Raw genomic sequence first — 53,532 nt, 5'->3', positions numbered from 1 at the left:
TGTGGGACATCACGCCCGCCGAGTGGGACGACGTGCTCGCCATCAACCTGCGCGGCAGCTTCTTCGGCTGCCGCATCGCGGGAAGGCACATGCGCGAACGCGGCGCGGGCCGCATCGTCAACCTGGCCTCGCTGGCCGGGCAGCAGGTCAGCAGTGCCACCGGCGTGCACTACGCGGCCAGCAAGGCCGGCCTGCTGGCGCTGACGCGGTCCTTTGCGCAGGAACTGGCGCCGCACGGCGTGACCGTGAACGCGCTGGCGCCCGCCGCCATCGACAGCCCCGCGCTCGCCGCGCTGCCACCCGAGCGGCAGCAGGCGCTGAAGGCCGGCATCCCGCTCGGTCGCTTCGGGCTGGCCGACGAGGTGGCCGTCGCCGTCGTCTACCTGGCCTCGCCGGCCGCCGCCTTCATGACCGGCGCGACGCTGGACCTCAACGGCGGCCGTTTCATGCGGTAGCACCCTGCTGGTGCGCAAATGGCTAAAATGATTCAGAACTAAACCATTCAGGTATGCACACAAATTCGCTCACTGGCCGTCATGCCCTCGTCACCGGCGCCGCTCGCGGCATCGGCGCAGAGATCGCCCGCACCCTCGCTGCCCAGGGGGCAGTGCTGACCTTGCTGGGCCGCGACGCGCAGGCCCTGCAGCGCGTGGCCGAGACCCTGGCCGGCAGCGGCCACGGCGTGGTGGCGGCCGACGTGGCCGACCCGGAGGCTGTTCAGTCGGCCTTTGCGCAGGCGCGGGCCGAGCGCGGGGCGGTGACCGTGCTGGTCAACAACGCGGGCGCCGCCGAGAGCGCGCCGTTCCTGAAGACCTCGGTCGAGCTGTGGCAGCGCATGCTGTCGGTCAACCTCACCGGCAGCTTCCTGTGCGCGCAGGCCGCGCTGCCCGACATGCTCGACGCCGGCTGGGGCCGCATCGTCAACATCGCCAGCACGGCCGGGCAGAAGGGCTACGCCTACGTGTCGGCCTACACGGCCGCCAAGCACGGCGTGATCGGCCTCACGCGCGCGCTGGCGCTCGAAGTGGCGCGCAAGGGCATCACCGTGAACGCCGTGTGCCCGGGCTACACCGACACCGACATCCTGCGCAACAGCGTCGCCAACGTGGTCGGCAAGACGGGCCGCAGCGAAGCCGATGCGCTGGCCGAGTTCTCCAGCGTGAACCCGCAAAAGCGCATCGTGCAGCCCGCCGAAGTGGCCGACGCCGTGCGCTGGCTGTGCGGCGAAGGCGCCGCCTCGGTCACGGGCCAGTCGATCTCCGTTTCCGGAGGAGAAGTCACATGAGTCGCAACGATGCCTCCCACGCCGTGCTGAGCGACGCCGAAGAACTCGGCCACGAAGCCCGCGCCGGCCATGAAGACCATGCCATGCTCAAGCTGTGGCTGCGCATGCTCGCGAGCACCACGCAGATCGAGGCCGAGATCCGGCGCCGGCTGCGCGAGCGCTTCGGCATCTCGCTGGCGCGCTTCGACTACATGGCCCAGCTGTACCGCTACGAAGACGGCCTGAAGATGCGCGTGCTCTCGCGCTACCTGATGGTGACCGGCGGCAACGTCACCGGCCTGACCGACGAGCTCGAGCGCGAAGGCATGGTGGCGCGCGCGCCCAGCCCCGACGACCGCCGCGCCTGGATCGTGAGCCTCACGCCCGAAGGCCGCAACGCCTTCGAAGCCATGGCCACCGAGCACGAGCAATGGATCCTCGAGATGTTCTCGGGCCTGGACATGAAGACCGTCAAGCAGATGCACAACCAGCTCGGGCTGCTGCGCGTGCACGTGATGCGCGGCGACGGCGCGGTCGAGGACCGCGCATGAGCGGCGAGGGCGGTGGTGTGGAGTTCCAGCGCCCGCGCCTGATCCGCTTTTCCGACTGCGACCCAGCGGGCATCGTCTTCTATCCGCAGTACTTCGTGATGCTCAACGGCTTGGTCGAAGACTGGGTGAGCGACGGGCTCGGCGTGGGCTACCACGCACTGATCGGCGAGCGCCGCGTCGGCCTGCCGACCGTGAAGCTCGACGCCGACTTTCGCGCCGTGAGCCGCATGGGCGACCACGTGATGCTCGGCCTCTCGGTGGCACAGTTGGGTTCGCGCTCGATCACGCTGTCGTTGCGCTGTTTCGAGCCCACCACGGGCGAAGTGCGCATGCAGGTGCGGCAGGTGCTGGTGACGACCTCGCTCGACACGCACCGCGCCATCGCCGTGCCGGACGACATGCGCGCGGCCATCCTGCGCGATGCGCCGGCCCTGGCTGCTTCCGAGCCCGCTGGCAAGGCCTGAAGGCCTGAGCAAGGCTAGGGCGCCGGCGCAGGGCCGTCGGCAGGCTCGAGCGCCTTCTTCTCCAGCGCGTGCTTCTTCAGCCAGCCACTGAGTTCCCGCTTTCCTTTTGCATTGGCCTGTCGCCACGCCTCACGCGCGGCCGCCACGAAGCGCTCTTCCGCCGCGTCGGGCGGTGCTTCCGAAGGCGCAGTGTTGTCTTCGTCGAGCCAGCCGGCGGCCACGTCGCAGTGCCGTTCGATCTGCCGTGCGAGCTTGTCGCCGATGGGCCGCGCACTCTTGATCTGGCTCCACATGCTCGGAGAGATTTCGAGCTTGCGCGCGAACGCCTGGTCGAGCCCCTTGGCGGGCAGGCCCGCCGCGACGGCGTCCTCGAGAAAGCGGCGATGCAGCACAAGCGCATTGCGGCGGCGCGCGACGGTGGTATGGGGCACTGTTCAAAAACAACAACAAGACAAGAAAAGATTGTCCCGGTTGTTGACGTCGCCGTAAACACTCTTTACAGTCTCCTCCAATTCACGGCACAAGCCGTCCCTTTTTTCCAACCCCTTACAGCCGACAGCGGCAATTTTTGACCAGGAACCATCGTGAACACCGCACTGACCCTCACCAGCATTCGACCCGCCTCGGGCCGACCGCTCGTGCGCGTCGGGTTCTGCCATGGTTTCGACATGCCGTCGCCCCTGTCGTTGTCTTCGCACCTGAACACCGCGTACGCCGCCAAAGCCGCAGCCCGTCTGCGCGTGGGTGGTCAGTTCGAGGCTCATCAGGTGCCCCCGGGTGGAGGTCGCGCGTAGGCGCGCATCTCTCAAGCTCTCTCGCAAAGAGGCCCGGACACCGCAAGGTTCCGGGCCTTTTTGTTTTTTGCCGCTTTCCATTTCGGGTGTGCCTTCACCCCACCGCCAGAAATTGCCGCGTCGACGGTCTGGCGGGATGTGCATGAGTTGATCACTCCTGTGCAGCGACGTTCGACGGGGCCGCGCCCAGCGCGCGGCCCGTCGCGTGAGGACACAACCGAAATGGAAGCGCGGGCAGGCTTTCTTAGTTTTTCTTCCGTGTGTGGCGCAGCCTGGTAGCGCATCTGGTTTGGGACCAGAGGGTCGCAGGTTCAACTCCTGCCACACGGACCACACCCGAGCGGGACCGGGCCATGCCAACGCGTGGCCCGCCCGTGGAAACCGGCCGCAAAGATAGGGCGGCGCCGGAACCCGTCACCGGACATTTTTCAAGTCATTACTTTCTTTTTTCGTTACCCACCAAGGAGGCCCTCATGCGCAAGCGCAACTCACCGATCCGGATGATCGCCGTGCACCCGGCACCGCTGCCGCGCAGGCACATGGTGTGGTCGCTGGCCCAGCGCTTCGGCGTGGGGCTCGGGACACGCTACGTGGCCGATCGCGCGTCGGCATTGCAGGGCGGCAGCGAGGCGCCACTCGACAGCCTCGACCTCGACCAGCGCGTGCGCGCATCGGGCGAGTGGTAGCAGCTCGGCACTGCTCGTCTTCTGTTTCTTCAATGGTGCGTGTAGCTCAATGGCAGAGCCGCGGGTTGTGGTCCCGCTGACAACGGTTCGATTCCGTTCGTGCACCCCATCCGTTCACCACAAGCCATCGCCGCGAAGGGAGGCGATTCGTCATGCATTCACACGTCCTGCAACTCGATATTCAGGGCACGCCGCAAGCCTGGATCTCGCTGGAGCAGGCGGTGTTGCACTACGCCATCGGCAACGTGGCCTGGGAAGAAGGCGCGCTGCCGCTGGCCACGCTGCGCGGCGGCTTCAACGTGGCGCGCGGTGTGCAGTCGCGCATCGACGTCGCGCCCATCATCGCGCTGCGCGGCGCGTCGAAGATCAACCTCTTCGACGTCGTGCCCGGCGTGACCAAGGCCAAGCTGCTGCGCCGCGACCGCCACACCTGCGCCTACTGCGCGCAGGTGTTCGCCGATCGCGACCTGCAGTGCGAACACGTCATGCCCGAGTCGCGCGGCGGCCCGTGGAGCTGGACCAACCTCGTGAGCGCCTGCGCCGTCTGCAACAACCGCAAGGCCGCGCGCACGCCCGAAGAAGCCGGCATGCCGCTGGTCTACCTGCCGTACGTGCCGAGCCGCTTCGAGAACTTCCTGCTCGAAGGCCGCAACATCCGTGCGGACGTGCACGAGTGGCTGGCCAAGCGCCTGCCGCGTGGCTCGCGGCTGCAGTAGCGCCGCGCGCACAAAGAGAAAAGCCCGCTGCCCGTTGGATCAACGGACAGCGGGCTTTGCCTTGTGCGGCTCGCGGTGAGCGAGTGAGTGAATCAGTGGAGGCGTGGGCGGCTTGCTTGTTTGCTTGTGTTCAGCGCCCCGCGCCGAAGAAGCTGTAAGCCACTGCTGTGGCTGCTGCGAGCCCGCCGAGCAAGATGAAGAGCACCTTCGTCGTACGGCGAGGGCCGCGCCGTGAACGGACCCAATGCTCCGGCCCGATCAGATCGATCGGAACCGTGGGTTTGCCTATGTCGGATGCCTTTTCCATGCCAAGAAATATAGCGCAGGCGCCAAGGCAAGAAGTTACAACGGCTTTTTGGCCCCATCGCACCGTGGCCGCTTGCCGACACCAGACAGAAACGTGTGAAATATTCCTCATGAACCAACAAATCATTCTCGAGAGCCTGGTCCGCGCCCTGGAGAGCTGGGTCCGCAACGCCTCCGCGGCCGAGCTGTGGCGCGTGCACCGCGAGGGCGGCCTGGGCGCATTGATCCACACCGAAGGCGAGAGCGTCGTGCACGTGCGCATCGCGCTCGACGGCCCGCCCGATGCGTTGTCGAGCATCGGCAAGACCGACGGTCGCCTGCCCATGACCGAAGCGTTCAGAGGCGCAAACGGCGAAGCAGGGTGGGGCACCCCGCCACCGCAAGGCAGCGCCGAGCGCGAGCAGTGGTTTCTGTCGAGCGACGTGGCGCAAGAGCAGGCGCGGCAGTACCTGTTGGCGGAGGTGGTGGCGCGGCGGGATGCGTTGGTGCGGCGGGTGGAGGCGTGGGCGGCGGGGGCTGGTTGAGGCCGGTGCGCGATTCGCAGGGCGATCGCCTTCGCGTGCGTGACTACAAGTCGACGCGAGTCCTCATTTGTTCACCGTGAGAGGCTTCCGCTGACGCGCTTCTCTCCCTACATTTGAATGACCGCCGCGCCTCACGGCGGGACATCGATGCACACCGCAGCGATGTCGATGTGAGGCACAAAAGGCGACGGCCAGGGTGCGCTAACACCCTGACCGTCTGACCAAGTGACGTGCATGACTTTGGTAAGGAGCACACCAGATGGCTGATCAAATTATCGCCGGGCAAACCACGCCCGAATCCCACGACGCGAACCACCAGCCGGACGCGTCAGACATCCTTGAGAACAAGCTGACCCAGCTGCAGTCTTTGCTGAGTTGCTGCTATGGGGACGAGGGCGAGTGGTTCGAGGCGATTGGCCCTCGGCATCGGGACAACATCATGTGGATTGCCGCTGACTTGGCCGGCGATGCATCGAGACTGCTTCATCGTGCAATGGCAGACAGAATCTAGCGGCGTGCGTCAAGACTGATGCTGTGATCGAGTGGCCGATCGATTGATCTGGCGTCGCATGTTGCCAATCGAAGTAGGTGCGGTTGAACGGTACGATCCGCCGCATGAAGTCGCTGCCATTTGCTGAGCTGCCGCCGGGAACTCCGCTGTCCGCTTGGCACGACGCCCTCGCTGGTGATTCTCAAACAGACTCTGAGCGCTATTTGACGGCACTCGCTCGCAGAGCATTTCTTACGCTTTGGAGCTATCCAAATGTGTTCACGGACGAGGGGCGAAGCAAGGGAAAGGGCGATGGCAAAGAGCTTTGCGATCTGCTGGTAATTTTTGGCAATGACATCCTGATCTTCTCGGACAAACAATGCGAATTCATCCCACACGCCGACGTCAAAGTGGCCTGGGGACGGTGGTACAAGCGAGCCATAGAGAAATCAGCTAACCAATTGGCCGGCGCGAAATCTTGGATCCTTCGCCATGCCGATCGGCTCTATTTGGATAGGCAGTGTCAACATCGCCTCCCGATAGAGATCCCCGATCTCGAGCACTGCCGAATTCACCTGATTGCAGTTGCGAAGGGCGCTACCGAGCATGCCGCTAGATATTGGGAAACTGTTGCGGTGGAGCATGCGGAGACGGGGATGCTTTTCGATCCGACGTCTGGCCCCAGTTCCGGAAGTTTGATGATTCGTACTGAAATCGTGGGCACCGATCACAGGGCCACACCCTTCCAAGTGGGGTGGCCTCTTGGTAGAGCGCACATGATCCACGTGTTTGACGAGCAGACACTCGACGTAGTTTTGGGTGAGCTGGACACCGTCCCGGACTTTGTTGCGTATCTTCGCAAGAAAGAAGAGTTCTTTAGGCGAGAGGAGGTACTCCTTGTCATTCCTGGCGAAGAGGACCTGCTTGCGAGCTATCTCTCGTCATCAACTTACGAGCTTGAGGGACCGAAATTTCCTGACATACCCCCCGGTGCCATGTTTCTTCTCGGTGAAGGTGAATGGAAAGAGCTGAAGACGAGCAAGCGCTATCGGAATCGGGTGAAGGCAAATCGAGTCAGCTATCTGTGGGATGCCCTCATCGAGTTTCAGACCTCACACATATTGGCTGGGTCTTCGGGTGTAGTACGTTTACCCGCTTCGCTTAACAGTCTCGCTCCTTCAGTACAGCAGGAGATGATTCTTCGAAAAATGGCGGAAGAATCGCGATCGACTCGGCGGATGCTTGGCGCGGCCGTTGATCGAGCACGTAGTGTCAAAAAGAAAGATACGCGATACACGTCGACCGTGCTTGGGCGTCGCGATAGCACGAGAGCGTATGTCGTCATGGCGCTGCCAACGCCTCGCGACATGCCGTATGAAACCTATCTAGAGCACCGGCGGCATCAACTGATGACCTATTGCGAAGGGTGCAAGCTCAAGAATCCGCACTTGAAGGAAGTGCTTGGTATCGCAATGGAGCCTTATTCGACGAGAACGATCTCGGTGGATTTCTTGCTCATGATCGTGCGCGACGAAAATCTTGTAGCGGACTCGGCTGAAATTCTTCAACAGAAGTTGAACGAAGAAGGCATGTGGCAGCCAGAGAAAATGAAGTGGTCGCGAGCCTCACTTCATGAACTTCCTGGAGGTCCATCGCTATGGCACAGGATCTTGAGCAAGCTGCTTAAGCGTTCCTAGGATACGTAGACACCTTTGCAAGGTGCACAAGACGCGGTCCAGCTATCGCGAACGGGGCGCCACGCACTTGTTGCATCCCGATTGACTGCTAGCCCCTAGCACTGCGGGATGAGCATTCTGTTGTGCACGCCCATCAGTTGGCCCTGCCTCGAAGAAGCCAGCGGTTTCAGTACATCTGCTAGTCCATGCCGCACGGAAGACGCAGAGATCGTGGGTGTCAGATGCTTGCATGGGATTTTTAGGAGACATACGTTAAAGTGGGTTCACAACAGTGAACCGAACGTTAACTATGAGCTGCCTGTGCGGAGAGATGAGCCCGTGTCAGATCTGAATCTCGGTGTGCCCGAATTTACGTTGGGCAAGATCTATCGCCGTAAGACGGAGCTTCACGAACCATTTGGAGGCAGCGGACAAAGCGGTATTTCACCGTCCGCGCACTTCCTCGTAGTTTTCTTGTTTACCGGTGATAGCGGTGAGCAGTACGGCTACAAGGATCACTTCGATGAGGATGGGACCTTCTTTTTCACGGGAGAAGGTCAGCGTGGAGACATGGTATTCAAGCGGGGAAATCTCGCGATTCGCGATCACTCTTCACAGGGCAAGGCGCTGCATCTCTTTCGGACGGTCGGAAAAGGCAAAGGGCAGAAGTACCTTGGGGAGTTTGTCTATCAAGATCACGAGTGGGTCGACGCGATCGATGCAGATAAAAGAACTCGAAAGGCGATCGTCTTTCGACTTGTGCCGGTGGCCCGCCTTGAACGAGACGAACTTGGAGAGACGAGCGAAAAGCCAATAGGCCTGACGCTTGAAGAGGCAAGACGCCGCGCAGTTGCGGCGGCGAAAACCGACGCTTCAAAGGATGGTAAGCAAGGGCATCGCATGCTTTACGAGAGAAGCCGCGCTGTTCGTGACTACGTGCTGCAGCGCGCCGCAGGTGTGTGCGAGCTTTGTGAACAGCCCGCACCGTTCCTTCGCAAAGGAGGAGGCCCTTATCTTGAGCCTCATCACACCACGCGCGTTTCAGACGGTGGACCGGACCACCCCCAATTCGTTGCCGCTCTTTGCCCCACCTGCCACCGCGAAGTTCACTATGGCGAATATGCGCAAGCGAGGAATACGGGACTTATTGAGAAACTCCAGAAGATCGAGCAACGTGGCAACCGGTAGACGAAGGTCGCCGGAACGAACTTTTGTGGCCGACCATATGAAAAAAGCCCGCTATCTTTTGGATAGCGGGCTTTTCAATTGGTGCCGGAGAGATGAATCGAACACCCGACCTTCTCATTACGAATGAGCTGCTCTACCGACTGAGCTACACCGGCGAAGCCTCAGATTATAGCCAAGAAATCAAGGCTTCTCGGCGTGGTACTGCGTCAAACGCTCCACTTCGTGACGCGAACCCAACATCACGCTCACGCGCTCGTGCAGTTTGGTGGGCTTCAGGTCGAGGATCCGCTGCTTGCCGTTGGTGGCGGCGCCGCCGGCCTGCTCGACGAGCCAGCTCATGGGGTTGGCCTCGTACATCAGGCGCAGCTTGCCGGCCTTTTCGGGCTCGCGCTTGTCCCACGGGTACATGAACACGCCGCCGCGCATCAGGATGCGGTGCACGTCGGCCACCATGCTGGCAATCCAGCGCATGTTGAAGTCCTTGCCGCGCGGGCCTTCCTTGCCGGCCAGGCATTCGTCGATGTAGCGCTTCACGGGCTCGTCCCAGTGGCGCATGTTGCTCATGTTGATGGCAAATTCCTTGGTGTCGGCCGGAATCTGGATGTCTTCCTGCGTGAGCACGAAGCTGCCTTGCTCGCGGTCGAGCGTGAACATGGCCACGCCGTTGCCCACGGTGAGCACCAGGGTGGTCTGCGGGCCGTAGATGCAGTAGCCGGCGGCCACTTGCTGGCTGCCGGGCTGCAGAAAGTCGGCTTCCTGCACGCCGGGGGTGTCGTCGGGCTTCTTCAGCACGCTGAAGATGGTGCCGATGCTCACGTTGACGTCGATGTTGCTGCTGCCGTCGAGCGGGTCGAACATCAAGAGGTATTCGCCCTGCGGGTAGCGGTTGGGCACCACGTGGATGGTTTCCATCTCTTCGCTGGCCATGGCCGCGAGGTGGCCGCCCCATTCGTTGGCTTCAATGAGCACTTCGTTGGCGATGATGTCCAGCTTCTTCTGGATTTCGCCCTGCACGTTCTCGCTCTCGGCGGTGCCGAGCACGCCACCCAGCGCGCCCTTGTTGACGGCCTGGCTGATGCTCTTGCAGGCGCGTGCGACCACTTCGAGCAACAGGCGCAGTTGGCCGGGAATGAGGCCGTCGGCGCGTTGCTGCTCGACGAGGTAGCGGGTGAAGGAGATTTTTTGTTGAGCCATGGATCTTGTGGGGTTCAGTGGGTTCAGTTTCCGGCGAGGGCGCGCGTCACGACTTCGTGGGTGTCTTTGCTGAGGTCGGGCTTGGCGGCCACGCGGGCAATCGCTTCGCGTGCGGCGCTGCGGTAGGGCTCGGCCAGCTTGCTCCAGCGGTCGAGCGCGCGCGCCAGGCGTGCGGCCACTTGCGGGTTGATGGCGTCGAGCTCGATCACGCGCTCGCTCCAGAACACGTAGCCGGCCGCATCGGCGCGGTGGAAGGCGCCGGGGTTGCCGCTGCAGTAGCTGAAGATCACGCTGCGCGCGCGGTTGGGGTTCTTCAGCGAGAAGTCGGGGTGCTTCATGAGCTGCTTGACCAGCGGCAGGATGTCGCCGCCGCGGTCACTGGCGCCGGCCTGCAGCGAGAACCACTTGTCGATGACCAGCGCCTCGTCCTTGAACATGGCGTGGAAGCGCGCGAGCGCCTGCGCCGCCAGGGTGTGGCCCGACGACACGAGGGCGTTGAGCGCGTTGAAGCGGTCGGTCATGTTGCCCGCGTCTTTAAAACGCTGCAGGGTCTTGCCGGGCCACACGGTGTCGCCCGAGGCGCGCGCCGCCAGGCACAGGAAGTTGAGCGCCATGCCGGCCAGTGCGCGGCGGCCCGACGAGGTCGGGTCGGGCGTGTAGGCGCCGGTGTCCTTGTTGTCTTCGTAGGCCTGTTCCCAGTCGGCGAAGAGGGCGGTGGCGAGCTGGGCGCGCATGGCTTCGCGCACGAGGTGCACGCGCTGCGGATCGACCACGTCGAGCTGCTCGGCAATGTAGGTTTCCGACGGCAGCGTGAGCACCAGTTCCTTGAAGGCGGCGTCGAGCTGCGGGTGGCGCAGCACGCCGCGCATGGCGTCGAGGTAGGCGTCGTTCAGCACCGGCGTGGTGTCGGTGGCGTGCGCCGCAATGGCTTGCAGCGCGGCGCGCAGGCCCAGGCGTTGGCCGGCTTCCCAGCGGTTGAACGGATCGGGGTCGTTGGCCAGCAGGGTGAGCAGCTGGGCGTCGGTGTAGGCAAAGTCGAGGATCACCGGCGCGCTGAAGCCGCGCAAGATGGACGGCACGGGCTCGGCGTCCAGGCCCACGAAGGTGATCTGCTCGCCGGCGCGCGACAGCACGATGGTGCGGGTGCCGCGTGCCACGTCGCTCTCGCCCTCGAGCTGCATGGGCAGCTCGCGGCCGGTGGCGGCGTCGAGCAGGCCGATGTTCAGCGGAATGACGAAGGGTTCTTTTGTCTGCTGGCCCGGCGTGGGCGGGCAGCTTTGCACCACGCTCAGGGTGTAGCTGCGGTTCTGCGCGTCGTACACGCCATGCGCCGCAAGGCGGGGCGTGCCGGCCTGGCTGTACCAGCGCTTGAACTGGGGCAGCAGGCGGGCCAGTTCGGAGTCGGGGTTGGCGTCGGCAATGGCCTGGGCGAAGTCGTCGCAGGTCACGGCCTGGCCGTCGTGGCGCTCGAAGTACAGGGTGATGCCCTTTTCGAAGCCCTTGCGGCCGACCAGCGTCTGCATCATGCGAACGACCTCGGCACCCTTTTCGTAGATGGTGACGGTGTAGAAGTTGCTGATCTCGATGTAGCTGTCGGGCCGCACCGGGTGGGCCATGGGGCCGGCGTCTTCGGGGAACTGGGCGGTGCGCAGCACGCGCACGTCCTCGATGCGCTTCACGGCGCGGGCCGAAGCGTCGGCGCACAGGTCCTGGCTGAACTCCTGGTCGCGGAAGACGGTGAGGCCTTCTTTCAGCGACAGCTGGAACCAGTCGCGGCAGGTCACGCGGTCGCCGCTCCAGTTGTGGAAGTACTCGTGGCCGACCACGCTTTCGATGTTGCTGTAGTCGGCGTCGGTGGCGGTGGCCTGGTTGGCCAGAACGTACTTCGTGTTGAAGATGTTCAGGCCCTTGTTCTCCATGGCGCCCATGTTGAAGTCGCTGGTGGCCACGATCATGAAGCGGTCGAGGTCGAGCGGCAGGCCGAAGCGGGCTTCGTCCCACAGCACGGAGTTGACCAGCGAGTTCATGGCGTGCTCGGTCTTGTCGAGGTCGCCGGCGCGCACGTACACCTGCAGCAGATGTTCCTTGCCGCTGCGGGCCTTGATACGCTGCTCGCGCGCCACGAGCTTGCCCGCCACCAGGGCGAACAGGTAGCTGGGCTTCTTGAAGGGGTCGACCCACTTGGCGAAGTGGCGGCCCTCGGGCAGCTCGCCCTGGTCGACGAGGTTGCCGTTCGACAGCAGCACCGGGTAGGCGGCCTTGCTGGCGCGCAGCGTGACGGTGTACATCGCCATCACGTCGGGACGGTCGAGGAAGTAGGTGATGCGGCGAAAGCCCTCGGCCTCGCACTGCGTGAAGAAGGTGTCTTCGCTCACGAACAGGCCCATCAGCTTGGTGTTCTTGATGGGGCAGCAGGTGGTGAAGAGTTCGAGCTCGAACGCGTCGGGCAAACCGTCGATGACGAGCTGGTCGCCTTCCATGCGGAACGAGGCGCCCTGGCCGTTCACGAGCACGCGCGCCAGGTTGAGCTCGTCGCCGTCCAGGCGCAGCGGCTGGGCCGGCACCTCGGGGTTGCGGCGCAGCTGCATGCGGTTGAGCACGCGGGTCTTGGCGGGGTCGAGGTCGAAGGTCAGGTCGACGGTGTCGATCCAGAACGCCGGCGCGGCATAGTCTTCGCGTCGGATGGCAATGGGTTGCCCTTGGGCGTCACGCTGAAGCAGCATCGAGGGTCTCCAGAAAATTCGAATGGGCCAGTTCGTTGTAGTCGCGAACGGCGGCGATCACGTGGGGGCCGGCCAGCTCGGCGGCCGTATGGGTGCTGCACACGGCCACGGCGCGCATGCCGCCGCGGCGGGCCGCTTCGATGCCGAAGGGCGCGTCTTCGAAGACGATGCAGCGCTCGGGCGCCACGCCGATGCGGCGCGCGGCTTCCAGGAAGATCGCGGGCGTGGGCTTGCCCGAAAAGCCTTCGTCGCCGCCGACGATGGCCAGCGGCAGCGGGTCCATCTTCAGGCGCGACATGGCGAACGCGATGTTGTGCCTGTCGCCGGCCGTGCCCACCGCCACCTTCAGGCCGCGTGCCACCGCGGCCTTGGCGAAGGCGGTGAAGCCCGCCACCTCGGTGAAGTTGTCGTGAAAGAGCTCGCGGTAGATCTCTTCCTTCTCGTGCACCATGGCCTGGCACTCGGCATCGGAGAGCTCGCGTTCGAACAGCTCGCGCATGCTCTCGGTGCCGGTGCGGCCCGTGGTGCGCGCGAGGATCTCGCTCACGTCGAGCTGCACGCCATGGCGCTGCGCGAAGGTCACCCACGAGCGCGCATGCCAGGGCATGGAGTCGATCATGGTGCCGTCCATGTCGAAGATCAGGGCTTCGACCCTGCCGGTGTTCAGGCTCATCGATCAGACGCCTTGCTTGAGCGACGCTTCAATGAAGACGTCGAGGTCGCCGTCGAGCACCTTCTGCGTGGCCGAGACTTCGACGTTGGTGCGCAGGTCCTTGATGCGGCTGTTGTCCAGCACGTAGCTGCGGATCTGGTGGCCCCAGCCCACGTCGGTCTTGCTGTCCTCGAGCTTTTGCTGCTCTTCCTGGCGCTTGCGCATCTCGTGGTCGTACAGGCGCGAGCGCAGGCGCTTCCACGCCACGTCGCGGTTGCTGTGCTGGCTGCGGCCGTCCTGGCACTGCACCACGATGCCGGTCGGGATGTGCGTCAGGCGCACGGCCGAGTCGGTCTTGTTGATGTGCTGACCGCCGGCGCCGCTGGCGCGGAAGGTGTCGGTGCGCACGTCCGAAGGGTTGATCTCGATCTCGATCGAGTCGTCGATTTCGGGGTACACGAAGATCGAGGCGAAGCTGGTGTGGCGCCCGCCCGACGAGTCGAACGGCGACTTGCGCACCAGGCGGTGCACGCCGGTCTCGGTGCGCAGCAGGCCGAAGGCGTAGTCGCCCTCGACCTTGATGGTCGCGCCCTTGATGCCGGCGGTGTCGCCGGGCGTTTCGTCTTCGATCTGCGTCTTGAAGCCCTTGCGCTCGGCGTACTTCAGGTACTGGCGCAGCAGCATGCTGGCCCAGTCGCAGGCCTCGGTGCCACCGGCGCCGGCCTGGATGTCGACGAAGGCGTTCAGCGGGTCGGCCGGGTTGTTGAACATCCGGCGGAATTCGAGCTGCTTGATGTCGGCTTCGAGCGTGGCGGCGTCATCGGCAATGGCCTGCAGGCCATCGAGGTCGCCGTCTTCCTTCGACATTTCGAAGAGCTCGGTGTTGTCCGACAGCCCGTTGGTGAGCCGGTCGAGCGTGACGACCACGTCGTCGAGCGACTTCTTTTCCTTGCCCAGTTCCTGGGCCTTCTTCGGGTCGTTCCAGACGTTCGGGTCTTCGAGCGATGCGTTGACTGTCCTCAGTCGTTCAGCTTTGGCATCGTAGTCAAAGATACCTCCGTAAATCGACCGTACGGACGCTCAGGTCCGCGAGCATTGCGCCGATTTGGTTGATCTGTTCTGCGTCCATGGGGTGTCCTGACTGTGTGAGGTTGGTGTTCGGGGGAACCCGTCATTTTCTCACGGTCCGCCAACCCGCCAGGCAGCGCCCCTGTATTGCGCCTTCCCTCTCGGGGGGAAGGCGCGGGCACCGGAATCAGAACGCCGGAATCAGCGACCCCTTGAACTGCGTCTCGATGAAGCTGCGCACCTCCGGTGACTGGTAGGCCGCCACGAGGCGCTTGGCCCAGGGCTTGTCCTTGTCGGCGCGGCGCACGGCGATCAGGTTGGCGTAGGGGCTCTGGGCCGATTCCTTGATGACGGCGTCCTTGCCGAAGGACAGGCCGGCCTTTTCGGCGTAGTCGTTGTTGATGGCCGAAATGGCCAGGTCGTCGAGCGAGCGCGGCAGCTGGGCGGCGTCCAGCGACACCAGCTTGAGCTTCTTGGGGTTGGTCACCACGTCCAGCGGCGTGGCGTTGTTGTTCTTCACGGCCTCGGGCTTGAGGGTGATGAGCTTGGCCTGTTGCAGCAGCAGCAGGGCGCGGTTGCCGTTCGACGGGTCGTTCTGGATGCCGACCGAGGCGCCGTCGGCCAGCTGGTCGATCGACTTGATCTTGCGCGAGTAGAAGCCCAGCGGCGCGGTGATGGTCAGGCCCACGGGCACGAGGTCGAAGCCGCGCGCCTTGATCTGGTTGTCCAGGAAGGGCTGGTGCTGGAAGGCGTTGGCGTCCAGGTCGCCGGCGGCCAGCGCCGCGTTGGGCAGCTGGTAGTCGTTGAACACCACGACCTGGACGGTCAGGCCGTCCTTGGCGGCGACCTTCTTGACCACCTCGAACACCTGCTCGGCGCTGCCGACGGAAATGCCGACCTTGACGGTGTTCTTGTTGTCCTGCGCGACGGCAGTGCTGCCGGCGAAAAGGGCGGTGACGAGGGTGGCGAGGGTGGCGAGCGTGAGGCCGCGGCGGCGGAAAGTGGAATGCATGGTGGCGCGAAATCGAAGAAATGAAGGTGCCGAATGTGGCATTGCCGCCGCGGATCGGGAACGAACCAATCCTCATATCGATATGGCGTCCACTCGCTCCATGTGGTCTTTCTTATCTGATTTTTCATATAAGCACGAGCCGATTTGTTCGTTCCCTTTCGGCTTGTTTCTTTTCATACTCGGCACCTTTTTGCGAACCTGCGCGGTCGCGCCTGTGCGGCCCGCGCCTTCTTTCATGACCTTCCCTTCGCCTGATGCGGCCCGCGGCAACGCGGCGCCGGTCATCCGTCTTCAATCGGTGCAGAAGTCTTTCGCCTTGCCCAGCGGCGAGGTGTTCGACGCCGTGCAATCGCTCTCGCTCGAGATCCAGCAGGGCGACGTGTTCGGCCTCATCGGCAAGAGCGGCGCCGGCAAGTCGACCTTGCTGCGCCTCATCAACCTGCTCGAGCGGCCCGATGCGGGCCAGGTGTTCGTCGGCGGGCGCGACCTCACGACGCTCTCGCGCCGCGAGCTGCGCGACACGCGCCAGAACATCGGCATGATCTTCCAGCAGTTCAACCTGCTGCAGAACGCCACGGTGTTCGACAACGTGGCCTTCCCGCTGAAGATCCACGGCCGCCACTCCAAGGCCGAGATCAACAAGCGGGTGCGCGAGTGCCTCGACCTCGTCGGCCTGGCCGAGAAGATCGACACCTACCCGGCCCAGCTCTCGGGCGGCCAGAAGCAGCGCGTGGCCATTGCCCGCGCGCTGGCGCCGCGCCCGCAGGTGCTGCTGTGCGACGAGCCCACCTCGGCGCTCGACACCGAAACCACCCGCGCGCTGCTCGAGACGCTGCGCGACATCAACCAGAAGATCGGCGTGACCATCGTGATCGTCACGCACGAGCTCTCGGTGGTCGAGGTGCTGTGCCGCAACGTGGCCATTCTCGAAAAGGGCCGCCTCATCGAGCAGTTCGCCGTCGATGCGCCGAGCGAGGAACGCAAGACCGCGCTGGGCCGCGAGATCGACGAACTGGTGCGCCGCCGCGAACGCGAGGCGCGCGAACCCGTGGCGCCGCGCGTGGCGACCGCACAGCGCAACGCGCAGGAGCTGGCCTATGTTTGAGAACATCACCCCCATCCTTCCCGAGCTGTGGACGGCCACGGGCCAGACCTTTTTGATGCTGGCCATCGGCCTGTCGGCGGCGGTGCTCATCGGCGGGCCGCTGGGCATCCTGCTGTTCCTGCTGGGGCCCGGCCAGTCGCTCGAGAACAAGCCGGCGTTCCACGTCCTCAACTGGATCGTGAACACGGTGCGTTCCTTCCCGTTCATCATCCTGCTGGTGGCGCTGGTGCCGTTCACGCGGATCATCGCGGGCACCTCCATCGGCCCGCTGGCGGCCGCGGTGCCGCTGTCGTTCGCAGCCATTCCGTACTTCGCGCGGCTGGTCGACCAGTGCCTGCGCGAGGTGCCGCGCGGCGTGATCGAGGCGGCGCATGCCATGGGCGCGTCGGAGCTGCAGATCGTCTGGCGCGTGCTGGTGGTCGAGGCGCGCTCGGGCCTGGTGCTTGCGCTCACCGTGCTGGCCGTGAGCTTCCTGTCGTACTCGGCGATTGCCGGTGTGGTGGGCGGCGGCGGCATCGGCGACCTGGCGATCCGCTACGGCTACTACCGCTTCCAGACCGACGTGATGGTGCTCACCGTGGCGCTGCTCGTGGTGCTGGTGCAGATCCTGCAGTTCGTGGGCAACACCACGGCGCGCCGGCTCGACAAGCGTTGATTTCTTTCTTCCTTTCCCCTCATCTTTCTGTTCATTCCATGAAAACCGCACTGCTGCGCCGTTCCGTCCTCGCCGTTTCCCTCGTCGCGCTGTCGCTCGGCGGCCTCTCGCTGTCGGCGCAGGCGCAGGACGCCAAGAAGAACCTCGTGATCGGCGGCACCGCCGGCTCCAACGCCGACCAGCTCAAGGCCGGCATCATTCCGATCCTCGAGAAGAAGGGCTACAAGGTGAAGCTGGTCGAGTTCAACGACTACGTGCAGCCCAACCTCGCGCTGGCCCAGGGCTCGCTCGACGCCAATTTCTTCCAGCATCGGGTCTACCTGCAGAAGTTCTCGGCCGACCAGAAGCTGGACCTCGCCGAGCTGGTGCAGGGCCCGATCGCGCCCATGGGCGTGTACTCGACCAAGCGCAAGACGCTGGCCGACGTGAAGGAAGGCGACCGCGTGACGCTGCCGAACGACCCGAGCAACCTGGCGCGCGCGCTGGTGCTGCTGGAGCAGAACAAGCTGGTCACGATCAAGGCCGGCATCGATCCGCTGCGCGCGTCCGAGAAGGACGTGGCCGAGAACCCGAAGAAGCTCAAGTTCATTCCGCTCGAGGCCGCGCAGCTGCCGCGTTCGCTGGGTGACACCGAGTACGCCATCGTCAACGGCAACTTCGCAATCTCGTCGGGCCTGAAGCTCACCGAGGCCGTGGTGCTCGAGAAGACGCCCGACTACTACCTGAATGTGGTCGCCGTGAAGAGCGCCGACAAGAACGCCGCCTGGGCCAAGGACATCGCCGAGGCCTACCGCTCGAAGGAATTCAAGACGGTGGTCGATAGCAAGTTCCAGGGCTACGCCAAGCCCAGCTTCCTGCAGTAATCCATCAGGCTTCAGCGAAGGACGCCCCATGCCCGTGCTCGCCGTATTCGATGGCCAGGCCAATTGGCGCGACACGCATGTGTGCGACGGCTGGATCAGCGACCACCTCGCGCGCCACGGCGTGCGCTGGGGGCGCGGCGAAGCCGAAGGCCAGCGCACGCTCGACAGCGCGGGGCTGTTCTACCTGCCGACGGCGGAGGGGTATCTGGGGTTGTTGATCGAGGGCGGGGAATGGGTTGCCATTCCCGCCGATGCGCCGCATTTCTTCGATGCGGGCGAGGCCGCTTCGCCCGACGGGCTGCCTGCCGCGTTGCCGCGCTTCGAGGCCTTTGTCGAAGAGGTGCTCGCGATGACGGGCAACGACGCGAGCGACGAGTAGGTCAGCGCGGGCCCGGGCGGCCCGTCGCATCCCAGGCGTCGGTCAGGCGTCGATCAGGCCGGCGCCGTCGTCGGGTTCGGGCGCGCCGAACGCGACGGCCCTTGCGTGTAGCGGTCCATCGCCAATCCATCTGTGCGGATCTCCGGCCGCTGGCCCGTGACCAGGTCCGAGATCAGCTTGCCCGAGCCGCAGGCCATGGTCCAGCCCAGCGTGCCGTGGCCCGTGTTCAGGAACAGGTTGGGGTAGCGCGTGGCGCCGACGATGGGCGTGCTGTCGGGCGTCATCGGGCGCAGGCCGGTCCAGAAGCTGGCGTTGGGCAGGTCGCCGCCCGGGAACAGGTCGCTCACCACTTTCTCGAGCGTGGCGCGGCGCGCCGGGTTCAGGCGCAGGTCGAAGCCGCCGAGCTCGGCCATGCCGCCCACGCGGATGCGGTTGTCGAAGCGTGTGACGGCCACCTTGTAGGTTTCGTCGAGCACGGTCGATTGCGGCGCGAGCGATTCGTCGAGCAGCGGCACCGTGAGCGAGTAGCCCTTGACCGGGTACACCGGAATGTCCAGGCCCAGCGAGGCGATGGCGGCGCGCGAGTAGCTGCCGAAGGCCATCACGTAGCGGTCGGCCGTGAGGATCTTGCCGGCACGCGTGCGCACGCCGGTGATGCGGCCGCCGTCGGTCTCCAGGCCGTCGATGGTCTGGCCGAAGCGGAAATCCACGCCCAGGCCGTGCGCGATCTCGGCCAGGCCGCGCGTGAACAGGTGGCAGTCGCCGGTTTCGTCGTTGGGCAGGCGCAGGCCGCCCGTGAGGCGGTCGCGCGCGCCGGCCAGGCCGGGTTCGACGCGCGCCAGGGCGTCGCGGTCGAGCAGTTCATAGGGCACGCCGCATTCCTCGAGCACGGCGATGTCGCGCTGCACCGCGTCGAGCTGCGCCTGCGTGCGGAACAGCTGCAGCGTGCCGCCGGTGCGGTGCTCGTACTGCAGGCCGGTGTCGGCGCGCAGCTGCTGCAGGCAGCCGCGGCTGTATTCGGCCACGCGCATCATGCGTTCCTTGTTCACGGCGTAGCGCTCGGGCGAGCAGTTGCGCAGCATGGCGGCCATCCAGCGCAGCTGGAACAGCGTGCCGTCGGGGCGGATCGACAGCGGCGCGTGCTTCTGGAACATCCACTTGATCGCCTTCAGCGGAATGCCGGGTGCGGCCCACGGCGTCGAGTAGCCGGGCGACACCTGGCCGGCGTTGCCGAAGCTCGTTTCCTCGGCCGGACCGGCCTGCCGGTCGAGCAAGGTGACTTCGGCGCCGGAGCGCGCGAGGTAGTACGCCGTGGTGGTGCCGATCACGCCGCCGCCGAGAACGATGACTTTCATGGTGTATTCGCGTATCTGAATGGAATGATGTGAATCTAAAGTGCACAATGCAGTGGATTCCATTGTTTTTAGGTCTTTGGCCGTGAAAATCGCTGCCGAAAACCGTCCAAGGCCCCGTGCGGAGTGAAATGCCCGAACTCGACCGAATCGACCGCAAGATCCTCGACCTGCTGCAGCGCCAGGGCCGCATTTCCATGACCGAACTGGCCGAGCGCATCGGCCTGTCGGCCTCGCCCTGCGCCGAGCGCGTCAAGCGCATGGAGCGCGACGGCGTCATCACCGGCTACCACGCGCACGTGTCGCCCGAGGCGCTGGGCAAGACGCTGCTGGTGTTCGTGGAGATCAAGCTCTCGGCCAAGTCGGGCGACGTGTTCGACAAGGTCAAGCAGGAGCTGTTGCACATGCCCGAGGTGCTCGAATGCCACCTGGTGTCGGGCAGCTTCGACTACCTCGTGAAGGCGCGCCTGAGCGGCATGAGCGAGTACCGGCACCTGCTGGGCGACATCCTCAAGAAGCTGCCGGTGGCGGCCGAGTCGCACAGCTACGTGGTGATGGAAGAGATCAAGGAAACGCTGATGCTGGCGGTGGACCGGTGAGCGGGGCCGCTATCGTCATCCGGCCCTGGCGCCTGGCCGACTTCGACGCCGTGAAGGCCATCCTCGACGACACCTTCGCGAGCACCTGGCTGCCGCAGCTCACGCCCGAGGCCGCGAAGGCCTATGCCGACAGCGGCGAGCCCGTGGGCTACATCGACGAGAGCGGTCCGGCCTTCTTCGTGGCGGAACTCGGGGGCGAGGTGGTCGGCATGGTGCACTGGGAACACGACTTCGTGCAGGCCCTGCACGTGCCCGCCGCGCACCAGCGCAAAGGCATCGCCCGCGCGCTCATGGCCTTCGCCGAAGCCGGCATGCGCGCCGACGGCGTGGCGCAGGCGCGGCTCGAGACCGACACCTTCAACACGCAGAGCCAGGGCCTGTATGGCGCGCTCGGCTACCGCGAGGCCGGCCGCTACCCCGACCTCGAATGGCACAGCGGATTCACGACCATCCTGTATGTGAAAGACTTGGCTTGAGCTTTCTTTTCACCCCTTCAAGGACATCGGCATGACCCTCTCGATCCGCCGCGACGGCACCACCGGCACGCGCCACATCCTCAAGATCCGCAACCACGAGATCCCGGTCGATGCCTCGCCCGCGGGCGGCGGCAGTGACGGCGGTGCCGAGCCGCACGACCTGTACGACGCGTCGCTGGCGGCCTGCAAGGCGCTCACGGTGCTGCTCTATGCGCGCCGCAAGGGCATTCCGGTGGAAGACATCGAGGTCGTGGTCGACCGCGACGACAGCGAGGAACGCAAGGGCATCTACCGCCTGAAGTCGGGCTTGCGCCTGACGGGCGAGCTGACCGAGGCGCAGCGCGACGAGCTGCTGCGCGTGGCGGGCAAGTGCCCGGTGCACAAGCTGATGACCGAGGTCAAGACCGAGATCGAAACCGGCTGGGCCGACTGAAGGCGCAATAAACCTACTGCGCGTCCCGATCTCGCATCTGCGGTCCTCACCGTACGGGAGTACGGTTCCGGTCCTCGACGCGACCTCGGGGCGCTCGCTACGGTTTCTTCGCGCCTTCAGAGGCGCCGGTCTTACTTCGCCGCTTCGGCCTGCTTGCGCGCCGCCGCCACGCGCTTGGCATAACGGTCGCCCCAATCGGCCAGCGGCCCCAGCGCCGCATTGAGCGTGGCGCCGAGCGAGGTCTCGGAGTACTCGACGCGCGGCGGCACTTCGTGGAACACCTCGCGGTGCACGAGGCCGTCGGTTTCCATCTCGCGCAGCTGCTGGATCAGCATCTTCTCGCTGACCTCGGGCAGCAGCCGCTTCAGCTCGCCGAAGCGGTAGGGCTGCAGGTGCAGCTCCCACAGGATGACGGCTTTCCACTTGCCGCCGATGACCTCGAACGCGGGACCGATGCCGCAGTTGTAGGGCTTCTTCGCTGCCATCTCTTGCTCCTTGTGGCTCCAATACTTCCTATTTGGTAAGTACCTTACTTTATCGTAGGTACTTGACCATATGGAAGTGCAATTTCTACCATGCAGGCGTCATCAACCACTGCATCGGATTGCCATGAGCAACAAGAAGGAAGTTTCGGTTCTGGGCCTGGGCGCGATGGGCGTCGTCATCGCGCGGCTTTTTCTCGACCAGGGCTACAAGGTCACGCTGTGGAATCGCACGGCCGACAAGGCCGACGCGCTGGTCGCCCGCGGCGCCGTGCTGGCGCGCAGCGCGGCCGAGGCCTTGCGCGCGAGCCGCATGGCCGTGATGTGCGTGTACGACTACCGCGCCGCCGACGCGATCTTCGCGATGGACGGCGTGGCCGCCGCCATGGACGGCCGCTTGCTCGCGCAGCTCACCACGGGCAGCCCGAAGGACGCGCGCGAGGCCGAGGCCTGGGCGCACCGCCACGGCGCCGCCTACCTCGAAGGCGCGATCCAGGCCGCGCCGGACCAGATGGGCCGACCCGACACGCCGCTGCTGGTGTCGGGCGCGCAGGCCGTGTTCGCCGAGGCCGAGCCCTTGCTGAAGGTGCTGGCCGGCGGCATCGTCTACCTCGGCGAGAAGGCCAGCGCCGCCGCGGCCATGGACCTCGCCACGCTGTCCAGCATCTACGGCACGATGCTCGGCTTCCTGCACGGCGCGCGCATCGCCGAGCACGAAGGCTTCGACGTGGCCGAGTACGGCCGCATCGTGGCCGGCATCATGCCGACCTTCGCGGGCTTTCTCCAGCACGAGGGCGCGGTGATCCAGTCGGGCGACTTCGCGATCACGCAGAGCCCGATGCGCATCTCGGTCGAGGCCACGCAGCGCATCCTGCAGACCGCGCAGGAGGCGGGCATCAACACCGAGTTCCCGGCCTTTGCCGCGGGTCTGTTCCAGCGCGCCGATGCGGCGGGGCTCGGCGGCGAGGAACTGGCGGCGCTGATCAAGCTGCTGCGGCAATAAGGATCAGGCCCAGCGCATCGACTGGATCGCGCGCACCACCTCGGCCTCGCGTTCCATGAAGAAGTCGGTGTGGTTGCAGTGGTCCAGCGTGAGCCGGTGCGAGGTCTGCAGCGCGGCGGCCAGGCGGTCGGCGTCGGCGCGGCGCACGCGGCGGAAGATGCGCAGGAAGTCGGCGGCGTCCTGGCCGGTCTGCGCATCGAGCGGGCGTTCGAGCCAGGGGAACAGGTCGCGCTGGTCGAATGGCAGCGCGCTCACCACCAGCGCCGGCGCGCGCACCGGCCGGTAGTCGGGCGAGAAGCGGTGGGCCGCGGTGTCCATCGCGGTTTCCACGGCGTCGGGTGTGTTGGGGCGCACGCTGCCGTCGGCCAGCGCGTCGAGCGCGTCGCGCAGGTTGGCTTCGAGCGCGGGCCACCAGTTCTTCGACTTGCGCCGCAGGTACGCGATGGCCGCCTTCATCGAGCGGCCGTCCTCGGGCGTGGGCGCGGGCTCGTCGAGCCGGCGGTTCAGCGGCGGGTCTTCGCCGCCGGTGTCGGCGTCCTTCGTGTAGTCGAAGGTGGTATCGAGGTACACCAGGCCGCGCACCCGCTCGGGAAAGCGGCCCGCGAAGCGCGTGAGTTCGTTGCCCGCGATCGAATGGCCGCCGAGCACCACGCGCGTGAGGCCGAGCGCATCGCACAGCGCGGCCAGGTCGTCGACCAGCGTGTCGACCTCGTAGTGCTGCGTGGCGCTCTTCACCGGCAGCGGCTTGTCCGACAGGCCGTAGCCGCGCCGGCTCACGGCGAGCACGCGCGAGGCGGCACCGGCCGTGACCAGCGCGGGCGCCAGGCTGTCGAAGCAGCGCGCGTTGCCGCCCAGGCCGGCGAGCAGCACGAGCACGGGACCGCCGTCGTCGCTGCGCTGCCAGTCGCGCACCTGCAGCGAGACGTCGAGCGTGGTCGACACTTTCACGCGGCGGTCGGTGGCCGCCACGGGAAGGTCGTTGCCGATGGGGGCGGGGCCGGTGTTGCCACCGCCACCGCCACCACCGCCGCAAGCGGCCAGCCCGGCCGCGCTGCCCAGGAGCACGGCGCGCAGCAGGTCGCGGCGCTGGAAGTGAAGCGGGTTCGCCCAGTGCGGGCGGACCGTGGAAAGACAGGGGCGAGGCACGTCGATGCTCCAGGCAGGAAGAGGAAAACAGGAGCCTTGCAGTGTGGGCACGCCGCCTGAAGAAGCCCTGCAGCCTTCATGAAGGCTTCCTGAAGCGCAACGACGGGGTGTGGCAGATACTTCGGCCACTTCCCGGAACCGGGCTTGTTCGCTTGGAATCCTTCCCATGAATCTTTTGCTTGTTGAGGACGATCTTGATCTTGGCAACGGCGTGCGCATTGCGCTCGCCAACCAGGGCCTGGACGTGGTGTGGGTCCGCCGGCTCGACGACGCCTTGCGCACCCTCGACAACGGCGCCTTCGACATGGTGCTGCTCGACCTGGGCCTGCCCGACGGCGACGGGCTCGACCTGCTGCTGCGCCTGCGCCGCACCCGCCAGATACTGCCGGTGCTGGTGCTGAGCGCGCGCGATGCACTCAACGACCGCCTGCGCAGCCTGGACGACGGCGCCGACGACTACCTCGTGAAGCCCTTCGCGCTGGCCGAGTTGCTGTCGCGCGTGCGGGCCCTGGCGCGCCGCAGCTACGGCTTCAACGACGAGACCATCCGCATGCGCGGCCTGGCGTTGCACGAGCCCACGCGCGGCGTGATCGTCGACGGCGAGCCGGTGGAGCTGTCGCGCTGCGAGTTCGACCTGCTGGCGCTCCTGCTCAAGCGCACCGGCCGCGTGGTCACGCGCCGCGTGATGGAAGAACAGGTGCTGCCCGGCGGCCAGGCCAACGGCAGCAATTCGCTCGAGGTGCACATCTCCAACCTGCGCAAGAAGATCGGGCAGGGCTACATCCGCACGGTGCGCGGCATCGGCTATGTGATCGACACCCAGTCGCTGGTGCGGAGCCCGTCGAAATGATGCGCCAGCTGGCGCGCGGCTGGAAGAACTGGAACCAGCCGTCCCTGATGCGCCGCCTGCTGGTGGCGCAGATGGCCGTGGTCGCGCTGCTGTGGACCTCGGCCGTGGGGCTGCTGCTGTACGACTCGTACAAGGACCCGGGGCTGCTCCGGTTCACCAGCATCTTCAAGGCGGCGATCTCCATTGCGCAGAAGCTGGAGGACCAACCCGAGCGGCAACGAGAGGCGCTCGAGGCCTTCGACGCCGCGCTCATCGAGGCGCTCAGCGACGGCGACGAAACCAACGAAGCCCTGGCGGTCATGCAGGTGTGGCAGCGCGGCAAGCTGATCTACAACTCGCGCGCCGGTGTGCCCGTGCTGCTGAACTCGGTGCCCGACCGCAACGAGACCGTGGTCGCGGGCGGCCGCGAGTGGCGCGCGCGCACGATGGCCTCGCCCATCGCCGACACCCGCGTGGTGCTGGCCGAGCCCAGCGTGTGGCGGCTGGCCGTCACCGTGCTGTCGCGCGGCTACTACCTGCTGCCGCTGGTGATCAGCCTGCCGTTCCTGGTCTTTCCCGCCTGGCTGTCGGTGCGGCTGGCGCTGCGTCCGTGGCGCCAGGTGAGCCGCGAGACCGCCGAGCGCGGTCCCGACGACCTGACGCCGCTGTCGTACACGCCGCCACACAAGGAGCTCAAGCCGATGGTGCAGAGCATCAACAGCCTGCTGCTGCGGGTGCGCGACAGCACCACGCGCGAGCGCAGCCTGATCGCCGACGCGGCGCACGAGTTGCGCACGCCGCTGGCGGCCATGCGCGTGAACGTCGAGGCGCTGAAGGAGCAGAGCAGCGACGAGGGCCAGCGCGAGCTCATGGCCAACCTGCTGCGCAGCAACGACCGCGCGGCGCGGCTGGTGGGGCAGCTGCTGCAGCTCATGCGCAGCGACGCGGTGGCCACCAACGCGCTGCCCGTGATGCTGTCGCTCGACGGGCTGGTGCAGGACCGGCTGGCCATGATCGAGGGCCTGGCGCGTGCGCGCGGCGTGGAGCTCGAACTGGTGTGCGACGACGCCGTGCCGGTGCTCGGCGAGCGCGAAAGCCTGGTCTCGATGATCGACAACCTGATCGACAACGCGATCAAGTACAGCCCCTGCGGCGCCACCGTGACGGTGCACGTGGCGCGCGAGGGCGCACGGGCGCTGCTGACCGTGGCCGACACGGGCCCGGGCATTCCGCCCGCGCTGCGCGAGCGCGTGTTCGACCGCTTCTTCCGCAACCCCGACCAGACGCAAAGCGGCAGCGGGCTGGGCCTGGCCATCGTCAAGTCGGTGGTCGACCGGCACGGCGGCGACGCGGTGCTGGGCGAGGCCCCGGGCGGCGGCCTGCTGGCCACGGTGCGGCTGCCGCTGGCGCAGGCCGACGTGCCGCAGCCTTTGCTCGTCGGCGCCTGAGCCCGGGGGAAAAGGCCCCGGCCGGGCCTGTTTCGGGGCAAGGATTTACACTAGCCGGCTCCCCCGGCGCTCGTCTACAGGACACTTTCACCAATGAAGTGGGTCATTCTTGCCATCTTCGTGCTCAGCGCACTCTACGTTCACTTCCGTGGCCAGGTCCGGCACAAGTTCTTCAGACAGCTCTCTGATCACTCGACCTTCCTGGCGCCGCTGAACGTCTTCATGTACCTTTTCTCGAAGGTGCCCGGTACGCCGTACCTGTCGCCCACGCAGTTCCCCGAGATGCGCATCCTCGAGGAAAACTGGGAAGTGATCCGCGAAGAAGCGCTGGCCATGCGCAACGGCGGCAGCATCAAGGCCTCGAGCCAGTTCAACGACGTGGGCTTCAACTCCTTCTTCAAGAGCGGCTGGAAGCGCTTCTACCTGAAGTGGTATGACGAGGCGCACCCCTCGGCCGCCGTGCTGTGCCCGCGCACCACCGAGCTGCTCAAGGGCATCGGCACCATCAAGGCCGCGATGTTCGCCGAGCTGCCCCCGGGCAGCCGCCTCGTGCGCCACCGCGACCCGTTCGCGGGTTCGCTGCGTTATCACCTGGGCCTGTGGACGCCGGGCGTCGAAGGCTGCTACATCGACGTGGACGGCCAGCGCTACCACTGGCGCGACGGCGAGGCCGTGGTGTTCGACGAGACCTACATCCACTACGCCGAGAACACCACCGACCACGACCGCGTGATCCTGTTCTGCGACATCGAGCGTCCGCTGAAGTACCGCTGGGCCAGCGCCGTGAACCGCTGGTTTGCCAAGAACCTGCTGGCCGCCGCCGCCTCGCCCAACGACGCGGGCGACAAGACGGGCGGGCTGAACCGCGCCTTCAAGTACATCTACCAGATCCGCGTGGTCGGCAAGCGGCTGAAGGCCTGGGACAAGCGCGCGTACTACCTGGTCAAGTGGACGATCTTCGGCGGCCTCGCCCTCTGGATCTTCTGGTAACCGACGGCGCTCACGCCTCGGCCAGCACCAAGCGGGCACGCGGCGCGCGACGCCAGCACACGAGGCCCGCCAGCAGCACACCGCCGAGCACGTCGAGCAGCACGTGCTGGCGCGTGGCCAGCGTCGAGTAGACGATTCCCGCGGCCCACAGCACGTTCACCCATTGCGTCCACGCGGGCGCCTGCACGCTGCGCAGCTGGCGGCCGAGCCACACGGCCGCGAACACGGCGAAGGCCACATGCAGCGACGGGAAGGCATTGCCGCCCGCATCGGCGCTCTTGAGGAACTGCAGCGCCGGGTACTGCGACCAGTCGATCGCGAAGCTCGGCACCACCGTCGGAAAACACCAGAAAACCGCCAGCCCGATGGCCGCCATGAGCGCGGCGCCACGCGCGCAGGCCCACAGCTCGGCCTTGTTTTTCGTGAAGGCCGGCGCGAGCGAGATATAGAACCACAGCGAGCTGTACAGCAGCATCGCGTCGTCGCTCACCTCCACCCAGTGGTCGATGGCGGTGAGCGGCATCACCGTGGGCACCGAGGGCGGGTGGTGCATCACCCAGAAGTACAGGACGAAGAAGCCCGAGATGCCGAGCGTGGTGCCGATCATCTTCACGACCCACAGCGTGGCGAAGCGCTGCCCCAGCGCCAGGTGCCAGGGCGTGACGGGGAGGGCGGCGGGGTTCGGGCGGGAGGGCAGCGTCACCGGTGCGCTTTCAGGAGAGGGAAGCGCCACAGCGTAGGCGCATGCATTGCGTGAACATTGCGTTACCTCATGTGGGGCTCTCTAGAATCACCCGCCTGTCCGGTCTCTCCCCATCCCCCCCATGAGAATCCTGCTTGTCGAAGACGAAGCCGACCTGGCGCAGGCGCTCGCGTCGGCGCTGCGCCAGAACCAGGCGGTGGTCGATGTGGCGAGCTCGCTGCGCGCGGCCGAGGAGGCCGCGCTCGGCGCGCCCTACGACGTGGTCGTGCTCGACCGCGGCCTGCCCGACGGCGACGGCCTCTCGCTCGTCGCGTTCCTTGCGCAGAACCACATCGCCTGCGCCGTGCTCGTGCTCACCGCCATGACCGACGTGGCCGAGCGCGTGCTGAGCCTGGACGGCGGCGCCGACGACTACCTGGCCAAGCCCTTCTCGATGGACGAGCTGCTGGCCCGCGTGCGCGCGCTGGCACGCCGCCCCGCGGTGCGCGCCAACTTCATCATGACGCTGGGGCAGCTGCGCTTCGACCACCACACGCGCCAGGCCCATGTGGGCGAGGCCTGCCTCACGCTGCCGCGGCGCGAGCTGCTGGTGCTCGAGACGCTGCTCGAACACCGCGGCCGCACCGTGCTGCGCGAGGCGCTGCAAGACCGCGTGTACGGCCACAAGGACGACATCCAGTCGAACGCGCTCGACACGCACGTCTCGCGCCTGCGCTCCAAGCTCGACAAGGCGGGCGCGCAGGTCGAGATCCATGCGATCCGCGGGGTGGGCTATCTCATGTGCGCGCCGCAGTCGGCATGAGCCTCAGCTTGCTTTCGCTGCGCTGGCGGCTGATCTGGAGCCTCATCCTCTTGCAGGTGGTGGTCGGCCTGCTGGTGATGGGCGGCTTCCTCGGCTTGGCGTGGGCGTTGGGCCGCGTGGTCGACGAGACCGGCCACGAGACGGTGGCCTCCATCCAGCGCGCCTTGATGCGCGGCGCCGACGGCCAGCTGGTGGTCGAGCCCACGAGCGCGCTGCGGCGGCTGCAGAAGGCCGACCCGCAGTTCTGGTTCATCGTGCGCGACCCGCGCGGCGTGCAACTGCGCCACGGCGAGGTGCCGCCCGCCTACCTGCGGCTGCTCGATGCACTCGACGACACCGAGCGCGTGGCCATCGACCCCGAGAGCGACGGCACCCGCCCCAAGGCCCGCTTCGAGCGCATCGAATCGCGCGCCGGCCCGGTGGCCGTGATGGCGCAGACCGGCGGCCCGCTCACGGTGGAGAACACGCTCAAGGGCACCGGCATCGCTTTCCTGTTCCTGGTGGCGCCGATGGCGCTCGTCACCTGCCTGGGCGTGATCCTGGCGACGCCGTTCGTCGTGAAGCGTGGCCTGAAGGGCGTGGTGGCCACGGCGGAGCATGCCGAGGGCATCGACGTGCACGAGCGCACCACGCGCCTGCCGCTGGCCAACGTGGCCAGCGAGATCCGCCCGCTGGTCAACGCGGTCAACCGCGCCTTCGACCGGCTCAACGAAGGCTACGACCGGCAGGAGCGCTTCCTGGCCGATGCCGCGCACGAGCTGCGCACGCCGATCACCACGCTGCAGATCCACCTCGAAGGCCTGCCCAACGACCCGCTGAAGATGAAGCTCATGCAGGCCTCGGCGCGGCTGGCCACGCTGGCCGAGCAGCTGCTCGACCTGCAGCGCCTCGACCACGGCCTGTCGCTGGACCAGCAGGTGGAGCTGAAGTCGCTGTGCGAGCGCGTGGCGGCCGACATCGCGCCGCTCGCGATCCGCAGCCGCTGCACGCTGTCGGTCGATGCGCCGCAGCCGCTCACGGTGCGAGGCGACGCGCCCTCGCTGGAACGCGCGCTCACCAACCTGATCCAGAACGCCATCGAGCACGGCGGGCCGGGCTGCGACATCCAGGTGCGGCTGTGCGAGCCCTCGTGCATCGAGGTGCGCGACTCGGGCCCCGGCATTCCCGAGGCCGACCGCGAGCGCGTGGTGGCGCCGTTCCACCGGCTCGTGCCGCGCGGGCGCGGCGCCGGGCTGGGCCTGCACCTCGTGGCCGAGGTGGCGCGGCTGCACCGCGGCCAGCTGAGCATCGGCTCGAGCGAATCGGGCGGCGCGAAGATGCGGCTCGAACTGATGAACCTCGAGGCCTGAAGAAGACCCGCCCACCATGAACGCCATCGACCGGCTGCCCGAACCCACGAACCTTGCCGGCGCGCAGGCGCTGATCGCGCGCGTGCAGGCGATGCTCGAAGCCGAAGGGGTGGCGATGCGCGCGCCGCCGCCGGAGCCCACCACCTGCTGCGGGCGTGGCTGCAATGGGTGCGTGTGGGAAGGGTGGCTGGCGGCGGTGGCCTATTGGCGGGATGAGGCGTCGCTGCTGCTGGATTGAGGGGGCGTTTCGTCGGTCGCGGAAACCGAAGGGGCTGAGTCGGACCTCATGTCGCTGTAGGGCGCTGGAATCTCCAGCGCTTGCGCGCCCGGCAGGCGTCGGACAAAGAGGTTGGTTGCCACGAGGTAGCGTGCCACGGTGCAGCGCAGATCGGTCGACTCGTACAGTGACTCGGTCCACCAGCGTTCGGTGAACATCACCTTGTAGGCAGAGCCTTCCTTCAGCAGGTAGTAGGAGCTGTCGCCGCCGACTCGCTCGGTCTCGATCTGGCCTTCGTACCAAGCAGTGGCCATCGCGTGGTCCACCACCGCCTCGGCGTCGACCGTGAACACTGCCCGGATATCCTCCGGCGTGAAGTCGTCGAAGAATGCCCTGCTGCGTTCTCTGCCGTAGGCCGTGCGGACCAACTCAAACTCATCGTCGTGCAGCAGGGCATTGAGCTGTGCCAGGCGATCCGGCGGTTGCACCATCCGGTGGGGCGTGATCAACGGCGGCGTGGCGAGACTGGTGACATAGAACGGCTCGGTTTCCGCCTCCTGGCTGGCGGACAACGCCAGGTGCCAGCGCTCCTGTGCCTTGCGCGGCATGTTGCGCGATGCCGTCACGGTGCCGGCATAGTGCACGTGGCGTTCGCCTGTGCTGGTGAGCGTCGATGGAACGCAGTCGGCGGGGTCCGCGTCCCACGCCCAATCGTTCACCGACCAACTGCCATCCTCCTTGTCGTTCACCGTCTGGACGACCAGGCGAGCGAAGATCTGGGGCGGCGGTTCCGCGGGTTGATCGCCCACTGACGCTGGCACCGTGGCATCCACGCGAAACGCCAGGGGTTCGCCGATGCGAAAGCGCTCGTCGCGACTGACATCGATCGCGTTCAGGGCCTGGCGCGGTGGCACCGCAGTTCGGAAAAAGCCGTAGGCGGCCGACAGTGTCAGCACGGTGAAGACCGGAAACACCGGCAGCCCCACCAGCAGCCACAGCAGGTTCCAACCGCCCTCCAGCGACCAGCGCAGTGCGTTGAAACCGAAGGCGGCAAAGAAGGCCAGCACCGCCAGCGCGACCAGCGACCCCAGCCAGTCGGTGATGCGGGTCCGTTGGGGAGCATCTGAAGGCGGCGGCGCCGGAGACGCCCACGCCGTGTCATGCCGCTGCACGATGCGCGGCAGGCCGATCACGCGCGGGTCGGGCAGCGGCGTCCAGAAGCGGTCGTCCTGCGCGGCCAGTGCGATCGTGCGAACGCCATCGCGGTGTTCAAGCTGCAGCGCTGCCTGCGCGACGCCGTCATGCGCCGTGTCATCGAAGCGCTGAGGACGCGCATCGGGCACGCGGTGGTAGCGGCGCTTCTCGACATCGACGATCAATGCGTCTTCACCCGCCGATGCCGCGTGAAAGCGCTCGTCAGAAGACGCAAGGCCTTCCAATATCGGCAGCGCCAGGACCCGCGCAAGGACGTCGAGGTAGGAGTGAGGGCGAGACATGCGTCCGAATCTAGCCGGCGATCCCGAGCGCCGCGGCCGCCAGCTTCGCCACCTCCAGCGTGCTCCCAGGCGCTTCGCCGTCTTCCAGCATCCACACCGACGACAGCCCGGCCCACGCCAGCACCCACTGCAGCAGTCGCCGCTGCTCGATGCCCTTGGCCTCCGCGATGACCTCGATGCGACGCGCGAAGCGCCCCGGTACCAGCGCGCTCTCACCATCCGGGTTGCACAGGAGGTTCGCGTGGTCGAAGCCGCGCTCGCCGTGCAGACCCTTGGGGTCGATGGCGAGCCAGCCGGCCGGGCCGAAGTCGAGCACGTTGCCGTGGTGGATGTCGCCATGCAGCACGACCCCATCGCGCGGTGCGGCCAGCAGTTCGCGTGCGGTGCGTGCGCTGTGGCCGAAGACGCCGCCGTGCGTGGCCGCGCCGGCCCACAGCGATTCGAACCAGCGCGTGAGCGGCACCAGCGTCGGGGGCGGCGGCGTGTCGCGCGGGGCATGCAGGCGCGCGGCGGCGGCGCACAGGATGCGCGTGGCCTCGTCGTCGCGGCCTTCGTGAACCAGCTGCGCGAGAGAGGCCGTGCCTTGCGCGCGCACCATCAGCAGGGCCTGGCCGTCATGGGCCAGCACGGGCGCGGCGCCGCCGCCGTTCCACCAGGCCATCAACAGGCTGCCCGCCTGCTCCTCGGCCTCGTGCGACACCTTGAGCATGGCCGCAACGCCCTGCTGGCGCACGGGCAGTAGCGTGCCGCTCAGCGAGGTGAAGGCCTCGCCGTCGGGCGTGAGGTTCCAGCGTTCCAGGTAAGGCGCGAACACGCCGTGTGGGACCACTAGCGCGATTCCCAGAACCCCCGGTGCGTGGCGATCATCTCGTCGGCCACCTCGGGCACGGGGCCGATCACCTCGACGGGCTTCTGCCCGCGCGCGAAGACCTCGCGGCAGGGCAGGCTCAGCGTCGGGTTCTCGGGGTGGTCGCCGGTGAGCGCGAGCAGCGCGGATTCTTCCGCGCCGTACACCACGCGCCCGATGTTGGCCCAGTAGCTCGTGCCCGCGCACATGGCGCAGGGCTCGAAGGTGGTCACCAGCGTGCACTGCCACAGGTACTCGGGCGGCCAGTTCTGCGCCGCGTGGCGCGCGAGCGTGGCCTCCGCGTGATGCACCGTGTCGATGTTGCCCTGCTCGGCGAGAACGGTCTCGCCGTCGGGTGCGACGAGCACGGCGCCGAAGGGGTGGCGGCCCATGGCCATGGCGCGTCGCGCCACGGCGTCGGCGCGACGCAGCGCGCGGGTGATCTGTTCGGGGGTCATGCCCCCATTATTTATGCGTTCTGCGAGCCGCGGTGTGCCCAGCCTGTCGTGTGCTTCTCGATCAGGCTGAAGAGTTCGTACATGATCATCGCCATCGCGCCCACCACCATCAACCCAGCGAAGGCCAGGCCCATCTGCATGGCCGAGCCGGCCGAGATCAGCAGGTAGCCGATGCCCTCGTTGGCGGCCGTCATCTCGCTCACCGTGGTGCCGACGAAGGCCAGCGTGATCGCCACCTTCAGCGAGCCGAAGAAGTAGGGCATGGAGCGCGGCAGGCCGATCTTGATGAGCACGTCCCAGCGCTTGGCGCCCAGCACGCGCAGCACGTCTTCCAGCTCGGGCTCGAGCGTGGCCAGGCCAGTCGCGATGTTCACCATGATCGGGAAGAAGCTGATCAGAAACGCCGTGAGGATCGCCGGCCCGATGCCGATGCCGAACCACACGACCAGGATCGGCACGAAGGCCGCCTTGGGCAGGGCGTTGAAGGCCGTCATGAGCGGGTAGATCGCCGCATACGCCAGGCGCGAGCTGCCGATCACGAAGCCCAGCAGCACGCCCACCACGATCGCCAGGCCGAAGCCCGCCATCGTGACCCAGAAGGTGCGCCACGCGTGGCCCGCGATGATTTCCTTGAACTCCCAGAACTGCTCCCAGATGCGCAGCGGGCTGGGGAAGATGAAGTCCGACACGCCGAAGCCCGCGCAGATCACCTGCCACAGCAGGAGCACCGCCACGAGCAGCAGCCACGGCGACCAGCGCTCGAGTTGTTTGCTGTTTTTCATTGCCGCCTCCTCAGTGCGCTGCCGCCGCCGCAGCGGAGGAGGTGGTGGTGGCGTTGCCGCGGATGGCGCCGATGTGGCCGCGCAACTCGAGCACGATGCCGGTGAACTCCTTGGTGTAGGTCAGCTCCAGCTCGCGCGGGCGCGGCAGGTCGATCTCGCGCTTGACCACGAAACGCCCGGGGCTCTTGCTCATCACGTACACCGTGTCGGCCAGGAACACCGACTCGCGCAGGTCGTGCGTGACCAGGATCACGTTGAACTGCTGCTCGGTCCACAGGTCGCGCAGGATGCACCACAGCTCTTCGCGCGTGAAGGCGTCGAGCGCGCCGAAGGGCTCGTCCAGCAGCAGCATCTTGGGCTCGTGGATGAGCGCGCGGCAGATGCTCGCGCGCTGCTGCATACCGCCCGAGAGCTGCCACGGAAACTTGTCCTCGTAGCCGCCCAGGCCCACCTTCTGCAGCAGGCGGCGGGCACGCTCTTCGTATTCCTTGCGTTTGGCCTTGAAGTTCGAGCGGTAGGGCTCGACGATTTCCAGCGGCAGCAGCACGTTGTCGACCGTGGTGCGCCACGGCAGCAGCGAAGGCGCCTGGAAGGCCATGCCCGAGATCTTCAGCGGCCCGGTCACGGGCTGGCCGTCGATGCGGATCTTGCCCATCGAGGGCATCTTCAGCCCCGTGGTGAGCTTCATGAAGGTCGACTTGCCGCAGCCCGAGGGGCCGACGATGGCGATGAACTCGCCGCGCGTCACCTTCAGGTCGATGGCCTCGACCGCGAAGTGGTTGGCGCGCAGCAGCTCTTCGTTGTAGGCGAGCCAGACGTCCTGGAAATCGACGAAGGGGGCGGCTGCGTCGGGTGTCGTTGCGCCGGCCGCCATCACTTGCGCAGGATTCCGCTGAGCTCGGCCGCGGGCGGGAGCATGGCCGCGGTCCACACGGCGTCGGGGCTCACGCGCGTCTTGGTGTTGAAGGCGTCCGAGACCTGCGAGGCCATGAGCGACATGCGGCCCGCGTTGACGGCACCGAAGCCGTCGGTGCGCGCGTCGGCGCTGTTGATGACGGTGTCGATCGCCAGCTGCAGGCGGCGCGTCTCGAGCTTGCTGTCGATGATGCCGTCGCGCGCCTTCACCGACTCGATGCCCATGGCAGGGTTGGCGATGACTTCCTTGGCGCCCTTGGCGAAGGCCGAGAGGAACTTCTTCACCGCCGCCGGGTTGTCCTTGAGCAGCTTGGGCGAGGCGATGATCACGTTGCCGTACAGCTTCACGCCGTAGTCGGGGTAGGGCAGGATCACCACGTCGGCCGCCTTGGCGCCGCGCGCCTCCAGGTTGAGCAGCGAGGTGAAGGTGAAGCCCGTGATGGCGTCGATGTCGCCGCGCACCAGCATGGTCTCGCGCAGCGTCGGGTCCATGGCGGTCCAGTTCACGGCGCCGATGTTGTTGGCCTTGGCGAAGATGGGGAACGCGCGGCGGCCCGCGTCGAACACCGGCGCGCCCAGCTTCTTGCCGGCGAGGTCGGCCGGCTTGGTGATGCCGCTCTTCTTGAGCGCCATGACCGAAGCCGGCGTGTTGTTGTAGACCATCATCACGGCCACCGGCTTGTTCGGGCTGTCGGGGTTGTTGGCGTGGAACTCCATCAGCGCCGCGAGGTCGGCAAAGCCCATGTCGTAGGCGCCCGAGGCCACGCGCGTCACGGTGCCGCCCGAGCCGTTGCCGGCGTCGATGGTCACGTCCAGGCCGGCGGCCTTGAAGTAGCCCTTGGCCGCGGGGTGCAGGAACAGCGCGGCCGGTCCTTCGAAACGCCAGTCGAGCTGGAACTTGATCGGCGTCGGGCTCTGGGCCATGGCCGAAGACAGGCCGAAGCTGAGGGCCGAGGCGGCGAGGAAGGACTGGATCAGTTGACGCTTGTTCATGCGGGTTCCGTGAAGGTGAATGCTTCGGCATTCAAGCAAAAACGGTGCCCGCACGCGATTGGTGCGAACCCTTCCGGTGAATCACCGAGGTGCGCGGTGCGCCCAGGGCGTGTGCGGCGTGCACCGCGCCTGGGAATCCGGGCCGTGGACCGCCGTCAGAGCGTCGCGCCGATCTTGCGCAGCTCGGCAATCTGCGGCGCCTTGGGCAGCCAGACCTTGTCGAATTCGGCGATGACCGGTGCGGGGTTGTAGTTGCTGGCGCTCTTGATCGCGATGCCGCTGGCCTTGAACTTGTCGATGAGGCCCAGCTCGGTGGTCACGATGTCCTTGATCTGCGCGTCGAGCTGCTGCTTCACGAGGTCGGTGATGAGCGCCTTGTCTTTCGCATCGAGCGTCTGCCAGATGCGGCCCGACACCAGCGGGGCGAAGGGCATGAACAGCGCGTTCATCGGCAGCAGGGTTTTCGAGACGCGGTCGAAGCGCTGGTTCCACGAGAACTCGATGTCGGCTTCGAGCCCGTCGACCTGGCCGTTGGACATCGCGTCGAACACGCCCGGCGTGGGAATGGGCGTGGGCGCGGCGCCCAGCAGCTGGTAGAAGTCGCGGTACACCGGCGTGGGGTTGATGCGCAGCTTCATGCCCTTCAGGTCGGTGGGCGAGGCGATGTCCTTGGTGGCGAACACCACGCGCATGCCGGTGATGCCCCAGCCCAGGCCGATGGTGCCGGTCTCGCGCGGCAGCACGTCGAGCAGCTTGAGCGCCGCGGGCGTGCGCACGAGCGAGGCGACGTTGGTGGTCGAGCGCACGAGGTAGGGCGCGTTGATGGCCGCCAGGCTCGCCACGCGCGAACCGAGTTCGGCCGCCTGGATCCAGCCCATGTCGAGCGCGCCCGACTGCAGCTGCTGCATCATGGCCGACTCGTTGCCGAGCTGGCCCGAGTGGAACACCGTGGCGCTCAGGCGGCCGTCGGTGGCCTTCTTCAGCGCCTCGCCGAAGCTCACTGCGGCGCGGTTCCACGAGTGCCCCGCGGGCGTGATGAGGCCCAGGCGGAATTCCTTGGCGGCGGCGGCACGCGACACGGTGCCGAAGAGGGCGGTCGACGCGGCGGCGGTGCCGGCGGCGGCCTGGACGAACTGGCGGCGGGAGAGGGCCATGCGAAGCTCCTGTGGGGTGAGGTGAAGGGAAGCGAGAGACAGCGGATCAGCGCTTACTTGATGAGCGCCAGCGAAAGACTCGGGAACAGCGACAGCAGCACCAGCGCCACGCAGCAGATCAGGAAGAAGGGCAGCGTGACGATGAACATCTTTCCGGGCTTGGCCCCGGTCACCGCCGAGGCCACGAAGAAGCTCAGCCCCACCGGCGGCGTCATCAGCCCGAGCACGAGGTTGATGACCACCACCACGCCGAAGTGGCGCGGGTCGATGCCGTAGATCTCGGTCGCGATGGGCAGCAGGATCGGCACGGTCATGATGAGACCGGGAATGCCGTCGATCACGGTGCCGATCACCAGCAGGATCACGTTCACCAGCAGCAGGAAGGCGATCGGGTCCTTCGCCACGGTCTGTATCCACGCGGCCGTGGCCTGCGGCACCTTGCCGTAGATGAGCAGCCACGAGAACACCGCGGCCGCCGCCACCAGGAACAGCACCACCGCCGAGTAGATCGCCGACTTCAGCAGGATCTGCGGAATCATCGCGAAGCGGAATTCCTTGGTCACGTAGCGCCCCACCAGCACCGCGGCCACCGCGCCCACCGCCGCCGATTCGGTGGGGTTGGCCAGGCCACCGAGGATCGAGCCGACGATCACGATCGGAATGAGCAGCGTCGGGCAGGCCGTGAGGATCGTGTGCAGCCGCTGGCGGGCGGTGCGCTTCTCGGTGCGCGGGTAGTTGTAGATCACGCCCATGCCGGCGATGACGATGAAGAACAGCACCGTGAGGATCACGCCGGGGATGATCCCGGCGATGAGCATGTCGCCCACCGCCACCTGCGCGAGCACGCTGTACACCACGAACATCACCGAGGGCGGAATGATCGGGCCGAGCATGCCGCCGTAGACCGTGATGCCGGCCGCGAAGGTCTTGTCGTAGCCCTGCTTTTCCATCTCGGGCACCATGATCTGGCTCATGATCGCCACCTGCGCGGTGGCCGAGCCGATGATCGACGACACCAGCATGTTCGCCAGGATGTTCACGTAGGCGAGGCCCCCTTTCACCGAACCGATGAAGGCCAGCGCGAGGTCGACGAGCCGGCGTGTGATGCCGCCGCCGTTCATGATCTCGCCGATGAGGATGAACAGCGGAATCGCAATGAGGCTGTAGCTGTCGACGCCGCCGAACATCTGCACCGGGAACGACTGGAACAGCACCGTGTCGCCCGAGTTGAGGATGTAGACGATGCCCGACAGGCACAGGCAGGCACCGATCGGCACGCCGACCAGCATGATCAGCAGGAAGAAGGCAGAGGTCAGCATTTCAGTTCACGGCGTCCGCGTTGGCGACATGGAACTCGTCGTGCGTGCGCTTGGGCTGCAGGCCGAGGTCTTCGAAGAGGTTGGCCAGCGCATGCACGCTGAGGGTGAGCGCGAAGATCGGCAGGATGAGCTGCACCACCCACGTCGGCCAGTCGAGCGTCTGCGTGCGCTCGGTGTAGAGGAAGTTGAAGCTCTCGGCCGCGAACTCCTTCGCGTCGAAGCCGTGGCGCACGATGCCGGCCGGGTCCATCCACAGCCAGCACATCGCGAGCAGGGCCAGCCCGAGCAGCAGCACGCCGCCCGAGGCACTGGCCTTGGCGATGCGCGCGGCCCGGGTGCCGAGCTTGTCGGTGAGCAGCGTCACCGCAAAGTCCAGCCGCAGCCGCGTCATCGCCGACGCACCGATGAAGGTGAGCCAGACCACGCAGTACACCGAGGCCTCGTCCACCCAGTAGAGCGGAAAGCCGCCGTAGCGCGTGACCACGTTCAGCAGCACCAGCACGATGAGCAGCCCCATCAGGCTGCTGAGCAGGTGGCGCTCGCAGCGCAGGACGAGGTCCGACGCGTCGAGCACGCGGCGGGACAGGCCGCCGCTTTCTTTCAAGGCGTTTTCTTGCATGGTGTTCTGGGCCTTGCGGTGCGTCGTGCGCGCGGCGATTACATGACCGACTGGTACTGCGCGGGCCGCGTGGCCAGCGCCTTGGTGACGACCTTCTCGATGAAGGCGCGCTCCTCGCCGATGAGCGGCAGGCGCGGGCGGCGCATGTGCTCGGTGCCCACGCCGACCAGCAGGTCGATGAGCTTGAGGTTCTGCACCAGCTTGGTCGACACGTCCAGGTGCAGCATCGGCGTCATCCACTGGTAGAGCTTCAGGGCTTCGGCGAATTGGCCGGCCTTCATCAGGTCGTACAGCGCCACTGTCTCGCGCGGGAAGGCGCAACCGACACCGGCCAGCAGGCCGTCGCAGCCCAGCGCCAGGCCTTCGTAGGCCAGGTCGTCCACGCCCAGGAACAGCTGGTAGCGGTCGCCCACCGTGTTGCGCAGGTCGGTGATGCGGCGGATGTTGTCGGTGCTTTCCTTGATGGCCGCGATCCACTCGCAGTCGGCCAGCTCGACCATGTGCTCGGGCTTCAGGTCCACGCGGTAGGCCACCGGGTTGTTGTAGACCATGATGGGTTTCTGGGCCGCGTTGGCGATGGTGCGCACGTTGAGCATGGCTTCACGCGCGTCGGCCACGTAGATCACCGAGGGCATGACCATGTAGCCGGCCACGCCCAGCTTGTTGGCGCCGTCCACGTAGCGCAGGGCTTCGCGGGTGCTGGTCTCCGACACGTTGGCCAGCACGGGGATGCGGCCGTCGGCGGCTTCCAGGGCGATCTTGGCGACCTGCAGTTTTTCTTCCAGCGTCAGCGTGCTGGCTTCGCCCAGCGAGCCGCAGGTGACGAGGCCGTGGATGCCGTTGCGGATCTGGAAGTCGATGTGGCGGGCGGTGCCCTCGGCGTCGATGCTTTCGTCGGCGTGGAACTTGGTGGTGATGGCGGGGAAGATGCCTTGCCAGCGGGGATTGCTCATGAACGTGTACCTCGAAAAAAAGAAGAAAAGGGCGCTGCGGACAGCGGTCGAAACCAGGGCTTGAAGGCTTGGTTTTTAAATATATTAGTAAGATATGAGAAATATCTGCTCAGGGTATTAGCAGATTGCATGCCAGCCGAAATGGTGGTTGGAGGCTTCTGGAAAGGGCGATCGGACGTCTGGAAGCACCGCCTTGGCGCACCCACGCCTCAGGATGCGGCGGACGAAAAAAAGCCCCGCGGCGTTGAACGCAGCGGGGCGTGCGGCTGGCGCCGGCGCGGTGCTCAGGTCGGCGTCGTCGCCCCGAAGCCCAGCCAGTACGGATCGCCCACGCGCTTGCCCACGCTGCTGGCGGCGTCGCGCACGGTGGCGCCGAAGCGCTCCACCAGTGCTTCCGACAGTTGCTCCGCGGGCAGCGCGATGCCGAAGGCGTAGGTCTGGCGCGTGGCGGGGTCGAGCACCGCCGACGAGATACCCGCCACGTTGGTCACGTACTCGCCGCGCGACAGGGCCCAGCCCGTGTCGCGGATCACGGCCAGGCGCGCGAGCAGGTCCTTGCGCGTCTTCGGCGCGTGGCCGCGGCCCTGGTCGAGCTTGGTGCCGATCAGGACGCCCACCTCGTCATCGTCCAGGCGGGCCAGCAGCGCGCGGCCCATGGCGCTGGAATAGGCGGGTGCGCGGCTGCCCGGCGGCGTGTAGATCTGCAGCGCGCCGGCGCCGGTGCGCATCTGGATCACCAGCGTGTCGGTGCCGTCGAGCACGTTGATGTAGCCCGTGCAGCCCGTCTCGCGCACCAGCGCATCGAGCGCCTCCTCGACCAGCGAGGCCGTGTTGCGCGAGGCGCGGAAGTGGTACGAGGCTTCCATGATCACGCCGCCCGGGCGGTAGGCGCGCGTGGCCGCGTCGCGGTCCAGGAAGCCGTAGCCGGCCATCATGCTCAGCGTGCGGGAGGCCGAGCTCTTGGGCAGGCCCAGCTCGGTCACGACGTCCGTCACCGTGATGTCGCGACGCAGCCGCGCGATCAGCTTCAGGACGTCCATGGCGTTGGCAAGGGTGCTCATCGTGTTCGGTAGGTTGGGGTGGGAATCATAGGTTCGGCGCCGGTGCGTCTTTTCGGCCGACCCGGGTGAACGCCCGCTTGACAGCCGAAAGTACGGTTTTATCATTCAGTCCAAGTTTATTGGACGTGGTTCCAAAATATGGAACTAACAAGGAATGACCATGCACCATGAAGTGACCGCCGTCGCTCCGCTGGAAGACAAGGGCGCCGGGCACACCGCGCCGCCGCCGGCCGCGCTGCATCCCAAGGCGCTCGCGCCTGCCAACCTGATCCTCACGGTGGTGCTGAGCGTGTTCGGCGCCATCGTCGGCATCCAGATGCTGGCCAGCCTGGGCATCACGCCGAGCACCTCGCTGATCGGCGCGCTCGCGGCGATGACCTTGGCGCGCGTGCCGCTGGCCATGTTCCGGGGCTTTCGCTCGGTGCATGCGCAGAACCTGGCGCAGACGAGCATCTCGTCGGCCACCTTCGGCGCGGCCAACAGCCTGTTCCTGCCGATCGGCATTCCCTTCCTGTTCGGCCTGCCGCAGATGGTGGTGCCGATGCTCATCGGCGTGAGCCTGGCGATGCTGCTCGACGCCTGGCTGCTGTACCGCATGTTCGACACGCCCGCCTTCCCGGCGAAGAACCCGTGGCCGCTGGGCATCGCCGCGGCCGAGGCCATCAAGGCGGGCGACAGCGGCGGCAAGCAGGCCTGGCTGCTGCTGGGCGGGCTGGCCACCGGCGTGGCGGGCGCGGTGTTCAAGCTGCCGATGTCGGCCTTCGGCGTGGCGCTGATCGGCGGGCTCGGCGCCATGACCGCCTTCGGCATCGGGCTGCTGGTGCGGGGCTACTCGGCGCCGCTGTTCGGCTTCGACATCGGCACGCGCTATGTGCCGCACGGGATGATGATCGGCGCCGGCCTCGTCGCGCTGGTGCAGGTGGCGCGCGTGGTGCTGAAGAAGCACGGGCGCGCGGCCGACACTGACGGCACCGCCGCGGCGACAGAGGCGCTGGCCGAAGCCCGCGGCGCCAGCGTGCTCGGCCGCTCGCTCAAGCTGGGCGGCGCGGGCTACCTCGCGATCATGGTGCTGCTGTGCGCGGGCACCGGCATCTACACCGGCATGTCGCCGGGCATGCTGGCCTTGTTCATCGTGTACGGCACCTTCGCGGCCTTCGTGCACGAACTCATCGTGGGCATCGCGGCCATGCACTCGGGCTGGTTCCCGGCCTTCGCGGTGGCGCTGATCTCGCTGCTGCTGGGCATCCTGATCGGCTTTCCGCCCGAGGCGCTGGTGGTGCTGGCCGGCTTCTCGGCCGCCACCGGCCCGGCCTTTGCCGACATGGGCTACGACCTCAAGGCCGGCCACCTGCTGCGCGGCGAGGCCTCGGGCTCGGCCTTCGAACTCGAGGGCCGGCGCGAACAGATGATCGCCGGCATGGTCGGCTTCGGCGTGGCGATCGTGGTGGTGGCCTGCGCCTACCCGCTGTTCTTCGCCAACCACCAGACCGCACCGATCAACGCCGCCTACGTGGCCGCGATCAAGGCCGGCATCTCGGGCGAGACCGCGCGCAACCTCGCGCTGTGGGCCGTGCCCGGCGCGCTGCTGCAGCTGGCGGGCGGGCCGCGCCAGCAACTCGGTGTGCTGTTCGCCACCGGCCTGCTCATCGCCAGCCCGATGGCCGGCTGGATGGTCGCGGCCGGCATCGCCTGCCGGCTCGCGGTGCACGGCGTGCTCGGCGCCGCCGCGCGCGAACGGCTCGAGGTGTTCGCCGGCGGCGTCATCGCGGGCGATGCGCTCTACAGCTTCTTCTCGGGCGCGGTGAAGAGCCTGCGCAAGTAGTTCTCCCTCTTTCCTTTCATCACACACACAGGAATCGAATCCATGAAACGCAATCTGACCAGCGACGACGTCCGCGCGGCCATCTGGGGCGGCGCCATCCTCGGCGGCGGGGGCGGCGGGCTCGTCGCGGCCGGCGAGCGTGCCGCACGCCTGGCGCTGCAGGTCGGCACGCCGCAGCTGTGGAGCGTCGACGAGTTCGACGAGGCCGCGCTCACCGCCACCATGGCCCTGGTCGGTGCGCCGGCCGCGCCCGACCCGCACGTGCAGCCGGCGCACCTGCTGCGCACGCTGGAGCTGCTGCGGCGCGAGCTGCCGGCGGGCCAGAAGCTGGTCGCGCTGCATGCCAACGAGAACGGCGCCGAGACCACGGTCAACGGCTGGTTCCATGCCGCCATGACCGGCCTGCCCGTGATCGACCTCGCGTGCAACGGACGCGCTCACCCCTCGAGCGTGATGGGCGCGCTGGGCCTGCACACCGAGCCTGACTACCTCTCGGTGCAGGCCTACGCGGGCGGCGAGCCGCACCGCTACGTCGAAGGCGTGGTGTCGGGCCGGCTCGAACAGACCTCGGCCGTGGTGCGCCGCGCTTCGGTGGAGGCGGGCGGCCTCGTGGCGGTGGCGCGCAACCCCGTGACCGTGGGCTACGCGCGCCAGCACGGCGCGCCGGGCGCCATCAGCCACGCCATCGCGCTGGGCCAGACCTTTCTCGACGGCGGCGTCGATGCCGTGGCCCGTTCGCTCGACGGGCGTCTCGTGGCCGAGGGCACGGTGCGCAGCTACCGCTGCGAGCAGCAGGAAGGGCTGGACGTCGGCGTGGTCGAGCTCGACGACGCGGCCGGCACCACGCTGCGCTTCATCAACGAGTACATGCTGCTGGCGCAGGGCGGCGAGCGCATCGCGCGCTTTCCCGACCTGATCATGACCTTCTCGGACGACGGCCAGCCCGTGGTGTCGGCCCATGTGCGCCAGGGCGCGCGGCTGCGCGTGCTGGTGGCGCCGCGCGCGCGGCTGCTGCTGTCGCGCACCATGTTCATGCCCGAGCTGTACCGCCCGCTCGAGAAGTCGCTGGGCGAAGCCTTCGCGCCGGCCTGAACGGAGACATGCCATGACACTGCGCATCCGCTGGATTCGGGCCGTCGGCAACGACACCTACAACGCGCGCTTCGCGCAAGAGTTCGCCGAGGTGAAGAACCCCGGCACCGAGGTCGAGGTGGTGTCGCTGCGCAATGCGTCGGTGCAGCACCACGTCGAGTACCAGAGCTACGAGGCGCTGCTGGGTGCCGACATCGTGCGCGCCGTGCGCGACACCGCGCAGCAGGGCTTCGACGCCGTGGTGGTCGGCTGCTTCTACGACCCGGTGCTGGTCGAGGCGCGCGAGATCTCGGGCCAGACGGTGGTGGTCGCGCCCTGCCAGGCCTCGTTCGAGGTCGCGTCCAACCTGGCGCAGAAGGTGTCGGTGATCGTCGGGCGGCGCAAGTGGGTGCCGCGCATCGAGGCGCGCGTGCGCGAGTACGGCCATGCACACCTGATCGCCTCGTTCCGCGCGCTGGAACTCGGCGTGGAAGACTTCCAGCGCGACCGCGACGAAACCGTGCGCCGCATGATCGCGCAGGGCCGCCGTGCCATCGACGAGGACGGCGCCGAGGCGCTCATCCTGGGCTGCACGCTCGAGTTCGGCTTCTACCGCCAGCTGCAGGACGCGCTGGGCGTGCCCGTCATCGATTCGGCGCTGGCCGCCTTCAAGCGCGCCGAGGCGCTGGCCGATACGAAACAGCGTTTCAACTGGACGCCCAGCCGCGTCGGCGGCTGCGAGCCACCGCCCGAAGACAAGGAGCTGCTGGCCTGGAACGTGTTCGACCCGGCCGACGTGCCCGTGGTGTCGCCCGTGCGCGCCTGAACACGGCCATCCATGAAAAACGCCCCGCCGCAGAGACCGCGACGGGGCGTTGTTGTTTCATGGAAGAAACGTCGGCGTCAGCCTCAGTCCTGGGACTTCACCTTCGCCACGGCCAGCGCCGTCATGTTGATGATGCGGCGCACCGTCGCCGAAGGCGTCAGCACGTGGGCCGAGCTGGCGGCGCCCAGCAGGATCGGGCCCACCGTGATGCCGTTCGCGCCCGTCATCTTCAGCACGTTGTAGAGGATGTGCGCCGAGTCGAGGTTCGGGCACACCAGCAGGTTGGCCTCGCCGGAGAGCGTGGTCTCGGGCAGGGCGGTGCGGCGGATCTCGTCCGACAGCGCGGCGTCGCCGTGCATCTCGCCGTCGCACTCGATGTCGGGCGCCATCTGCGAGAACAGGTCGCGTGCCAGGCGCATCTTGCGCGCCGAGCCGCGGCTGGAGGTGCCGTAGTTCGAGTGCGACAGGAAGGCCACCTTCGGCGGCAGGCCGAAGCGGCGCACCTCTTCGGCGGCCATCACGGCGATGCTGGCCAGCAGCTCGGCGCTCGGGTCTTCGTTCACGTTGGTGTCGGTGATGAACACCGTGCGCTTTTCGAGCGTGAGCGCGTTCAGCGTGGCGAAGCCGGGCGCGCCGCGCTTCAGGCCGATCAGGTTGCGGATGTGCTCCAGGTGCACGTCGAAGCGTCCGACCAGGCCGCAGATCATCGCGTCGGCGTCGCCCAGGTGCAGCATCAGCGCGGCGATGGTGGTGTTGGAGCGGCGCACCATGGTCTTGGCGGCCTCGGGCGTCACGCCGCGGCGGCCCATGAGCTTGTGGAAGCTCTCCCAGTAGGTGCGAAAGCGCGGATCGTCTTCCGGGTTCACGATCTCGAAGTCGGTGCCGGGGCGGATGTGCAGGCCGGCCTTCTGGATGCGCGCCTCGATCACGGCGGGGCGGCCCACCAGGATGGGCTGGGCCAGGCCTTCGTCGACCGCCCACTGCGCGGCGCGCAGCACGCGCTCGTCCTCGCCCTCGGCGTAGGCCACGCGCTTGGTGGTGGAGATTTTTGCGGCGCTGAACACCGGGCGCATGAACATGCCCGTCTGGTAGACGAAGCGCGTCAGGTGCTGGCGGTAGGCCTCCATGTCCTCGATCGGGCGCGAGGCCACGCCCGAGGCGGCGGCCGCCTTGGCCACGGCCGGTGCGATGCGCAGGATCAGGCGCGAGTCGAAGGGTTTCGGAATGATGTAGTCGGGGCCGAAGGCCAGCTCCTGGCCGGCGTAGGCGGTGGCCACTTCTTCGCTGATGTCGGCCTTGGTGAGGTCGGCAATCTCGCGCACGCAGGCCAGCTTCATTTCTTCCGTGATCTTGCTCGCGCCGCAATCGAGCGCGCCGCGGAAGATGTACGGGAAGCACAGCACGTTGTTGACCTGGTTCGGGTAGTCCGAACGGCCCGTGGCAATGATGCAGTCCGGGCGCACGGCCTTGGCCAGCTCGGGGCGGATCTCGGGCTCGGGGTTGGCCAGCGCCAGGATGATCGGCTGCGTGCCCATGGTCTTGACCATCTCGGCGCTCATGACGCCGGGGGCCGAGCAGCCCAGGAACACGTCGGCGTCCTTCACCACGTCGGCCAGGGTGCGGGCACCGGTGTCCTTCTGAGCGTAGCGGGCCTTCGATTCGTCGAAGCCGCCTGCGCGGCCCATGTAGATCAGGCCCTTGGAGTCGCAGGCATAGATGTTGGCGGGCTTGGCGCCCAGGCCGACCATCACGTCCAGGCAGGCGATGGCGGCAGCGCCCGCGCCCGAGACGGCGATCTTGACGTCTTCGATCTTCTTGCCGACCAGCTCCAGGCCGTTGAGCAGCGCCGCGGCCGAGATGATGGCCGTGCCGTGCTGGTCGTCGTGGAACACCGGGATGTTCATGCGCTCGCGCAGCTTCTTCTCGATGTAGAAGCACTCGGGCGCCTTGATGTCCTCGAGGTTGATGCCGCCCAGCGTGGGTTCCAGCGCGGCGATGATGTCGACCAGCTTGTCGGGGTCGTTCTCGGCCAGCTCGATGTCGAACACGTCGATGCCGGCGAATTTCTTGAACAGGCAGCCTTTGCCTTCCATCACGGGCTTGGAGGCCAGCGGGCCGATGTTGCCCAGGCCCAGCACGGCGGTGCCGTTGGTGATGACGCCCACGAGGTTGCCGCGGGCGGTGTATTCGGCCGCGAGCGCGGGATCTTCCGCAATGTCGAGGCAGGGGTAGGCCACGCCCGGCGAGTAAGCCAGCGACAGGTCGCGCTGGTTCAGCAGGGGCTTGGTGGGGGTGATCGAGATCTTGCCCTTGACGGGCGAGCGGTGGTATTCGCGCGCTGCTTCTCGAAGTGCTTCTTCAGCGGGGGACAGGGATGCAGCCATTTGAAAAGTCTCCTAGGTTCTGGCGGGCAATGAGGCTACCGCAAAAGCGCGGCCTCTTCTCTCGGGGGGAACGACGAGACCCTCTATCTTCCGCCTGATCGAGAGGGTCTGCCGACTCGCTAAACTTCAACACCCCCGTTTCCGGGGGGCAAATCCGTGCCGCACGGGCGGTGCGGCGAACCAACGTCCACAACCACAGAACAACACGGAGGGACATCGAATGACACCCGGACCTTTCACCGGCACCGAGCCGGATGTCGTGGTCATCGGCGGAGGCCCTTCGGGCTCCACGGTGGCTGCCTTGCTCGCGGACAAGGGCCACGACGTGGTGCTGCTCGAGAAGGCGCAGCACCCGCGCTTTCACATCGGCGAATCCTTGCTGCCGATGAACATGCCGCTGTTCGACCGGCTCGGCGTGCGCACTGAGGTCGAGGCCATCGGCCTGCGCAAGCACGGCGCCGAGTTCGTCTCGCCCTGGCACGACCACAGCAGCCACTTCGACTTCGGCCAGGCGATGGACAAGAGTTTTCCCTATGCGGTGCACGTGCGCCGTTCGGAATTCGACGAGCTGCTGTTCCGCCACGCCGGCAAGCGCGGCGCGCGCACCTTCGAGGGCCGGCGCGTCACCGGCGTCGACATGGACGCCGGCAAGGGCACGCCCGACAACCGGGCGCTGGTGAAGGTCAAGGCCGACGACGGCACCGAGACCGAATGGCGCCCGCGCTTCGTGATCGACGCCAGCGGGCGCGACACGCTGCTGTCGAACCAGTTCGACGCCAAGCAGCGCAACCGCAAGCATGCGAGCGCGGCGCTCTATGGCCACTTCGCCAACGCCGAGCGCCGGCCGGGCCGCTTCGAGGGCAACATCTCGCTGTTCTGGTTCGACCACGGCTGGTTCTGGTACATCCCGCTGAAGGATGGCACCGTGAGCGTGGGCGCCGTGGCCTCGCCGGCCTACTTCAAGCGGCGCCAGGGCGCCTCGCTCGAGGACTTCCTGATGCAGACCATCGCGCTGGCGCCCAAGCTGGCTGCGCGGCTGAAGAACGCCACGCTCATGGAAGGCGCCACCACCACCGGCAACTACGCCTACGACTCCAAGTTCTGCCGCGGCGACCGCTTCATGATGGTGGGCGACGCCTACGCCTTCGTCGATCCGATGTTCTCCTCGGGCGTGTACCTGGCGATGAACAGCGGCTTCGAGGCCGCGACCTGCGCCGACCACTGGCTCAAGGGCGAGGCGAAGGAGGCCGAGAAGGCCTTCCGCCATTACGAGAAGGTGATGAAGCACGGGCCGAAGATGTTCTCGTGGTTCATCTACCGCATCACCTCGCCCGCCATCCGCCGCCTGTTCATGGCGCCGCGCAACATCTGGCGCATGCAGGAGGCGCTCCTGTCCATCCTGGCCGGCGACCTGTTCCGCAACACGCCCATCGGGCCGCGCTTCTGGGGCTTCAAGGTGACGTACTACGCGTCGTGCATCGGCATCCTGCCGCAGGCCGTGAAGACCTGGGCATGGCGCCGACGCAATCTGAAGGAATCGCTGGAAGCTGCAAAGAGCTAGGTTCAGTCTGGAGTGACCGTGTGCTGGGCGAGGGCTTCGAGGGCCTTCACCAGTGCCGAGTGATCCAGCTGGCCGTAGCCCATCGCCGCGCAGGCGTTCATCAGCTGCGCCGCGTTCGCGGTCTGCGGCAGCGCCACGCCCAGCGAACGGGCGCTTTGCATCGCCAGGTTCAGGTCCTTCTGGTGCAGCGAAATGCGGAAGCCCGGCGCGAAGGTGCGCTTGATCATGCGTTCGCCGTGCACTTCGAGGATGCGCGAACTGGCGAAGCCGCCCATCAGCGCCTGGCGCACCTTGGCCGGGTCGGCGCCGGCCTTCGAGGCGAACACCAGGGCTTCGCTCACGGCGGCGATGTTCAGCGCCACGATGATCTGGTTGGCCACCTTGCAGACCTGGCCGTCGCCCGCGCCGCCCACCAGCGTCACGTTCTTGCCCATCTTGTCCAGCAGCGGCTTCACGCGGCCGAAGGTGCCTTCATCGCCGCCGCACATGATCGTCAGGCTCGCGGCCTTGGCGCCCACTTCGCCGCCCGAGACCGGCGCGTCGATGTAGCCGGCGCCCAGCGCCACGATGCGGCGCGCGAATTCCTTGGTGGCGATCGGGTCGATGGAGCTGCAGTCCACCACGATCTTGCCCTGCGAACCCTTCAGGCCGTCGGCCACGCCTTCCGCGCCGGGGGCGCCGAACAGCACCTTCTCCACGTCAGGGGTGTCGGGCACCATGATGAAAATGATGTCGGCCTTGCGCGCCACTTCGGCGGCCGAGCCGCAGATGGTGGCCTTCGAGACGAAGGGCTCCGGCGTGTTGCCGTGCGTGTTCACGAAGAGCTGGTGGCCTGCGTCGAGCAGGTGGCCCGCCATGGGGGCGCCCATGATGCCCAGGCCGATGAATCCGATTTTTTGTGCTGCAGTGGTCATGTCTCTGTTTCCTTCGTGAACGTTCATTGCTTCTTCGTGAGGGCTTCGCGCCAGCCCAGGCCTTCCACCGTGGTGGCGCGGGGCTTGTATTCGCAGCCGATCCAGCCGTCGTAGCCCAGCGCATCGATGTGCTGGAACAGCCACGGGTAGTTGATCTCGCCCGTGCCCGGCTCGCCGCGGCCCGGGTTGTCGGCCAGCTGGATGTGGCCGATGCGCGCCAGCTGCTTGGTGAGCGTGTTGCCCAGCTCGCCTTCCATGCGCTGTGCGTGGTAGATGTCGTACTGCACGCGCAGGTTGTCCGAGCCCACCTCGTCGATCAGCGCCAGCGCCTGGTCGGTGCGCGTGAGAAAGAAGCCGGGGATGTCGAAGGTGTTGATCGGCTCGATCAGCAGGCGCAGGCCCGCGGCTTCGAGTTCGCGCGCTGCGAGGCGCAGGTTCTCGACCACGGTCTTGTGGGCGGCGTCGGTGCTCACGCCCGCCGGCACCTTGCCGACCAGGCAGTTGAGCTGCGGGCAGCCCAGCGCCGTGGCGTAGTCGATGGCCAGCGCGATGCCTTCGCGGAACTCGCCGGTGCGGTCCGGGTGGCAGGCGATGCCGCGCTCGCCCTTGTCCCAGTCGCCGGCCGGCAGGTTGTGCAGCACCTGCTGCAGGCCGTTGGTGCGCAGGGCGGCCGCGAGTTCCTTCTTGTCGAAGGGGTAGGGGAAGAGGTACTCCACCGCCTTGAAGCCGGCCTTGGCGGCCGCCTCGAAGCGCTGCATGAACGGCAGCTCGGTGAAGAGCATCGTGAGATTGGCTGCGAACTTGGGCATGTCTCTTGTCTCCTCAATCAGTCCAGCATCGCCACCGCGAGGGCGGTCGGTGCGTCGGCCGTGCTTTCGGCCAGCGGTTCGAATTCGTTGATGGCGTCGATCTCGGTGCCCATCGCGATGTTGGTCACGCGCTCCAGCATCACCTCGATGACGACCGGCACCTGGAACTCGGCCATGAGCGCTTCGGCGCGGGCGATGGCGGGCGCCATCTCTTCCTGCTTGTGCACGCGGATCGCCTTGCAGCCCAGGCCCTCGACCACCTTGAGGTGATCGACGCCGTAGCTGCCTTCGATGCCGGCATCGGCCGGTGCGTTGATGTTGTCGAAGGCCAGCTGCACGCAGTAGTCCATCTCGAAGCCGCGCTGCGACTGGCGGATCAGGCCGAGGTAGGAGTTGTTGACCACGATGTGCAGGTAGGGCAGCTTGAACTGCGCACCCACGGCCAGCTCTTCGATCATGAACTGGAAGTCGTAGTCGCCCGAGAGCGCGACGATCTTGCGCGTCGGGTCGGCGGCACGCACGCCCAGCGCGGCGGGAATGGTCCAGCCCAGCGGGCCGGCCTGGCCGCAGTTGATCCAGTGGCGCGGGTTGTACACGTGCAGGAACTGCGCGGCCGCGATCTGCGACAGGCCGATGGTGCTCACGTAGCAGGTGTCGCGTTCCAGGTGGTTGTTCATGCACTGGTACACGCGCTGCGGCTTCATCGGCACGGTGTCGAAGTTGGTCTTGCGCAGCAAGGTCTTCTTGCGTTCGCGGCATTCGCCGGCCCAGGCGCCACGGTCGGTGAGCTTGCCCGCGGCCTTCATTTCCTCCGCCACTTCGACGAAGAGTTCGAGCGCGGCCTTGGCGTCGGAGACGATGCCGAAGTCGGGCGTGAACACGCGGCCGATCTGCGTGGGCTCGATGTCCACGTGCACGAAGGTGCGGCCCTTGGTGTAGACGTCGACCGAGCCGGTGTGGCGGTTGGCCCAGCGGTTGCCGATGCCCAGCACGAAGTCCGAAGCGAGCACGGTGGCGTTGCCGTAGCGGTGGCTGGTCTGCAGGCCGCACATGCCGGCCATGAGCGGGTGGTCGTCGGGAATGGCGCCCCAGCCCATGAGCGTGGGGATCACCGGCACGCCGGTGGCTTCGGCAAAGCGCACGAGCAGCTCGGACGCGTCGGCGTTGATGATGCCGCCGCCGGCCACGATCAGCGGGCGCTCGGCCGCCTGCATCATGCCGATGGCCTTCTCGATCTGGGCGCGCGTGGCGGCCGGTTTGTAGGGCTTGAGGGGCTCGTAGGCGTCGATGTCGAACTCGATCTGCGCCATCTGCACGTCGAAGGGCAGGTCGATGAGCACGGGGCCGGGGCGGCCCGAGCGCATGAGGTGGAAGGCCTGCTGGAACACCTGCGGCACCTGGCCGGGTTCGCGCACGGTGACCGACCACTTGGTGACGGGCTTGGAGATCGACTCGATGTCGACTGCCTGGAAGTCTTCCTTGTACAGGCGTGCGCGCGGTGCCTGGCCGGTGATGCAAAGGATGGGAATGGAATCGGCCCAGGCCGAGTACAGGCCCGTGATCATGTCGGTGCCCGCCGGGCCCGAGGTGCCGATGCACACGCCGATGTTGCCGGCCACGGCGCGGGTGTAGCCCTCGGCCATGTGCGAGGCGCCCTCGACGTGGCGCGCGAGGATGTGCGAGATGCTGCCGCGCTGGCGCAGGGCCGAGTACAGCGGGTTGATCGCCGCGCCCGGCACGCCGAAGGCCTGCGTCACGCCTTCTTTTTCCATCACCAGAACTGCGGCCTGGACCGCTGTCATCTTTGCCATTTGAAAGTCTCCTTGAGGTGGCCTCACTGTAGGAAGCGGGGCGCATTCCAAGAAGACGGCTGGGGGCCATAAAACCTATTCCGTTGTGGAATAACTGGCTACCATCCGGCCATGGACCGTCTATTGGCAATGGAAATGTTCGTGCGCGTGGTCGAGACGGGGAGCTTCTCGAAGGCGGCGCGCGAGTTCAACACCACGCAACCCACCGTGACCAAGCAGGTCGCGGCCACGGAGGCGCGCCTGAAGGTGCGGCTGCTCAACCGCAACACGCGCGGCGTGAGCCTCACGGAGCCGGGCGCGCTGTACTACGAGAAGTGCAAGACGATCGTGCGCGACGCGGAGGAGGCCGACAGCATCGTGCAGCTGCGCCAGAACCAGGCGCAGGGCCTCTTGCGCGTGGGCACGTCGGTGGCCTTCGGGCGGCGCGTGGTGGTGCCGCTGGCGCTGGAGTACATGCGCCGGCATCCGCAGGTGCAGCTGGACCTGAGCTTCGAGGATCGCTACGTCGACCTCATCGCGCAGGGCATCGACGTCGCGATCCGCATGGGCAAGCTGGCCGATTCGTCACTGGGGGCGCGCTACCTGGGCGCGAACCCGTGGGTCATGGTGGCGTCGCCGGCCTACCTGAAGAAGCACGGCACGCCCAAGCGCGCGCAGGACCTCAGCGCGCATGTGGCGCTGATCTACAGCAGCGTGGTGGGTGATGAGTTCTGGCGCATGCACACGCCCAAGGGCGATCCGGTGACGGTGCCGGTGTCGGGGCGCTTCCGGTCGAACAACCTGTCGGCTGTGCTGGCCGCGGCGCGTGACGGACTGGGCATTGCGCTGATGCCGCGCTATGTGGCGAGCGAGTCGCTGGCGGCTGGCAAGGTGAACGCCGTGTTGGGTGACCACGCGCTGCCGGAGCAGGAGATCCACGCGGTGTTTCCTTCGCCGAAGCTGGTGCCGGGGAAGGTGTCGGGGTTCGTGGCGTTTCTGCAGGGGCGCTTTGACGAGGGGTGGTGGGACGCCTGACGGGGTTTGTTCAGGGCGCGTGCACAGGACATCGGGTACTCCCCTCCGCGAATGTCCCCCGCTTCGCTCCTCCTTGATTTCGCTGCGGGGAGCACCCAATGCCCTGCGCACAGGGCACGCTGTGGGTGTTCGCCCTGTGTGGACGGCAGCCTTCAGGCTGCCAGCCGCTGTGCCGCCCGCCCCGCAGGCCGGGCCAACCCCAGGTGGTCTCGCAACGTGCGTCCCTCGTATTCCGTGCGAAAGATGCCTCGCTTCTGCAGGATCGGCACCACGCCCTCCACGAAATCCTGCAGCCCATGCGGCAGCGCATCGGGCATCAGGTTGAAACCGTCGGCCGCGCCGCCCTTGAACCAGCGTTCGATGTCGTCGGCGATCTGCTCGGGCGTGCCCACGATCACGCGGTGCCCGCCGCCGCCTGCGAGTTCGCGGATCAGCTCGCGCACCGTGTAGCCGTGCGTACGCCCGGCCGCGACCACGGCGTTGAAGAAGGTGTGGTTCCCGTTGCCATTGCCGGGCAGCGGCAGGTCGTCGGGCAGGCGTTCGTCGAGCTTGAGGCGGTCGGGCGTGATGCCCAGCGTGCCGGC

The 53,532-nt window shown here is 66.9% G+C and carries 58 protein-coding genes and 3 tRNA genes (2 of these 61 running past the window's edge); 31 read left to right on the top strand and 30 right to left on the bottom strand.

From position 1 onward, the window contains the following. The 4 genes in view from AC1RAA_RS25725 to AC1RAA_RS25710 are tightly spaced (at most 53 nt apart) and all read left to right on the top strand, a layout consistent with a single transcriptional unit that may run on beyond the window. Positions 1–455 carry the 3' portion of an SDR family NAD(P)-dependent oxidoreductase gene (locus AC1RAA_RS25725; RefSeq protein WP_492728226.1) on the top strand. The gene continues 295 nt to the left of window position 1, outside the view, so the window shows 455 of its 750 coding nt (coding positions 296–750); its start codon lies off the left edge, out of view; it ends in the stop codon at positions 453–455. 53 nt (positions 456–508) lie between these two features. Further along, positions 509–1,285, top strand: coding sequence for an SDR family NAD(P)-dependent oxidoreductase (locus AC1RAA_RS25720; protein WP_139702005.1), 777 nt, complete (start codon positions 509–511; stop codon positions 1,283–1,285). Beyond that, the gene (locus AC1RAA_RS25715; protein ID WP_062473285.1) at positions 1,282–1,815 is read left to right on the top strand and encodes a MarR family winged helix-turn-helix transcriptional regulator; all 534 of its coding nucleotides are present in this window, start codon (positions 1,282–1,284) and stop codon (positions 1,813–1,815) included. Before AC1RAA_RS25720 ends, AC1RAA_RS25715 begins: the two co-directional genes overlap by 4 nt. Further along, the gene (locus tag AC1RAA_RS25710; RefSeq protein WP_492728224.1) at positions 1,812–2,279 is read left to right on the top strand and encodes an acyl-CoA thioesterase; all 468 of its coding nucleotides are present in this window, start codon (positions 1,812–1,814) and stop codon (positions 2,277–2,279) included. The genes AC1RAA_RS25715 and AC1RAA_RS25710 overlap by 4 nt, the downstream gene beginning before the upstream one ends. Before the next feature lie 14 nt (positions 2,280–2,293). On the opposite strand, the gene AC1RAA_RS25705 is transcribed toward AC1RAA_RS25710, so the two are convergent. Beyond that, on the bottom strand, positions 2,294–2,710 hold the full coding sequence (locus AC1RAA_RS25705) for a hypothetical protein (RefSeq protein ID WP_492699948.1): 417 nt from the start codon (positions 2,708–2,710) through the stop codon (positions 2,294–2,296). Positions 2,711–2,713: 3 nt separating this feature from the next. Beyond that, positions 2,714–3,217, bottom strand: a complete 504-nt coding sequence (locus tag AC1RAA_RS25700; RefSeq protein WP_492728222.1) for a hypothetical protein — start codon at positions 3,215–3,217, stop codon at positions 2,714–2,716. Between the two features lie 112 nt (positions 3,218–3,329). Here AC1RAA_RS25700 and AC1RAA_RS25695 point away from each other — a divergent pair. From AC1RAA_RS25695 to AC1RAA_RS25680, 4 genes are all read left to right on the top strand, one after another. Further along, positions 3,330–3,406: transfer RNA gene (locus AC1RAA_RS25695), tRNA-Pro, on the top strand. A gap of 140 nt (positions 3,407–3,546) precedes the next feature. Then, positions 3,547–3,759 carry a short-chain dehydrogenase gene (locus AC1RAA_RS25690; RefSeq protein WP_492728220.1) on the top strand — a complete coding sequence of 71 codons (213 nt, stop codon included), beginning with the start codon at positions 3,547–3,549 and terminating at the stop codon, positions 3,757–3,759. A 35-nt stretch (positions 3,760–3,794) separates the two neighbouring features. Continuing rightward, a tRNA-His gene (locus AC1RAA_RS25685) sits at positions 3,795–3,868 on the top strand. Positions 3,869–3,911: 43 nt separating this feature from the next. Then, on the top strand, positions 3,912–4,475 hold the full coding sequence (locus AC1RAA_RS25680; protein ID WP_492728218.1) for an HNH endonuclease: 564 nt from the start codon (positions 3,912–3,914) through the stop codon (positions 4,473–4,475). Between the two features lie 130 nt (positions 4,476–4,605). Here the strand turns inward: AC1RAA_RS25680 and AC1RAA_RS25675 are convergent, their stop codons facing one another. Next, positions 4,606–4,782 (bottom strand): hypothetical protein, encoded by a 177-nt coding sequence (locus tag AC1RAA_RS25675; RefSeq protein WP_157627325.1) that lies wholly within the window; start codon positions 4,780–4,782, stop codon positions 4,606–4,608. 109 nt (positions 4,783–4,891) lie between these two features. Here AC1RAA_RS25675 and AC1RAA_RS25670 point away from each other — a divergent pair, with 109 nt between their 5' ends. The 4 genes from AC1RAA_RS25670 (at position 4,892) to AC1RAA_RS25655 (ending at position 8,659) form a co-directional block, all read left to right on the top strand. Continuing rightward, positions 4,892–5,305 carry a hypothetical protein gene (locus tag AC1RAA_RS25670; RefSeq protein WP_492728216.1) on the top strand — a complete coding sequence of 138 codons (414 nt, stop codon included), beginning with the start codon at positions 4,892–4,894 and terminating at the stop codon, positions 5,303–5,305. Between the two features lie 259 nt (positions 5,306–5,564). Continuing rightward, positions 5,565–5,816 (top strand): hypothetical protein, encoded by a 252-nt coding sequence (locus AC1RAA_RS25665; RefSeq protein ID WP_492728214.1) that lies wholly within the window; start codon positions 5,565–5,567, stop codon positions 5,814–5,816. Positions 5,817–5,920: 104 nt separating this feature from the next. Further along, positions 5,921–7,492, top strand: a complete 1,572-nt coding sequence (locus AC1RAA_RS25660; protein ID WP_492728212.1) for a hypothetical protein — start codon at positions 5,921–5,923, stop codon at positions 7,490–7,492. A gap of 318 nt (positions 7,493–7,810) precedes the next feature. Beyond that, positions 7,811–8,659, top strand: a complete 849-nt coding sequence (locus AC1RAA_RS25655; RefSeq protein WP_492728210.1) for an HNH endonuclease — start codon at positions 7,811–7,813, stop codon at positions 8,657–8,659. Positions 8,660–8,738: 79 nt separating this feature from the next. On the opposite strand, the gene AC1RAA_RS25650 is transcribed toward AC1RAA_RS25655, so the two are convergent. The 7 genes from AC1RAA_RS25650 to AC1RAA_RS25620 all read right to left on the bottom strand — a co-directional run bounded on the left by AC1RAA_RS25650 (position 8,739) and on the right by AC1RAA_RS25620 (position 15,545). Further along, positions 8,739–8,814: transfer RNA gene (locus AC1RAA_RS25650), tRNA-Thr, on the bottom strand. Between the two features lie 25 nt (positions 8,815–8,839). Continuing rightward, a complete protein-coding gene (locus tag AC1RAA_RS25645) occupies positions 8,840–9,853 on the bottom strand; it encodes a class 1 fructose-bisphosphatase (RefSeq protein WP_070062369.1) in 1,014 nt (337 codons plus the stop codon). 23 nt (positions 9,854–9,876) lie between these two features. Then, positions 9,877–12,576, bottom strand: a complete 2,700-nt coding sequence (gene pepN / locus AC1RAA_RS25640; RefSeq protein ID WP_062473310.1) for an aminopeptidase N — start codon at positions 12,574–12,576, stop codon at positions 9,877–9,879. Continuing rightward, complete coding sequence (locus AC1RAA_RS25635) at positions 12,560–13,249, bottom strand: HAD family hydrolase (protein ID WP_070062371.1); 690 nt, start codon at positions 13,247–13,249, stop codon at positions 12,560–12,562. The genes pepN and AC1RAA_RS25635 overlap by 17 nt, the downstream gene beginning before the upstream one ends. Before the next feature lie 3 nt (positions 13,250–13,252). Beyond that, a protein-coding gene (gene prfB / locus AC1RAA_RS25630; protein ID WP_095950518.1) for a peptide chain release factor 2 occupies positions 13,253–14,357 on the bottom strand; the annotation gives its coding sequence in 2 pieces (ribosomal slippage) (positions 13,253–14,275 and positions 14,277–14,357; 1,104 coding nt in all). A 126-nt stretch (positions 14,358–14,483) separates the two neighbouring features. Continuing rightward, a complete protein-coding gene (locus AC1RAA_RS25625) occupies positions 14,484–15,308 on the bottom strand; it encodes a MetQ/NlpA family ABC transporter substrate-binding protein (protein WP_492728207.1) in 825 nt (274 codons plus the stop codon). 72 nt (positions 15,309–15,380) lie between these two features. Next, positions 15,381–15,545 carry a hypothetical protein gene (locus AC1RAA_RS25620; RefSeq protein WP_172438457.1) on the bottom strand — a complete coding sequence of 55 codons (165 nt, stop codon included), beginning with the start codon at positions 15,543–15,545 and terminating at the stop codon, positions 15,381–15,383. On the opposite strand from AC1RAA_RS25620, the gene AC1RAA_RS25615 reads away from it, so the two are divergent. The 4 genes from AC1RAA_RS25615 to AC1RAA_RS25600 are packed head-to-tail and all read left to right on the top strand — an operon-like array spanning position 15,544 to position 18,310. Continuing rightward, positions 15,544–16,413 carry a methionine ABC transporter ATP-binding protein gene (locus AC1RAA_RS25615; RefSeq protein WP_492728205.1) on the top strand — a complete coding sequence of 290 codons (870 nt, stop codon included), beginning with the start codon at positions 15,544–15,546 and terminating at the stop codon, positions 16,411–16,413. The two genes, AC1RAA_RS25620 and AC1RAA_RS25615, sit on opposite strands and share 2 nt — an antisense overlap. Next, the gene (locus AC1RAA_RS25610; protein WP_492728203.1) at positions 16,406–17,068 is read left to right on the top strand and encodes a methionine ABC transporter permease; all 663 of its coding nucleotides are present in this window, start codon (positions 16,406–16,408) and stop codon (positions 17,066–17,068) included. The genes AC1RAA_RS25615 and AC1RAA_RS25610 overlap by 8 nt, the downstream gene beginning before the upstream one ends. Positions 17,069–17,106: 38 nt before the next feature. Beyond that, positions 17,107–17,931: a MetQ/NlpA family ABC transporter substrate-binding protein gene (locus AC1RAA_RS25605; protein ID WP_062473320.1), complete on the top strand. Its 825-nt coding sequence runs from the start codon at positions 17,107–17,109 to the stop codon at positions 17,929–17,931. Between the two features lie 28 nt (positions 17,932–17,959). After that, positions 17,960–18,310, top strand: coding sequence for a hypothetical protein (locus AC1RAA_RS25600; protein WP_492728201.1), 351 nt, complete (start codon positions 17,960–17,962; stop codon positions 18,308–18,310). Positions 18,311–18,363: 53 nt separating this feature from the next. Here the strand turns inward: AC1RAA_RS25600 and AC1RAA_RS25595 are convergent, their stop codons facing one another. After that, a complete protein-coding gene (locus tag AC1RAA_RS25595) occupies positions 18,364–19,728 on the bottom strand; it encodes a D-amino acid dehydrogenase (RefSeq protein WP_492728199.1) in 1,365 nt (454 codons plus the stop codon). A gap of 65 nt (positions 19,729–19,793) precedes the next feature. On the opposite strand from AC1RAA_RS25595, the gene AC1RAA_RS25590 reads away from it, so the two are divergent. The 3 genes from AC1RAA_RS25590 to AC1RAA_RS25580 are packed head-to-tail and all read left to right on the top strand — an operon-like array spanning position 19,794 to position 21,170. Beyond that, positions 19,794–20,261: an Lrp/AsnC ligand binding domain-containing protein gene (locus tag AC1RAA_RS25590; protein ID WP_062473326.1), complete on the top strand. Its 468-nt coding sequence runs from the start codon at positions 19,794–19,796 to the stop codon at positions 20,259–20,261. After that, positions 20,258–20,737 carry a GNAT family N-acetyltransferase gene (locus AC1RAA_RS25585; RefSeq protein WP_492728197.1) on the top strand — a complete coding sequence of 160 codons (480 nt, stop codon included), beginning with the start codon at positions 20,258–20,260 and terminating at the stop codon, positions 20,735–20,737. Before AC1RAA_RS25590 ends, AC1RAA_RS25585 begins: the two co-directional genes overlap by 4 nt. 31 nt (positions 20,738–20,768) lie before the next feature. After that, entirely contained in the window at positions 20,769–21,170 is a 402-nt protein-coding gene (locus AC1RAA_RS25580) for an OsmC family protein (RefSeq protein WP_062473329.1), read from the top strand. Positions 21,171–21,301: 131 nt separating this feature from the next. Here the strand turns inward: AC1RAA_RS25580 and AC1RAA_RS25575 are convergent, their stop codons facing one another. Then, complete coding sequence (locus tag AC1RAA_RS25575) at positions 21,302–21,655, bottom strand: winged helix-turn-helix transcriptional regulator (protein WP_062473331.1); 354 nt, start codon at positions 21,653–21,655, stop codon at positions 21,302–21,304. Between the two features lie 124 nt (positions 21,656–21,779). Between AC1RAA_RS25575 and AC1RAA_RS25570 the strand changes: the two genes are divergently transcribed. After that, positions 21,780–22,655 (top strand): NAD(P)-dependent oxidoreductase, encoded by an 876-nt coding sequence (locus AC1RAA_RS25570; RefSeq protein WP_492728194.1) that lies wholly within the window; start codon positions 21,780–21,782, stop codon positions 22,653–22,655. Between the two features lie 3 nt (positions 22,656–22,658). On the opposite strand, the gene AC1RAA_RS25565 is transcribed toward AC1RAA_RS25570, so the two are convergent. Further along, the gene (locus AC1RAA_RS25565; protein WP_492728192.1) at positions 22,659–23,801 is read right to left on the bottom strand and encodes an alpha/beta hydrolase; all 1,143 of its coding nucleotides are present in this window, start codon (positions 23,799–23,801) and stop codon (positions 22,659–22,661) included. Between the two features lie 166 nt (positions 23,802–23,967). On the opposite strand from AC1RAA_RS25565, the gene AC1RAA_RS25560 reads away from it, so the two are divergent. The 3 genes from AC1RAA_RS25560 to lpxO all read left to right on the top strand — a co-directional run bounded on the left by AC1RAA_RS25560 (position 23,968) and on the right by lpxO (position 27,068). Next, the gene (locus AC1RAA_RS25560; RefSeq protein WP_062473337.1) at positions 23,968–24,651 is read left to right on the top strand and encodes a response regulator; all 684 of its coding nucleotides are present in this window, start codon (positions 23,968–23,970) and stop codon (positions 24,649–24,651) included. Continuing rightward, complete coding sequence (locus AC1RAA_RS25555; protein WP_159275735.1) at positions 24,648–26,078, top strand: sensor histidine kinase; 1,431 nt, start codon at positions 24,648–24,650, stop codon at positions 26,076–26,078. Before AC1RAA_RS25560 ends, AC1RAA_RS25555 begins: the two co-directional genes overlap by 4 nt. Positions 26,079–26,171: 93 nt before the next feature. After that, on the top strand, positions 26,172–27,068 hold the full coding sequence (gene lpxO / locus AC1RAA_RS25550) for a lipid A hydroxylase LpxO (protein ID WP_492728190.1): 897 nt from the start codon (positions 26,172–26,174) through the stop codon (positions 27,066–27,068). A gap of 10 nt (positions 27,069–27,078) precedes the next feature. Here the strand turns inward: lpxO and AC1RAA_RS25545 are convergent, their stop codons facing one another. Further along, positions 27,079–27,771 (bottom strand): phosphatase PAP2 family protein, encoded by a 693-nt coding sequence (locus AC1RAA_RS25545; protein WP_260685036.1) that lies wholly within the window; start codon positions 27,769–27,771, stop codon positions 27,079–27,081. A gap of 121 nt (positions 27,772–27,892) precedes the next feature. On the opposite strand from AC1RAA_RS25545, the gene AC1RAA_RS25540 reads away from it, so the two are divergent. From AC1RAA_RS25540 to AC1RAA_RS25530, 3 genes are read left to right on the top strand one after another with little or no spacing between them, the layout of a single operon-like run. After that, positions 27,893–28,573: a response regulator gene (locus AC1RAA_RS25540; protein ID WP_062473345.1), complete on the top strand. Its 681-nt coding sequence runs from the start codon at positions 27,893–27,895 to the stop codon at positions 28,571–28,573. Beyond that, on the top strand, positions 28,570–29,922 hold the full coding sequence (locus AC1RAA_RS25535) for a sensor histidine kinase (protein WP_095950874.1): 1,353 nt from the start codon (positions 28,570–28,572) through the stop codon (positions 29,920–29,922). The genes AC1RAA_RS25540 and AC1RAA_RS25535 overlap by 4 nt, the downstream gene beginning before the upstream one ends. 16 nt (positions 29,923–29,938) lie before the next feature. Next, on the top strand, positions 29,939–30,160 hold the full coding sequence (locus AC1RAA_RS25530) for an oxidoreductase-like domain-containing protein (protein ID WP_492728187.1): 222 nt from the start codon (positions 29,939–29,941) through the stop codon (positions 30,158–30,160). On the opposite strand, the gene AC1RAA_RS25525 is transcribed toward AC1RAA_RS25530, so the two are convergent. From AC1RAA_RS25525 to AC1RAA_RS25475, 11 genes are all read right to left on the bottom strand, one after another. Further along, complete coding sequence (locus AC1RAA_RS25525) at positions 30,124–31,635, bottom strand: hypothetical protein (protein WP_492728185.1); 1,512 nt, start codon at positions 31,633–31,635, stop codon at positions 30,124–30,126. The two genes, AC1RAA_RS25530 and AC1RAA_RS25525, sit on opposite strands and share 37 nt — an antisense overlap. A gap of 10 nt (positions 31,636–31,645) precedes the next feature. Then, positions 31,646–32,449 carry an aminoglycoside phosphotransferase family protein gene (locus AC1RAA_RS25520; RefSeq protein ID WP_492740650.1) on the bottom strand — a complete coding sequence of 268 codons (804 nt, stop codon included), beginning with the start codon at positions 32,447–32,449 and terminating at the stop codon, positions 31,646–31,648. A gap of 14 nt (positions 32,450–32,463) precedes the next feature. Beyond that, on the bottom strand, positions 32,464–32,940 hold the full coding sequence (locus AC1RAA_RS25515) for a nucleoside deaminase (RefSeq protein ID WP_159275739.1): 477 nt from the start codon (positions 32,938–32,940) through the stop codon (positions 32,464–32,466). A gap of 11 nt (positions 32,941–32,951) precedes the next feature. Then, positions 32,952–33,722, bottom strand: coding sequence for an ABC transporter permease (locus tag AC1RAA_RS25510; RefSeq protein ID WP_139702026.1), 771 nt, complete (start codon positions 33,720–33,722; stop codon positions 32,952–32,954). A gap of 10 nt (positions 33,723–33,732) precedes the next feature. After that, positions 33,733–34,596, bottom strand: a complete 864-nt coding sequence (locus tag AC1RAA_RS25505) for an ABC transporter ATP-binding protein (RefSeq protein WP_492728180.1) — start codon at positions 34,594–34,596, stop codon at positions 33,733–33,735. Beyond that, positions 34,596–35,630: an ABC transporter substrate-binding protein gene (locus AC1RAA_RS25500; RefSeq protein WP_095950867.1), complete on the bottom strand. Its 1,035-nt coding sequence runs from the start codon at positions 35,628–35,630 to the stop codon at positions 34,596–34,598. Before AC1RAA_RS25500 ends, AC1RAA_RS25505 begins: the two co-directional genes overlap by 1 nt. Before the next feature lie 155 nt (positions 35,631–35,785). Next, positions 35,786–36,784 (bottom strand): TRAP transporter substrate-binding protein, encoded by a 999-nt coding sequence (locus tag AC1RAA_RS25495; protein ID WP_492728178.1) that lies wholly within the window; start codon positions 36,782–36,784, stop codon positions 35,786–35,788. A 53-nt stretch (positions 36,785–36,837) separates the two neighbouring features. Then, positions 36,838–38,103, bottom strand: a complete 1,266-nt coding sequence (locus tag AC1RAA_RS25490; RefSeq protein ID WP_062473357.1) for a TRAP transporter large permease — start codon at positions 38,101–38,103, stop codon at positions 36,838–36,840. A gap of 1 nt (position 38,104) precedes the next feature. Continuing rightward, positions 38,105–38,722: a TRAP transporter small permease gene (locus AC1RAA_RS25485; RefSeq protein WP_095746346.1), complete on the bottom strand. Its 618-nt coding sequence runs from the start codon at positions 38,720–38,722 to the stop codon at positions 38,105–38,107. Between the two features lie 38 nt (positions 38,723–38,760). Continuing rightward, the gene (locus AC1RAA_RS25480; protein ID WP_492728175.1) at positions 38,761–39,675 is read right to left on the bottom strand and encodes a dihydrodipicolinate synthase family protein; all 915 of its coding nucleotides are present in this window, start codon (positions 39,673–39,675) and stop codon (positions 38,761–38,763) included. 284 nt (positions 39,676–39,959) lie between these two features. After that, a complete protein-coding gene (locus tag AC1RAA_RS25475) occupies positions 39,960–40,736 on the bottom strand; it encodes an IclR family transcriptional regulator (protein WP_492728173.1) in 777 nt (258 codons plus the stop codon). Between the two features lie 160 nt (positions 40,737–40,896). On the opposite strand from AC1RAA_RS25475, the gene AC1RAA_RS25470 reads away from it, so the two are divergent. From AC1RAA_RS25470 to AC1RAA_RS25460, 3 genes are read left to right on the top strand one after another with little or no spacing between them, the layout of a single operon-like run. Continuing rightward, the gene (locus AC1RAA_RS25470) at positions 40,897–42,558 is read left to right on the top strand and encodes an OPT/YSL family transporter (RefSeq protein ID WP_492728171.1); all 1,662 of its coding nucleotides are present in this window, start codon (positions 40,897–40,899) and stop codon (positions 42,556–42,558) included. A gap of 42 nt (positions 42,559–42,600) precedes the next feature. Further along, positions 42,601–43,650 (top strand): S-methyl thiohydantoin desulfurase domain-containing protein, encoded by a 1,050-nt coding sequence (locus AC1RAA_RS25465; protein WP_492728169.1) that lies wholly within the window; start codon positions 42,601–42,603, stop codon positions 43,648–43,650. Positions 43,651–43,663: 13 nt separating this feature from the next. Next, positions 43,664–44,455: an aspartate/glutamate racemase family protein gene (locus AC1RAA_RS25460; protein ID WP_492728167.1), complete on the top strand. Its 792-nt coding sequence runs from the start codon at positions 43,664–43,666 to the stop codon at positions 44,453–44,455. A gap of 83 nt (positions 44,456–44,538) precedes the next feature. Here AC1RAA_RS25460 and AC1RAA_RS25455 read toward each other — a convergent pair whose 3' ends face one another. Then, positions 44,539–46,839: an NADP-dependent malic enzyme gene (locus AC1RAA_RS25455; RefSeq protein WP_492728165.1), complete on the bottom strand. Its 2,301-nt coding sequence runs from the start codon at positions 46,837–46,839 to the stop codon at positions 44,539–44,541. Between the two features lie 220 nt (positions 46,840–47,059). On the opposite strand from AC1RAA_RS25455, the gene AC1RAA_RS25450 reads away from it, so the two are divergent. Then, positions 47,060–48,400, top strand: coding sequence for an NAD(P)/FAD-dependent oxidoreductase (locus AC1RAA_RS25450; protein WP_492728163.1), 1,341 nt, complete (start codon positions 47,060–47,062; stop codon positions 48,398–48,400). Positions 48,401–48,402: 2 nt separating this feature from the next. Here AC1RAA_RS25450 and AC1RAA_RS25445 read toward each other — a convergent pair whose 3' ends face one another. Genes AC1RAA_RS25445 through gcl form a run of 3 tightly spaced genes read right to left on the bottom strand, consistent with a single transcriptional unit; the run spans position 48,403 to position 51,934 of the window. Beyond that, positions 48,403–49,314, bottom strand: a complete 912-nt coding sequence (locus AC1RAA_RS25445) for a 2-hydroxy-3-oxopropionate reductase (protein WP_492728161.1) — start codon at positions 49,312–49,314, stop codon at positions 48,403–48,405. Positions 49,315–49,337: 23 nt separating this feature from the next. After that, a complete protein-coding gene (hyi, locus tag AC1RAA_RS25440; protein WP_492728155.1) occupies positions 49,338–50,123 on the bottom strand; it encodes a hydroxypyruvate isomerase in 786 nt (261 codons plus the stop codon). Positions 50,124–50,140: 17 nt separating this feature from the next. Further along, on the bottom strand, positions 50,141–51,934 hold the full coding sequence (gene gcl, locus AC1RAA_RS25435) for a glyoxylate carboligase (RefSeq protein WP_159273301.1): 1,794 nt from the start codon (positions 51,932–51,934) through the stop codon (positions 50,141–50,143). Positions 51,935–52,045: 111 nt separating this feature from the next. Between gcl and AC1RAA_RS25430 the strand changes: the two genes are divergently transcribed. Further along, positions 52,046–52,948, top strand: coding sequence for a LysR family transcriptional regulator (locus AC1RAA_RS25430; protein WP_070062397.1), 903 nt, complete (start codon positions 52,046–52,048; stop codon positions 52,946–52,948). 152 nt (positions 52,949–53,100) lie between these two features. Here AC1RAA_RS25430 and AC1RAA_RS25425 read toward each other — a convergent pair whose 3' ends face one another. Further along, a protein-coding gene (locus AC1RAA_RS25425) for an LLM class flavin-dependent oxidoreductase (protein WP_492728146.1) crosses the window boundary here: on the bottom strand, positions 53,101–53,532 show its 3' end. It continues 921 nt past the right edge of the window; only the last 432 of its 1,353 coding nucleotides appear in the window; its start codon lies off the right edge, out of view; the stop codon is at positions 53,101–53,103.

The organism is Variovorax sp. GW823-FHT04F07, from assembly GCF_058795995.1.
The sequence above is the reverse complement of the archived record's forward strand: the minus strand, read 5'-3'. Positions and strand labels throughout refer to the sequence as shown.

Coding starts and splice junctions, on each gene's coding strand:
- AC1RAA_RS25720 (WP_139702005.1), top strand. CDS start 509: ATGCACACAAATTCGCTCACTGGCCGTCATGCCCTCGTCACCGGCGCC.
- AC1RAA_RS25715 (WP_062473285.1), top strand. CDS start 1,282: ATGAGTCGCAACGATGCCTCCCACGCCGTGCTGAGCGACGCCGAAGAA.
- AC1RAA_RS25710 (WP_492728224.1), top strand. CDS start 1,812: ATGAGCGGCGAGGGCGGTGGTGTGGAGTTCCAGCGCCCGCGCCTGATC.
- AC1RAA_RS25700 (WP_492728222.1), bottom strand. CDS start 3,217: ATGCACATCCCGCCAGACCGTCGACGCGGCAATTTCTGGCGGTGGGGT.
- AC1RAA_RS25690 (WP_492728220.1), top strand. CDS start 3,547: ATGCGCAAGCGCAACTCACCGATCCGGATGATCGCCGTGCACCCGGCA.
- AC1RAA_RS25680 (WP_492728218.1), top strand. CDS start 3,912: ATGCATTCACACGTCCTGCAACTCGATATTCAGGGCACGCCGCAAGCC.
- AC1RAA_RS25675 (WP_157627325.1), bottom strand. CDS start 4,782: ATGGAAAAGGCATCCGACATAGGCAAACCCACGGTTCCGATCGATCTG.
- AC1RAA_RS25670 (WP_492728216.1), top strand. CDS start 4,892: ATGAACCAACAAATCATTCTCGAGAGCCTGGTCCGCGCCCTGGAGAGC.
- AC1RAA_RS25665 (WP_492728214.1), top strand. CDS start 5,565: ATGGCTGATCAAATTATCGCCGGGCAAACCACGCCCGAATCCCACGAC.
- AC1RAA_RS25660 (WP_492728212.1), top strand. CDS start 5,921: ATGAAGTCGCTGCCATTTGCTGAGCTGCCGCCGGGAACTCCGCTGTCC.
- AC1RAA_RS25645 (WP_070062369.1), bottom strand. CDS start 9,853: ATGGCTCAACAAAAAATCTCCTTCACCCGCTACCTCGTCGAGCAGCAA.
- pepN (WP_062473310.1), bottom strand. CDS start 12,576: ATGCTGCTTCAGCGTGACGCCCAAGGGCAACCCATTGCCATCCGACGC.
- AC1RAA_RS25635 (WP_070062371.1), bottom strand. CDS start 13,249: ATGAGCCTGAACACCGGCAGGGTCGAAGCCCTGATCTTCGACATGGAC.
- AC1RAA_RS25625 (WP_492728207.1), bottom strand. CDS start 15,308: ATGCATTCCACTTTCCGCCGCCGCGGCCTCACGCTCGCCACCCTCGCC.
- AC1RAA_RS25615 (WP_492728205.1), top strand. CDS start 15,544: ATGACCTTCCCTTCGCCTGATGCGGCCCGCGGCAACGCGGCGCCGGTC.
- AC1RAA_RS25620 (WP_172438457.1), bottom strand. CDS start 15,545: ATGAAAGAAGGCGCGGGCCGCACAGGCGCGACCGCGCAGGTTCGCAAA.
- AC1RAA_RS25610 (WP_492728203.1), top strand. CDS start 16,406: ATGTTTGAGAACATCACCCCCATCCTTCCCGAGCTGTGGACGGCCACG.
- AC1RAA_RS25605 (WP_062473320.1), top strand. CDS start 17,107: ATGAAAACCGCACTGCTGCGCCGTTCCGTCCTCGCCGTTTCCCTCGTC.
- AC1RAA_RS25600 (WP_492728201.1), top strand. CDS start 17,960: ATGCCCGTGCTCGCCGTATTCGATGGCCAGGCCAATTGGCGCGACACG.
- AC1RAA_RS25595 (WP_492728199.1), bottom strand. CDS start 19,728: ATGGAATCCACTGCATTGTGCACTTTAGATTCACATCATTCCATTCAG.
- AC1RAA_RS25590 (WP_062473326.1), top strand. CDS start 19,794: ATGCCCGAACTCGACCGAATCGACCGCAAGATCCTCGACCTGCTGCAG.
- AC1RAA_RS25580 (WP_062473329.1), top strand. CDS start 20,769: ATGACCCTCTCGATCCGCCGCGACGGCACCACCGGCACGCGCCACATC.
- AC1RAA_RS25575 (WP_062473331.1), bottom strand. CDS start 21,655: ATGGCAGCGAAGAAGCCCTACAACTGCGGCATCGGTCCCGCGTTCGAG.
- AC1RAA_RS25570 (WP_492728194.1), top strand. CDS start 21,780: ATGAGCAACAAGAAGGAAGTTTCGGTTCTGGGCCTGGGCGCGATGGGC.
- AC1RAA_RS25560 (WP_062473337.1), top strand. CDS start 23,968: ATGAATCTTTTGCTTGTTGAGGACGATCTTGATCTTGGCAACGGCGTG.
- AC1RAA_RS25555 (WP_159275735.1), top strand. CDS start 24,648: ATGATGCGCCAGCTGGCGCGCGGCTGGAAGAACTGGAACCAGCCGTCC.
- lpxO (WP_492728190.1), top strand. CDS start 26,172: ATGAAGTGGGTCATTCTTGCCATCTTCGTGCTCAGCGCACTCTACGTT.
- AC1RAA_RS25540 (WP_062473345.1), top strand. CDS start 27,893: ATGAGAATCCTGCTTGTCGAAGACGAAGCCGACCTGGCGCAGGCGCTC.
- AC1RAA_RS25535 (WP_095950874.1), top strand. CDS start 28,570: ATGAGCCTCAGCTTGCTTTCGCTGCGCTGGCGGCTGATCTGGAGCCTC.
- AC1RAA_RS25530 (WP_492728187.1), top strand. CDS start 29,939: ATGAACGCCATCGACCGGCTGCCCGAACCCACGAACCTTGCCGGCGCG.
- AC1RAA_RS25525 (WP_492728185.1), bottom strand. CDS start 31,635: ATGTCTCGCCCTCACTCCTACCTCGACGTCCTTGCGCGGGTCCTGGCG.
- AC1RAA_RS25515 (WP_159275739.1), bottom strand. CDS start 32,940: ATGACCCCCGAACAGATCACCCGCGCGCTGCGTCGCGCCGACGCCGTG.
- AC1RAA_RS25510 (WP_139702026.1), bottom strand. CDS start 33,722: ATGAAAAACAGCAAACAACTCGAGCGCTGGTCGCCGTGGCTGCTGCTC.
- AC1RAA_RS25505 (WP_492728180.1), bottom strand. CDS start 34,596: ATGGCGGCCGGCGCAACGACACCCGACGCAGCCGCCCCCTTCGTCGAT.
- AC1RAA_RS25500 (WP_095950867.1), bottom strand. CDS start 35,630: ATGAACAAGCGTCAACTGATCCAGTCCTTCCTCGCCGCCTCGGCCCTC.
- AC1RAA_RS25495 (WP_492728178.1), bottom strand. CDS start 36,784: ATGGCCCTCTCCCGCCGCCAGTTCGTCCAGGCCGCCGCCGGCACCGCC.
- AC1RAA_RS25490 (WP_062473357.1), bottom strand. CDS start 38,103: ATGCTGACCTCTGCCTTCTTCCTGCTGATCATGCTGGTCGGCGTGCCG.
- AC1RAA_RS25485 (WP_095746346.1), bottom strand. CDS start 38,722: ATGCAAGAAAACGCCTTGAAAGAAAGCGGCGGCCTGTCCCGCCGCGTG.
- AC1RAA_RS25480 (WP_492728175.1), bottom strand. CDS start 39,675: ATGAGCAATCCCCGCTGGCAAGGCATCTTCCCCGCCATCACCACCAAG.
- AC1RAA_RS25475 (WP_492728173.1), bottom strand. CDS start 40,736: ATGAGCACCCTTGCCAACGCCATGGACGTCCTGAAGCTGATCGCGCGG.
- AC1RAA_RS25470 (WP_492728171.1), top strand. CDS start 40,897: ATGCACCATGAAGTGACCGCCGTCGCTCCGCTGGAAGACAAGGGCGCC.
- AC1RAA_RS25465 (WP_492728169.1), top strand. CDS start 42,601: ATGAAACGCAATCTGACCAGCGACGACGTCCGCGCGGCCATCTGGGGC.
- AC1RAA_RS25460 (WP_492728167.1), top strand. CDS start 43,664: ATGACACTGCGCATCCGCTGGATTCGGGCCGTCGGCAACGACACCTAC.
- AC1RAA_RS25455 (WP_492728165.1), bottom strand. CDS start 46,839: ATGGCTGCATCCCTGTCCCCCGCTGAAGAAGCACTTCGAGAAGCAGCG.
- AC1RAA_RS25450 (WP_492728163.1), top strand. CDS start 47,060: ATGACACCCGGACCTTTCACCGGCACCGAGCCGGATGTCGTGGTCATC.
- AC1RAA_RS25445 (WP_492728161.1), bottom strand. CDS start 49,314: ATGACCACTGCAGCACAAAAAATCGGATTCATCGGCCTGGGCATCATG.
- hyi (WP_492728155.1), bottom strand. CDS start 50,123: ATGCCCAAGTTCGCAGCCAATCTCACGATGCTCTTCACCGAGCTGCCG.
- gcl (WP_159273301.1), bottom strand. CDS start 51,934: ATGGCAAAGATGACAGCGGTCCAGGCCGCAGTTCTGGTGATGGAAAAA.
- AC1RAA_RS25430 (WP_070062397.1), top strand. CDS start 52,046: ATGGACCGTCTATTGGCAATGGAAATGTTCGTGCGCGTGGTCGAGACG.